The 57499-nt window shown below is 64.0% G+C and carries 52 protein-coding genes and 1 tRNA gene; 20 read left to right on the top strand and 33 right to left on the bottom strand.

All coding sequences use genetic code 11. The annotated features are described in order from the left end of the window. Positions 1-33: 33 nt before the first annotated feature. Together ACQ4OD_RS01920 and ACQ4OD_RS01915 are read right to left on the bottom strand one after the other, a co-directional pair. Positions 34-996, bottom strand: a complete 963-nt coding sequence (locus ACQ4OD_RS01920) for a FecR family protein (RefSeq protein ID WP_430943803.1) — start codon at positions 994-996, stop codon at positions 34-36. Positions 997-1013: 17 nt separating this feature from the next. Next, the gene (locus tag ACQ4OD_RS01915) at positions 1014-1502 is read right to left on the bottom strand and encodes a sigma-70 family RNA polymerase sigma factor (protein ID WP_430943802.1); all 489 of its coding nucleotides are present in this window, start codon (positions 1500-1502) and stop codon (positions 1014-1016) included. 654 nt (positions 1503-2156) lie between these two features. Between ACQ4OD_RS01915 and ACQ4OD_RS01910 the strand changes: the two genes are divergently transcribed. After that, positions 2157-3320 carry a type III PLP-dependent enzyme gene (locus tag ACQ4OD_RS01910; RefSeq protein WP_102684931.1) on the top strand — a complete coding sequence of 388 codons (1164 nt, stop codon included), beginning with the start codon at positions 2157-2159 and terminating at the stop codon, positions 3318-3320. A 179-nt stretch (positions 3321-3499) separates the two neighbouring features. On the opposite strand, the gene ACQ4OD_RS01905 is transcribed toward ACQ4OD_RS01910, so the two are convergent. Continuing rightward, on the bottom strand, positions 3500-4249 hold the full coding sequence (locus tag ACQ4OD_RS01905) for a tetratricopeptide repeat protein (protein WP_430943801.1): 750 nt from the start codon (positions 4247-4249) through the stop codon (positions 3500-3502). A 3-nt stretch (positions 4250-4252) separates the two neighbouring features. Then, positions 4253-4933 carry a Fe2+-dependent dioxygenase gene (locus tag ACQ4OD_RS01900; RefSeq protein ID WP_046854262.1) on the bottom strand — a complete coding sequence of 227 codons (681 nt, stop codon included), beginning with the start codon at positions 4931-4933 and terminating at the stop codon, positions 4253-4255. 220 nt (positions 4934-5153) lie between these two features. Here ACQ4OD_RS01900 and ACQ4OD_RS01895 point away from each other — a divergent pair, with 220 nt between their 5' ends. Further along, on the top strand, positions 5154-7433 hold the full coding sequence (locus tag ACQ4OD_RS01895) for a TonB-dependent receptor (protein WP_139668992.1): 2280 nt from the start codon (positions 5154-5156) through the stop codon (positions 7431-7433). 102 nt (positions 7434-7535) lie between these two features. After that, a complete protein-coding gene (locus tag ACQ4OD_RS01890) occupies positions 7536-10091 on the top strand; it encodes a PepSY domain-containing protein (RefSeq protein WP_430943800.1) in 2556 nt (851 codons plus the stop codon). Between the two features lie 143 nt (positions 10092-10234). On the opposite strand, the gene ACQ4OD_RS01885 is transcribed toward ACQ4OD_RS01890, so the two are convergent. The 21 genes from ACQ4OD_RS01885 to trmJ form a co-directional block, all read right to left on the bottom strand. Then, on the bottom strand, positions 10235-11026 hold the full coding sequence (locus ACQ4OD_RS01885) for an amidohydrolase (protein ID WP_102682069.1): 792 nt from the start codon (positions 11024-11026) through the stop codon (positions 10235-10237). Continuing rightward, on the bottom strand, positions 11014-12162 hold the full coding sequence (locus ACQ4OD_RS01880; RefSeq protein ID WP_430943799.1) for a pyridoxal phosphate-dependent aminotransferase: 1149 nt from the start codon (positions 12160-12162) through the stop codon (positions 11014-11016). Before ACQ4OD_RS01880 ends, ACQ4OD_RS01885 begins: the two co-directional genes overlap by 13 nt. Before the next feature lie 200 nt (positions 12163-12362). Continuing rightward, positions 12363-13826 (bottom strand): ribosome biogenesis GTPase Der, encoded by a 1464-nt coding sequence (der, locus tag ACQ4OD_RS01875; protein ID WP_102682071.1) that lies wholly within the window; start codon positions 13824-13826, stop codon positions 12363-12365. A gap of 117 nt (positions 13827-13943) precedes the next feature. Then, positions 13944-15113 carry an outer membrane protein assembly factor BamB gene (gene bamB / locus ACQ4OD_RS01870; protein WP_094011722.1) on the bottom strand — a complete coding sequence of 390 codons (1170 nt, stop codon included), beginning with the start codon at positions 15111-15113 and terminating at the stop codon, positions 13944-13946. Continuing rightward, positions 15088-15729: a tetratricopeptide repeat protein gene (locus ACQ4OD_RS01865; protein ID WP_038706767.1), complete on the bottom strand. Its 642-nt coding sequence runs from the start codon at positions 15727-15729 to the stop codon at positions 15088-15090. The genes bamB and ACQ4OD_RS01865 overlap by 26 nt, the downstream gene beginning before the upstream one ends. Before the next feature lie 38 nt (positions 15730-15767). Then, positions 15768-17057 carry a histidine--tRNA ligase gene (gene hisS / locus ACQ4OD_RS01860; protein WP_102682072.1) on the bottom strand — a complete coding sequence of 430 codons (1290 nt, stop codon included), beginning with the start codon at positions 17055-17057 and terminating at the stop codon, positions 15768-15770. A 24-nt stretch (positions 17058-17081) separates the two neighbouring features. Next, a complete protein-coding gene (gene ispG / locus ACQ4OD_RS01855; RefSeq protein ID WP_023630055.1) occupies positions 17082-18191 on the bottom strand; it encodes a flavodoxin-dependent (E)-4-hydroxy-3-methylbut-2-enyl-diphosphate synthase in 1110 nt (369 codons plus the stop codon). A 3-nt stretch (positions 18192-18194) separates the two neighbouring features. Then, positions 18195-19214: a RodZ domain-containing protein gene (locus tag ACQ4OD_RS01850; RefSeq protein WP_430943798.1), complete on the bottom strand. Its 1020-nt coding sequence runs from the start codon at positions 19212-19214 to the stop codon at positions 18195-18197. Beyond that, the gene (gene pilW / locus ACQ4OD_RS01845; protein WP_430943797.1) at positions 19211-19972 is read right to left on the bottom strand and encodes a type IV pilus biogenesis/stability protein PilW; all 762 of its coding nucleotides are present in this window, start codon (positions 19970-19972) and stop codon (positions 19211-19213) included. The genes ACQ4OD_RS01850 and pilW overlap by 4 nt, the downstream gene beginning before the upstream one ends. 14 nt (positions 19973-19986) lie before the next feature. Then, complete coding sequence (gene rlmN, locus ACQ4OD_RS01840; protein WP_102682075.1) at positions 19987-21129, bottom strand: 23S rRNA (adenine(2503)-C(2))-methyltransferase RlmN; 1143 nt, start codon at positions 21127-21129, stop codon at positions 19987-19989. A 28-nt stretch (positions 21130-21157) separates the two neighbouring features. After that, positions 21158-21583: a nucleoside-diphosphate kinase gene (gene ndk, locus ACQ4OD_RS01835; RefSeq protein ID WP_023630072.1), complete on the bottom strand. Its 426-nt coding sequence runs from the start codon at positions 21581-21583 to the stop codon at positions 21158-21160. 89 nt (positions 21584-21672) lie between these two features. After that, the gene (gene iscX / locus ACQ4OD_RS01830) at positions 21673-21873 is read right to left on the bottom strand and encodes a Fe-S cluster assembly protein IscX (protein ID WP_102682076.1); all 201 of its coding nucleotides are present in this window, start codon (positions 21871-21873) and stop codon (positions 21673-21675) included. Between the two features lie 10 nt (positions 21874-21883). Continuing rightward, positions 21884-22225 (bottom strand): ISC system 2Fe-2S type ferredoxin, encoded by a 342-nt coding sequence (gene fdx / locus ACQ4OD_RS01825; RefSeq protein ID WP_046854253.1) that lies wholly within the window; start codon positions 22223-22225, stop codon positions 21884-21886. Positions 22226-22228: 3 nt separating this feature from the next. After that, positions 22229-24091: a Fe-S protein assembly chaperone HscA gene (gene hscA, locus ACQ4OD_RS01820; protein WP_430943796.1), complete on the bottom strand. Its 1863-nt coding sequence runs from the start codon at positions 24089-24091 to the stop codon at positions 22229-22231. Between the two features lie 43 nt (positions 24092-24134). Further along, the gene (gene hscB, locus ACQ4OD_RS01815) at positions 24135-24656 is read right to left on the bottom strand and encodes a co-chaperone HscB (protein WP_031315121.1); all 522 of its coding nucleotides are present in this window, start codon (positions 24654-24656) and stop codon (positions 24135-24137) included. A gap of 8 nt (positions 24657-24664) precedes the next feature. Then, positions 24665-24988 carry an iron-sulfur cluster assembly protein IscA gene (gene iscA, locus ACQ4OD_RS01810; protein ID WP_023630636.1) on the bottom strand — a complete coding sequence of 108 codons (324 nt, stop codon included), beginning with the start codon at positions 24986-24988 and terminating at the stop codon, positions 24665-24667. A 25-nt stretch (positions 24989-25013) separates the two neighbouring features. Further along, positions 25014-25400 carry a Fe-S cluster assembly scaffold IscU gene (gene iscU, locus ACQ4OD_RS01805; protein WP_023630637.1) on the bottom strand — a complete coding sequence of 129 codons (387 nt, stop codon included), beginning with the start codon at positions 25398-25400 and terminating at the stop codon, positions 25014-25016. Positions 25401-25446: 46 nt separating this feature from the next. Next, positions 25447-26661, bottom strand: coding sequence for an IscS subfamily cysteine desulfurase (locus tag ACQ4OD_RS01800; protein ID WP_023630638.1), 1215 nt, complete (start codon positions 26659-26661; stop codon positions 25447-25449). A gap of 44 nt (positions 26662-26705) precedes the next feature. Continuing rightward, a complete protein-coding gene (gene iscR, locus ACQ4OD_RS01795; protein WP_023630639.1) occupies positions 26706-27197 on the bottom strand; it encodes a Fe-S cluster assembly transcriptional regulator IscR in 492 nt (163 codons plus the stop codon). A gap of 168 nt (positions 27198-27365) precedes the next feature. Next, on the bottom strand, positions 27366-28154 hold the full coding sequence (gene cysE / locus ACQ4OD_RS01790) for a serine O-acetyltransferase (RefSeq protein ID WP_102682079.1): 789 nt from the start codon (positions 28152-28154) through the stop codon (positions 27366-27368). A gap of 3 nt (positions 28155-28157) precedes the next feature. Further along, positions 28158-28913, bottom strand: a complete 756-nt coding sequence (gene trmJ / locus ACQ4OD_RS01785) for a tRNA (cytosine(32)/uridine(32)-2'-O)-methyltransferase TrmJ (RefSeq protein WP_102682080.1) — start codon at positions 28911-28913, stop codon at positions 28158-28160. Positions 28914-29064: 151 nt separating this feature from the next. On the opposite strand from trmJ, the gene suhB reads away from it, so the two are divergent. Further along, positions 29065-29883 carry a type III secretion system regulator SuhB gene (suhB, locus tag ACQ4OD_RS01780; RefSeq protein ID WP_046854248.1) on the top strand — a complete coding sequence of 273 codons (819 nt, stop codon included), beginning with the start codon at positions 29065-29067 and terminating at the stop codon, positions 29881-29883. A gap of 210 nt (positions 29884-30093) precedes the next feature. On the opposite strand, the gene ACQ4OD_RS01775 is transcribed toward suhB, so the two are convergent. From ACQ4OD_RS01775 to queA, 6 genes are all read right to left on the bottom strand, one after another. Next, positions 30094-30642 (bottom strand): glycine zipper 2TM domain-containing protein, encoded by a 549-nt coding sequence (locus ACQ4OD_RS01775; protein ID WP_102682081.1) that lies wholly within the window; start codon positions 30640-30642, stop codon positions 30094-30096. A 121-nt stretch (positions 30643-30763) separates the two neighbouring features. After that, the gene (secF, locus tag ACQ4OD_RS01770) at positions 30764-31672 is read right to left on the bottom strand and encodes a protein translocase subunit SecF (RefSeq protein WP_139668974.1); all 909 of its coding nucleotides are present in this window, start codon (positions 31670-31672) and stop codon (positions 30764-30766) included. A 10-nt stretch (positions 31673-31682) separates the two neighbouring features. Next, positions 31683-33545 (bottom strand): protein translocase subunit SecD, encoded by a 1863-nt coding sequence (gene secD / locus ACQ4OD_RS01765; protein WP_102682083.1) that lies wholly within the window; start codon positions 33543-33545, stop codon positions 31683-31685. A 64-nt stretch (positions 33546-33609) separates the two neighbouring features. Further along, positions 33610-33945, bottom strand: coding sequence for a preprotein translocase subunit YajC (gene yajC / locus ACQ4OD_RS01760; RefSeq protein WP_102682084.1), 336 nt, complete (start codon positions 33943-33945; stop codon positions 33610-33612). Positions 33946-33987: 42 nt separating this feature from the next. Beyond that, positions 33988-35103 (bottom strand): tRNA guanosine(34) transglycosylase Tgt, encoded by a 1116-nt coding sequence (gene tgt / locus ACQ4OD_RS01755; RefSeq protein ID WP_023629281.1) that lies wholly within the window; start codon positions 35101-35103, stop codon positions 33988-33990. Between the two features lie 14 nt (positions 35104-35117). Further along, complete coding sequence (gene queA, locus ACQ4OD_RS01750) at positions 35118-36167, bottom strand: tRNA preQ1(34) S-adenosylmethionine ribosyltransferase-isomerase QueA (RefSeq protein ID WP_430943795.1); 1050 nt, start codon at positions 36165-36167, stop codon at positions 35118-35120. 109 nt (positions 36168-36276) lie between these two features. Between queA and ACQ4OD_RS01745 the strand changes: the two genes are divergently transcribed. Together ACQ4OD_RS01745 and ACQ4OD_RS01740 are read left to right on the top strand one after the other, a co-directional pair. Next, a tRNA-Leu gene (locus tag ACQ4OD_RS01745) sits at positions 36277-36361 on the top strand. A gap of 216 nt (positions 36362-36577) precedes the next feature. Then, positions 36578-37057, top strand: a complete 480-nt coding sequence (locus ACQ4OD_RS01740) for a GNAT family N-acetyltransferase (RefSeq protein WP_102682087.1) — start codon at positions 36578-36580, stop codon at positions 37055-37057. Positions 37058-37212: 155 nt separating this feature from the next. Here the strand turns inward: ACQ4OD_RS01740 and ACQ4OD_RS01735 are convergent, their stop codons facing one another. After that, on the bottom strand, positions 37213-37374 hold the full coding sequence (locus tag ACQ4OD_RS01735) for a DNA-binding protein (RefSeq protein ID WP_198754927.1): 162 nt from the start codon (positions 37372-37374) through the stop codon (positions 37213-37215). 190 nt (positions 37375-37564) lie between these two features. On the opposite strand from ACQ4OD_RS01735, the gene ACQ4OD_RS01730 reads away from it, so the two are divergent. Further along, positions 37565-38455 (top strand): bestrophin family protein, encoded by an 891-nt coding sequence (locus ACQ4OD_RS01730; protein WP_111532086.1) that lies wholly within the window; start codon positions 37565-37567, stop codon positions 38453-38455. 15 nt (positions 38456-38470) lie between these two features. Here the strand turns inward: ACQ4OD_RS01730 and ACQ4OD_RS01725 are convergent, their stop codons facing one another. Then, the gene (locus ACQ4OD_RS01725; RefSeq protein ID WP_139668964.1) at positions 38471-39589 is read right to left on the bottom strand and encodes a polysaccharide deacetylase family protein; all 1119 of its coding nucleotides are present in this window, start codon (positions 39587-39589) and stop codon (positions 38471-38473) included. Between the two features lie 149 nt (positions 39590-39738). Here ACQ4OD_RS01725 and yaaA point away from each other — a divergent pair, with 149 nt between their 5' ends. From yaaA to ACQ4OD_RS01660, 13 genes are all read left to right on the top strand, one after another. After that, entirely contained in the window at positions 39739-40518 is a 780-nt protein-coding gene (yaaA, locus tag ACQ4OD_RS01720) for a peroxide stress protein YaaA (RefSeq protein WP_046854239.1), read from the top strand. Positions 40519-41309: 791 nt separating this feature from the next. Next, positions 41310-42626, top strand: coding sequence for a nucleotide sugar dehydrogenase (locus tag ACQ4OD_RS01715; protein WP_430943794.1), 1317 nt, complete (start codon positions 41310-41312; stop codon positions 42624-42626). Between the two features lie 71 nt (positions 42627-42697). Further along, a complete protein-coding gene (locus ACQ4OD_RS01710) occupies positions 42698-44179 on the top strand; it encodes a glycosyltransferase family 2 protein (RefSeq protein ID WP_173862416.1) in 1482 nt (493 codons plus the stop codon). Positions 44180-44213: 34 nt separating this feature from the next. Beyond that, positions 44214-45380 carry an alginate biosynthesis protein Alg44 gene (locus ACQ4OD_RS01705; RefSeq protein ID WP_277501970.1) on the top strand — a complete coding sequence of 389 codons (1167 nt, stop codon included), beginning with the start codon at positions 44214-44216 and terminating at the stop codon, positions 45378-45380. A gap of 12 nt (positions 45381-45392) precedes the next feature. Then, the gene (algK, locus tag ACQ4OD_RS01700) at positions 45393-46925 is read left to right on the top strand and encodes an alginate biosynthesis TPR repeat lipoprotein AlgK (protein ID WP_258701340.1); all 1533 of its coding nucleotides are present in this window, start codon (positions 45393-45395) and stop codon (positions 46923-46925) included. Further along, positions 46922-48400: an alginate export family protein gene (locus tag ACQ4OD_RS01695; RefSeq protein WP_102682095.1), complete on the top strand. Its 1479-nt coding sequence runs from the start codon at positions 46922-46924 to the stop codon at positions 48398-48400. The genes algK and ACQ4OD_RS01695 overlap by 4 nt, the downstream gene beginning before the upstream one ends. An 18-nt stretch (positions 48401-48418) precedes the next feature. Next, positions 48419-49975 carry a mannuronan 5-epimerase AlgG gene (algG, locus tag ACQ4OD_RS01690; RefSeq protein ID WP_430943793.1) on the top strand — a complete coding sequence of 519 codons (1557 nt, stop codon included), beginning with the start codon at positions 48419-48421 and terminating at the stop codon, positions 49973-49975. A gap of 13 nt (positions 49976-49988) precedes the next feature. Then, a complete protein-coding gene (locus ACQ4OD_RS01685) occupies positions 49989-51431 on the top strand; it encodes an alginate O-acetyltransferase (RefSeq protein WP_102682097.1) in 1443 nt (480 codons plus the stop codon). Positions 51432-51438: 7 nt separating this feature from the next. Continuing rightward, positions 51439-52542: a mannuronate-specific alginate lyase gene (locus ACQ4OD_RS01680; protein ID WP_110699976.1), complete on the top strand. Its 1104-nt coding sequence runs from the start codon at positions 51439-51441 to the stop codon at positions 52540-52542. Between the two features lie 171 nt (positions 52543-52713). Beyond that, on the top strand, positions 52714-54171 hold the full coding sequence (locus tag ACQ4OD_RS01675; RefSeq protein WP_430943792.1) for an MBOAT family O-acyltransferase: 1458 nt from the start codon (positions 52714-52716) through the stop codon (positions 54169-54171). A 10-nt stretch (positions 54172-54181) separates the two neighbouring features. After that, entirely contained in the window at positions 54182-55342 is a 1161-nt protein-coding gene (locus tag ACQ4OD_RS01670; RefSeq protein ID WP_102682100.1) for an alginate O-acetyltransferase, read from the top strand. Between the two features lie 20 nt (positions 55343-55362). Continuing rightward, positions 55363-56010 (top strand): alginate O-acetyltransferase AlgF, encoded by a 648-nt coding sequence (locus ACQ4OD_RS01665; protein WP_102682101.1) that lies wholly within the window; start codon positions 55363-55365, stop codon positions 56008-56010. A 36-nt stretch (positions 56011-56046) separates the two neighbouring features. Further along, a partial coding sequence (locus ACQ4OD_RS01660; protein WP_139669305.1) for a mannose-1-phosphate guanylyltransferase/mannose-6-phosphate isomerase occupies positions 56047-57499 on the top strand: 1453 nt, incomplete at its 3' end.

Here is a 57499-nt window from a genome sequence, read left to right as displayed (position 1 = left end):
GGGGAAGACGAACGAACGGAAAAAAACCTGAATCTATTTCAGAACAATTTCGCTGGAGCCGTCTGCAAGGTTCTTCACGCGCACCGGCAGTATGCTCGGCAAGGCCCGCAACAGGGCGTCCGGGTCGTCGGTGCTGAAGGTGCTCGACAGGCGCAGAGCAGCGGCCTTGCCGGACGCCACATGCAAAGGTCGGGCGCGGTAGCGCGAAACCTCCGCCACTACGTCGCTCAGCGGCGCGTTGTCGAAGACCAGCTTGCCCTGGCGCCAGGCGGTCAGCGCCTTGGCATCGATGGCATAGGGCGCAGCGACCTTGCCCTGCGCATCGATATGCGAACCCTGGCCGGCAGTGAGCAGCGCCAGCGACTCGGCTGCACCCTGTACCTTCACCGAACCCTGCTCCACCGCCACGCGAGTCCGGTTCGGATCCTGGCGTACATCGAAGCGGGTGCCGGTGACGGTGACATTGCCCTGGGCAGTGCTGACCACAAAGGGTCGGCCACTGTCGTGGGCGACGATGAACATCGCCTCGCCCGCGTCCAGGCGCACATGGCGCTGCCCCGGGGAAAACATCACCTGGACCTGTGTGGCACTGTTGAGCTCCAACCGTGAACCGTCCGGCAACTCGACCTGACGTCGCTCACCCAAGCCCGTGCCCAGCATGTCCTGGTGATTGAGCTGTTGATACTGCCAGACCGTCCAGCCAAGCCCGAGCGCCACCATCGCCACCCCGGCCGCCAATGCCTGGCGCAGCAGGCGTCGGCGCGGCAACTGACGTACCGGCTCGGGCTGGCACAGCGCCTCGAGGCGCTGCCGGGGGATGAAGTCGGCGGCGCGCCACAGTTGCGCCAGGCGCTCGTACTCTTGCCGGTGCCGCGGGTGCTGCGTCAGCCACGCCTGCAACGCCGACTGCACGGCATTGTCGTGCGGCGCGTCCTGGGCCCGGGCGAACCAGCTGGCCGCCTGCTCGCCCACGGGATCGGGCGCGTGCTGTTTCATCGAAGGGGTCTCCTGACTCATCTGGCCGACACATCCAGGTGCTCACGCAGATGCCGGAGCGTGCGGATCATATACTTTTCGACCATGTTCTTGGTCAAACCCATGCGCTCGGCGATCTCGGCCTGGGTCAGGCCTTCGAGCTTCTGCCAGATGAACACCCTGCGGCAATTCAGCGGCAGCTCGGCCAGCGCACGCTCGACGCTGTCGGCCAGTTCCAGGGCGTGCACATACGCTTCCGGGTCGTCCCCTGCGGCTATATCACCTGTGAAGGCCTCAAGCTCCAGGGCCTGGCGCCGGTCCTCGCGGCGAAAGCCGTCGACGGCGATGTTGCGGGCGGTCTGGTGCAGATAGGCGCGTGGCTGCTCGACCTGCTCGCGCGGGTTTTCCAGCACCCGCACAAAGGCATCGTGGGTGAGGTCCTCGGCCTGCTGTCGACTGCGCAGTTTGCGCGTCCAGGTGCCGATCAGCTCTTGGTAATGGTCGAGGAAGCCTTTGGGTCCGGACACGGTCGGGGTCGTCAGGGAGGCAGATGAGGTCGCGAATAGTAATATTTCTCATCAAGGACGGCAATCGACATGTCCCTTGCACGACCAATGGCCCAGATAGGCTCTGCGTAACAAAAAATTTATGGCCAATTTCGCGGTAAAGACCAGGCTGAGCATGTGGCCATAAATTTGAACACCCTGTGTTCATTCGCCCTCCTGCCTCAGCCACCGACAAACGGTCACCAACAGGTTCCTCCGCCCTTTCGCAGCGAAACCAGAGCCATCATGCAAAGAATGAAGCTATCAACCGATCGCAGCCAGATCGCCACCTATTCCACAATTTTTTACGCTCATGGTCATTTCCTGAACCTACCTGGTTCACATCGGTCGGTTATCGCAACGGCAGGCCGCCGGCACACGACGAATGCCCTCGGATTGCCTGTTGATATTGGCGTTTTCACACCCTAAAGTGCGCGCCGAACGTCCATGCTGGAAACGATCCATCCGGCTCAAGTACTGACGACGAGACAGCAAGGTCACCCGCCTTTTCCCGGCACGGCTGACCTTTTTGCTTTCGGCGACATGCCTTGGGAAGTAGGCGAACCAAAGTGGGGATACGGAGGACGTTCAGTTGCTGCCACTTATCTTTTCAGTTTGCCCATGGAGCCCCTGAGCATGTCGATCCAGGTCGAAGACTACTTTGCGCGTGACACCTTCCAGAAAATGAAGGCGTTCGCCGACAAGCAGGAAACCCCGTTCGTTCTCATCGATACCCAGATGATCAGCCAGGCCTATGACGACCTGCGCGCCGGGTTCGAATTCGCCAAGGTCTACTACGCGGTCAAGGCCAACCCGGCGGTCGAGATCATCGACCTGCTGAAGGAAAAGGGCTCGAGCTTCGACATCGCCTCGATCTATGAACTGGACAAGGTGCTCGGCCGCGGCGTCAGCGCCGACCGTATCAGCTACGGCAACACCATCAAGAAGTCCAAGGACATCCGCTACTTCTACGAGAAAGGCGTGCGCCTGTACGCCACCGACTCCGAGGCCGACCTGCGCAACATCGCCAAGGCCGCGCCGGGCTCGAAAGTCTATGTGCGTATTCTCACCGAAGGCTCCACCACCGCCGACTGGCCACTGTCGCGCAAGTTCGGCTGCCAGACCGACATGGCCATGGACCTGCTGATCCTCGCCCGCGACCTGGGCCTGGTGCCCTACGGCATCTCCTTCCACGTCGGCTCGCAACAGCGCGACATCAGCGTGTGGGACGCAGCCATCGCCAAGGTCAAGGTGATCTTCGAGCGCCTCAAGGAAGAAGACGGCATCGAGCTGAAGCTGATCAACATGGGCGGCGGCTTCCCGGCCAACTACATCACCCGCACCAACAGCCTCGAGACCTACGCCGAAGAGATCATCCGCTTCCTCAAGGAAGACTTCGGTGACGACCTGCCGGAAATCATCCTCGAGCCTGGCCGTTCGCTGATCGCCAACGCCGGCATCCTGGTCAGTGAAGTGGTGCTGGTGGCGCGCAAGTCTCGTACTGCCGTCGAGCGCTGGATCTACACCGACGTGGGCAAGTTCTCCGGCCTGATCGAAACCATGGACGAAGCCATCAAGTTCCCGATCTGGACCGAAAAGAAAGGCGAAACCGAAGAAGTCGTCATCGCCGGCCCGACCTGCGACAGCGCCGACATCATGTACGAAAACTACAAGTACGGCCTGCCGCTGAACCTGGCCATCGGTGACCGCCTGTACTGGCTGTCGACCGGTGCCTACACCACCAGCTACAGCGCGGTGGAGTTCAACGGCTTCCCGCCGCTGAAGGCTTACTACCTGTAACTCGAGGCGTCACTTGGGGCTGCTACGCAGCCCATCGCCGGCAAGCCGGCTCCCACAGGGATCGCGCAGTTCTGAGACCTGCGCTGAACCTGTGGGAGCCGGCTTGCCGGCGATGGGCCGCAAGGCGGCCCCTACTTGCTCGTGGCAGCGGTCTCGCGCAGAGGCCCGCACGATCAGGCTCAGTCTTCCCGCCGTTCGATCTCCTCGGCATAACGCGCCGCAAAGGCCATCAATGCTGGCCCCGCCCCCTGCAACGTCACCAGCGCACTGCGCAGGAAATTCAGGTTGCCTTCGACCCTGGCCCGGTCCAGCCAGGGCCCGGCCTCGGCTATCTGCCCCCGCTCGACCAGCACCAGCGCCAGGCTGAACATCCCGCGGAAATCCCCCGCCTCGGCTGAACGGCGATACCAGCGCATGGCCCGCACCGGGCTCGCGGCGGTGGCAATGCCCTGCTCCAGATACCGCCCATACAGGTTCATCGACTTGGCATGCCCCAGCTGCGCGGCTTTCTCGTAGCACATCAACGCCTGGGACTGGTTGGCCGCCACCCCACGACCGGTGGCCAGCAGATTGGCCAGGTTGTACATCCCCCAGTCCAGCCCGGCGTCGGCCGCCCGGGCATAGTGAATGGCCGCCTGGGCGAGATCCACCTCGCCACCCCAGCCGTGCTCCAGGCAACGGCCAAGCATGTTGTGGGCCATGGCGCTGCCACCTTGGGCAGCAATCGAGAACCAACGCCGGGCCACATTGGCATCCTCTTCGATACCGCGCCCATCGAGCAGGATCTGCCCAAGCAACAGCTGCGCCTCGACCGCCCCTTGCCCCGCCGCCGTCAGGATCGCCTGCGCGGCCTGTCCCGGGCTGTGCTCGAGCATCGCCTTCAGCCCGGCCACATCCACCACTTCCTCACGACGCAATTGATAAGACACGGCTCAGACCTCGGCCCAGCGGCGCAGCAGGTTGTGGTAGGTGCCCGTCAGTTGCAGCAGCGACGGGTGCTCCGGCACATCGGCGCCGAGCTGACGGATGGCATTGTCCATCTCGAACAGCAAGGTGCGCTGGCTGTCCTCGCGCACCAGGCTCTGGGTCCAGAAGAACGCCGCATAGCGCGCCCCGCGGGTGACCGGGTTGACCTTGTGCAGGCTGGTGCCGGGGTACAGCACCAGGTCGCCGGCGGCCAGCTTGACCTGCCGCACGCCATAGGTGTCCTGGATCACCAGCTCGCCGCCGTCATAGCTGTCCGGGTCGCTGAGAAACAGCGTCGAGGACAGGTCGGTACGCACGCGCTCCGGGCTGCCCTTGGGCTGGCGCAGGGCATTGTCAATATGGAAATCGAAACTGCCGCCCTCGCGATAGCAGTTGATCAGTGGCGGGAACACCTTGTGCGGCAGCGCCGCGGACATGAACAACGGGTTGCGCCACAGCCGCTCGATCAACGCACTGCCGATTTCCTTGGCCAGCGCATGCCCCTCGGGCAACTGCAGGTTGTGCTTGGCCTTGGCCGACTGGTATCCGGCGGTGATTTTGCCGTCGGCCCAGTCGGCCTGCTCCAGGGCTTCGCGAATGCGCAGGATTTCGTCGGCCTCGAACAGGCCTGGGATGTGAAGCAGCATGGCGACGGCACCGAGAGCGAAAGGGGCGTCAATGATATTGATTACCTTTTACCTACCACAAGCCCCTTTCTCCAGAGCGCGACGGATGAGACCGTAAAAACCGTAAGGCAAAATTGTAAAGAATGTAAATTCCTGGCGAATGGTAACGCTTCTCAATTGTTCCTTACATTCGCTTACATTAACATCCGCGGCCTTCATACCTTGGGGAAGGTCTACAACAATGCGTCACGTGCCATCTGCTGTGAGTTCACCACGTCTGCTCGCCTCCGCCATCGGCATGGCGATCACCGCCACCTCGGCCTATGCCGCCGACCCGGCCGCCAGCAACGCCATCACCCTCGACGCCACCAGCGTCAATGGCAAGGCCGAACAGGCAAGCACCGAGTACAAGGTCGACAAGGCCTCGTCGCAGAAGTACACCGCGCCATTGGTGGACACGCCGCGCTCGATCACGGTGATTCCCCAGCAGGTGATCAAGGACACCAACGCCATGTCCCTGCAGGACGCCCTGCGCACGGTACCCGGGATCACCTTCGGTGCCGGCGAAGGCGGCAACCCGCAAGGCGATCGCCCATTCATCCGTGGCTTCGACGCCCAGGGCGACACCTACCTGGACGGCGTGCGTGACACCGGCGCCCAGACCCGCGAAATCTTCGCCATCGAGTCTGTCGAAGTGGCCAAGGGACCGAACTCGGCAATTGGTGGTCGCGGTGCGGCCGGCGGCACCATCAACCTGGTGAGCAAGCGCGCGCACCTGGGCAACTCGCTGGACGGCGCCTGGACCTGGGGCAGCGACCAGACCCAGCGTTACACCTTCGATGGCAACTACCAGTTCAGCGACAGCGTCGCCGGGCGCCTGAACCTGATGACCCACGAGAGTAACGTCGCCGGCCGCGACAAGGTCAACTACGACCGCTGGGGCATCGCCCCGTCGCTGGCGTTCGGCCTGGGCACGCCGACCCGCGTCAACCTCGACTACTACCACCTGGAAAGCGACGACCTGCCGGACTCCGGCATCCCCTACAGCGTGCCATTGGCAGGCAGCGGAGCCCGTACCTCTGCCCATCCGGACAAACCGGTGGACGGCGGCGACAGCGACAACTTCTACGGCCTGACCGGCCGCGACTTCCGCAAGACCCGTGTCGATATCGCGACCTTCGCCATCGAGCACGACCTGTCCGACACGCTGACCCTCAAGAACACCCTGCGCCACGGCAACAGCATGCAGGACTACGTGCTGACCCAGCCCGACGACAGTGCCGGCAACGTCAACAACAACGGCGTCTGGCGTCGCGCCAACACCCGTGTGGGCAACACCGCCACCACCACCAACCAGACCGACCTGTTCGGCGAATTCTACCTGGGCGGCCTGAAGAACAGCTTCTCCACCGGCGTCGAGTTCACCAAGGAAGAGTCCGACCGCCAGAGCTACACCGTCACCCCCAACAGCAAGCTCACCTGCACCGGGCCGGGCAGCGGCGGCAGCTGCACCTCGCTGGACAACCCGAACCCGGACGATGCCTGGGTCGGCACCGTCGCGCGCAACTACGCCGGCACCAAGACCAGCAGCAAGACCCGCGCACTCTATGTGTTCGACACCCTGGAGCTGACCCCGCAGTGGCTGCTCAACATGGGCCTGCGCTATGACCACTTCGACACCGACTACCGTGGCTACAATGCCGACGGCAGTACCGCAGTGAGCACCAAAGGCGTACCCGCCAAGGGCCAGGACACCAGCGAATTCATCACCGGCCAGCTGGGCCTGGTGTGGAAGCCGGCCGACAACGGCAGCATCTATGTGTCCTACGCCACCTCAGCCACACCGCCTGGCGCCATGCTCGGCGAGGGCACCGAAGGCAACCCGCTGGGCAACACCACCGACCGCTCCGGCAACCTGCTCAACAGTGACATGGAGCCGGAAGAAACCACCAACTACGAAATCGGCACCAAGTGGGACCTGCTCGACCAGCGCCTGTCCCTGGCAGCGGCGCTGTTCCGCACCGAGAAGGAAAACGCCCGGGTGCAGGTCAACACCAACACCTACGAGAACGTCGGTGAAACCCGTGTGCAAGGCATCGAGCTGTCGGCCAGCGGCAAGCTGACCGACAAGTGGCAGGTGTTCGCCGGCTACACCTACATGCAGGCCCGCCAGATCGACGGTGGCCCGCTGGGCAAGGCGAACGACGGCAACCAGCTGCCCAACACGCCGAACAACAGCGCCAGCCTGTGGACCACCTACCAGCTGACGCCGAAGTTGACGGTCGGTGGCGGCGCCTTCTATGTAGACGACGTGTACGGCAGCGTGGCCAACACCACCATGGTCGACAGCTACGTGCGCTACGACGCCATGGCGGCCTACAAGCTGACCAAGAACATCGACCTGCAGTTGAACGTGCAGAACCTCACCAACGAGGTCTACTACGACAAGGCCTACTCCACCCACTTCGCCAACCAGGCGGCGGGACGCACGGCATTGCTGACCACCAGCGTCCACTTCTAAAAGCCGCACCCCAGGCCCCGTTCAATCGATTGAACGGGGCTTTTGCGTATCAAGGCATAATGCACGCCGCGCAGTTGCTGGCGGCAAGACAAGGTGATCGATGTGGTGAAGAAGACGCTGTTCCAATTGCACTGGTTCTTTGGCATCAGCGCCGGCCTGGTGCTGGCGCTGATGGGCATCACCGGCGCAATCTGGTCGTTCCAGGAAGAACTGCTGCGCGCGTTCAACGCCGAGGTGCTCAAGGTCGAGGTACGCCAGGAAGGCGTGTTGCCGCCGGCCGAGCTGGTGCGCCGGGTCGAGGCCGCGCAAGGCGACCAGGTCTCCATGCTCTGGGTCGATACCCGCGACGGCAACGCGGCGCGGATCTTCTTCACCCCGGCCCCCGGCGAGCGGCGCGGCGCGCTGCGCTACGCCGATCCGTACACCGGCGAGCTCAAGGGTGAAGTCGCAGGCCTTGGCTTCTTCAACCTCATGCTCAACCTGCACCGGTTCCTGGCCATGGGCGACACTGGCCGGCAGATCACCGGCGCCTGCACCCTGATGCTGATCTTCTTCTGCCTCTCGGGGCTGTACCTGCGCTGGCCGCGCAAGGCCCTGAACTGGCGGACCTGGCTGACCCTCGACTGGGCCAGGAAAGGCCGTGCCTTCAACTGGGACCTGCATGCGGTGTTCGGCACCTGGTGCCTGCTGTTCTACCTGCTGTTCGCCCTGACCGGGCTGTTCTGGTCCTACGAGTGGTACCGCGAAGGCCTCAACCGCCTGCTGGCCGACCAGCCCGCGGCGGGCGAGCAGAAACGCGGCGAAGGCCGTGGCGGTCGTCATGGTCCGCCCAAAGTGGACAAGAACGCCCCGCCACGGGTGGTGGACTATGACGCCATCTGGGCCAACCTCAAGACAGCCGCAGGCCCGGACCTGGCCACCTACAACCTGCGCCTGCCGCCGGCCGGCGGCCAGCCCGCGACGCTGTTCTACCTGCTGCAAGGCGCCGAGCACGAGCGGGCCTTCAACACCCTGACCCTCGACCCGGCCAGCGGCCAGGTCAAGCGTCACGAACGCTATGCCGACAAGTCGTTCAAGGCGCAACTGCTGCAAAGCGTCTATGCCCTGCACGTCGGCGAGTACTTCGGTCTGCCGGGGCGCATCATCGTCACCCTCGCCAGCCTGACCATGCCACTGTTCTTCGTCACCGGCTGGCTGCTGTACCTCGACCGTCGGCGCAAGAAACGCCAGGTACGCGCCGCCCGTGGCGCAGTGGCGGACCGGGGCAACGCTGGCGACAGCTGGCTGATCGGCTTCGCCAGCCAGAGCGGTTTCGCCGAACAACTGGCCTGGCAGAGCGCCGGCCAGTTGCAAGCCGCCGGCTTGCCGGTGCAGGTACGCCCGCTGGCCGAGCTGGGCGAAGCCCAATTGCGCCAGGCCAGCCGTGCCCTGTTCGTGGTCAGCACCTTCGGCGACGGCGAAGCCCCGGACAGCGCCCGCGGCTTCGAGCGCAAGGTACTCGGCCAACCTTGGGCACTCGAGCATCTGGACTACGCCCTGCTGGCCCTGGGTGACCGCCAGTATCCGCACTTTTGCGGCTTCGCCCGCCGCCTCCAGGCCTGGCTTGGCGAGCGTGGCGCCACCTGCGCCTTCAGCCCGGTGGAAGTGGACAATGCCGACCCCACCGCGCTTCAACTGTGGCAACAGGAACTGACGCAACTGACCGGCGCCCGACCGATCGCCGCCTGGCAGCCGCCGAGCTTCGGCAACTGGCGTCTGCTGCGCCGTGAACTGCTCAACCCAGGTAGCGAGGGCGCGCCGGTCTACCTGCTGGGACTGCAGGCGCAAATGCCTGCGACCTGGGAAGCAGGCGACCTGATCGAGATCCTGCCGCGCAATGGCCAGCCCCGTGTCGATGCCTTCCTGGCAGGCCTGGGCCTCGATCCTCGCTGCCCGGTGCAGCTCGACGGCCTGCAGGAAAGCCTGGCGCAGGCCCTGGCCAGCCGCCAACTGCCGGTCGGCCGCGAACACCTGGTCGGCCTGCATGCCCAGGCGCTGATCGATGCCCTGATCCCGCTGACCGCTCGCGAATACTCGATTGCATCCATCGCCAGCGACGGCGTGCTGGAGCTGGTCGTGCGCCAGGAGCGCCACGCCGATGGCAGCCTGGGCCTGGGTTCCGGTTGGCTGACCGAGTATCTGCCACTCGATGGCAGCGTCAGCGCACGCCTGCGTCGCAACAGCGGCTTCCACCTGCCCGGCGGATCGGCCCCTCTGGTGCTGATCGGTAACGGCACCGGCCTGGCTGGCCTGCGCAGCCTGCTCAAGGCGCGCATCGCGGCGGGAGAGCAGCGCAACTGGCTGCTGTTCGGTGAGCGCAACCGGGCGCACGATCTGCTGTGCGGTGAGGAACTGCAAGGCTGGGTGGCAAGCGGCGACCTGCAACGGCTGAACCTGGCTTTCTCGCGGGACCAGGCGCAGAAGATCTACGTGCAGGATGTGCTGTTGCAGCAGGCCGCCGAGTTCAAGCGCTGGGTCGATGACGGCGCCTGTGTGTACGTCTGCGGCAGTTTGCAAGGGATGGCGGCCGGGGTGGATGCGGCGCTGCAGGGAATTCTGGGCGAGGAGCGGGTGCAGCGGCTGATCGAGGATGGGCGCTATCGCCGGGATGTGTACTGATCAGACAGTCAGGTCAGCAATGCCGACCTCATCGCCGGCAAGCCGGCTCCCACTCCGACCGCGCCGCCCTCAAGCCAAGCGCCGTCCCTGTGGGAGCTGCGGTTCGCCGCCGCGACTTGCCAGCGATGAGGCCCGCGCAGCAATCAATGCAATTCGAAGGTATCGGCATCCATGTTGGCCGGGAACCGCGCCCGATACGCGGCCAGCTCAGCCGCCCGCAGCACCACGGTAAATACCCCGTCGGCCTCGCCCGCGCTGAGCAGGCTCTCACCCTGGAAGTCCAGCACCTGGCTGTCGCCGGAGTAGGCGAAGCCCTTGCCATCGGTGCCGATCCGGTTCACCGCTGCCACGAAGCACAGGTTCTCGATGCCCCGTGCCGGCAGCAGCCGGTTCCAGTGCAAGCGCCGCGCCGCTGGCCAGTTGGCGGTGTACAGCAGCAGGTCGGTGTCCTGCGCATCGCGGCTCCACACCGGGAAACGCAGGTCGTAGCAGATCAGCGGGCGAATCCGCCAGCCCTTGAGCTCGAACTGCACCTGGCGCTCGCCCGGGGTGTAGTGCTTGTGCTCGCCGGCCATGCGGAACAGGTGGCGCTTGTCGTAATGCAGGATCTCGCCATCGGGCCGCGCCCACAGCAACCGGTTGCGATGGCTGCCGTCGGCGGCCTGGATGATCACGCTGCCAGTGATCACGGCGTTGGCTTTCTTCGCCTGGGCCTTGAGCCATTTGTAGGTAGGACCGTTTTCCGGCTCGGCCAGGCTTTCGGACTCCATCGAAAAGCCGGTGGTGAACATTTCCGGCAGGACCACCAGGTCCACCTCGCCGGCCTGGGTGATCAGCTCCTCGAAGTGCGCGTAGTTCGCCTCGCGGTCGTGCCAGGCCAGGGTGGTCTGCACCAAGGCGATTTTAAGGTTCGGCAGTTGGCTCAGATCGCGCATAGTCTTTCCGCTGCCTGGCGCAGCGTCTCCTCGCGTTTGGCAAAGCACAGGCGTACCAGGCGTTGCTCGGGGATGGGTTGCTGGTAGAACACCGACACCGGAATGCTGGCCACGCCATGCTCCTGGGTCAGCCACAGAGCCATGTCGACGTCGTTCAGGTCGGGGCGGATCTGCGAGTAGTCCACCAGTTGGAAATAGGTGCCTGGGGTACGGGTGAAGCTGAAGCGCGAGCCTTGCAGCAGGTCGCAGAACAGGTCGCGCTTGGCCTGGTAGAAGCCCGGCAGTTCGTCGATATGCTCAGGGTGCTCGGCCATGAAGTCGGCCAGGGCGCACTGCAAGGGCGTGACGCCACAGAAGTTTACGTACTGGTGCACCTTGCGCAATTCGGCGCTGAGCGCCGGTGGCGCGACCACGTAGCCGGTTTTCCAGCCGGTGACGTGATAGGTCTTGCCAAACGAGCTGATGACGAAGGCTTTGCTGTACAGCTGCGCGTGGGCCAGCACGCTGGCGTGGCGCACGCCGTCGTAAATCAGGTGCTCGTAGACTTCGTCGCTGACCAGGTAGATATCGTGGTCGCCGATCAACGCAGCCAACTGCTCCAGGTCGTCGCGGCTGATCAAGGCGCCGCTTGGGTTGTGCGGCGAATTGAGGATGACCATGCGCGTGCGCGGGCTCAGGGCGTCGCTGAACTTCTGCCAGTCGATGCTGAAGCTGCCGTCGCGCAGAGGCACATGCACGCAGCGGCCACCGGCCAGCTCCACCGACGGCTCGTAGCTGTCGTAGCTGGGGTCGAAGACGATCACCTCGTCACCGGGATGGATCACCGCCTGGATCGCGCAGAAGATCGCCTCTGTGGCGCCCGGGGTGATGGTCACTTCCTGGTCGGCATCCACTGCCACGCCATACAGCCGGGCGATCTTGGCTGCAACCTGCTGGCGCAGGGCTGGCAGGCCGGTCATCGGCGAATACTGGTTATGCCCGGCTGCCACATGGCGGCCAACGGCATCGAGCAAGGCCGGGGGGCCGTTGAAGTCAGGGAAGCCCTGGGACAGGTTGAGCGCACCGGTCTGCATGGCCAGTTGCGACATGGTGGTAAAGATGGTCGTGCCGACGTTCGGCAGTTTGCTGCGGATCATGGAGCCCTCTTTCCTGGGGTTTGTCCGGCACGGGGGTGGATCCGAGCATAGCGGAACGAGCGGTCAGGAAAAAGGTTGAAACAATAGGGGGATTGCGGTGGATCAAAGGGCCCTATCGCCGGCAAGCCGGCTCCCACAGGTATTGTGGCTTGTGCATACGCTGTGGGAGCCGGCCTGCCGGCGATGAAGCCAGCACGGAATCAGCGCTTGTCGCGGCGCTTCTTCTCGGCCTTCTTGTGGTGCGACATCAGGCGGCGCTTCTTGTTGACCTGGCGATCGGTGAGGGTGTTCTTGTTGCCCTCGTACGGGTTCTCACCGCCCTTGTACTCGATGCGGATCGGCGTGCCGACCAGCTTGAGCACGCGGCGGTAGGTGTTCTCCAGGTAACGCGAGTAGGACTTGGGCACCTTCTCGGTCTGGTTGCCGTGGATCACGATCAGCGGCGGGTTGGCGCCACCAAGGTGGGCATAGCGCAGCTTGATGCGGCGGCCGTTGACCAGCGGCGGTTGGTGCTCGCTGATGGCGTCTTCGAGGATCTGCGTCAGGCGGCTGGTCGGCCAGCGGGTAACCGCCGACTTGAACGCGGCCTGCACCGACTTGTACAGGTGGCCAACGCCGGTGCCGTGCAAGGCGGAGATGAAGTGGATGTCGCAGAAGTCTACGAAGAACAGCCGGCGCTCAAGCTCGGTTTTCACATAGTCGCGCTCGCCCGGCTCCATGCCGTCCCACTTGTTCAGTGCGATGACGATCGCCCGGCCAGCGTCGAGGGCAAAGCCCAGCAGGTTGAGGTCGTGGTCGACCACGCCTTCGCGAGCGTCCATGACGAAGATCACCACGTTGGCGTCCTTGATCGCCTGCAGGGTCTTCACCACCGAGAACTTTTCGACTTCCTCGTGGATCTTGCCGCGCTTGCGCACGCCGGCGGTGTCGATGAAGGTGTACTTCTCGCCATCGCGCTCGAACGGGATGTAGATACTGTCGCGGGTGGTGCCAGGTTCGTCGTACACCACCACACGCTCTTCACCAAGCATGCGGTTGACCAGCGTCGACTTGCCCACGTTCGGGCGGCCGATGATGGCAATCTTGATACCGTCCTTTTCGCTCGGGCCGGGAATGCGCACGGCCTCTTCGCCTTCGGCGACGTCCTGGTCGAGGGCTTCTTCTTCGGCGTCACGCGGAATGTGGCCGAGCACCGACTCCATCAGGGCGTTGATACCACGGCCCTGGGAGCCGGCCACCGGGATGGCGTTGCCCATGCCCAGCGGCGAGAACTCGGCGCGGGCGATGTCGGGGTCGATGTTGTCGATCTTGTTCGCCACCAGCACAGCCGACTTGTTCCGCTTGCGCAGGTGGTCGGCGATCATCTGGTCGGCGGCGGTCATGCCGGCACGGGCGTCGACCAGGAACAAGACGTAGTCGGCTTCCTCGATGGCCATCAGCGACTGCTCGGCCATCTTCTCGTCCATGCCTACTTCGTCGCCGGTGATACCACCGGTGTCGATCAGGATGAACGAGCGACCCTGCCAGCTGGCATCACCATACTGGCGGTCACGGGTCAGGCCCGACAGGTCACCGACGATGGCATCGCGGGTCTTGGTCAGGCGGTTGAACATGGTGGATTTGCCGACGTTGGGGCGGCCCACCAGGGCGATTACGGGAACCATGCGGCTCTCCACTCTTGAATTCTTGAAAATGCAAAGGCCGCTGCAAGGCAGCGGCCGGAGTTCGGGCGGCGTTTCCTACGCCGCAACCTGAGCCCGCGAACGGGCTCAAGCATAGCTTCAGCGGATGGTCAGTGCCTCGAGCTTGCCGCTGTTGCCAAAGACGTAGATGGTGTCGCCGACCACGAGTGGGCGGGCGCGCAGGCCATCGCTGTCGATACGCTCACGGCCGACGAAGCGGCCATCGACCTGGCTGAGCAGGTGCAGGTAACCTTCGAAGTCACCGACAGCCACATAGCTGGAGAACACTTCCGGCGCCGACAACTGACGACGGGCCATGGAGTCGTTGCTCCACAGCGAGCTGGAGGAACGCTCATCGACGCTCTGCACGGTGCCCGACGCTTCGCTCACGTAGACGTTGCCGAAGCCCTGGGCGACACCCACGTAGCTGGAAGCATCGCGTTGCCACAGCACGCGGCCGCTTTCCAGGTCCAGGCCGGCGACGCGGCCCTGGTAGGTGCTGACGTACAGGGTGCCACCGGACAGCAGCAGGCCGCCGTCGATGTCCACCACGCGGTCCAGCTCGGAACGGCCCTGCGGAACGGCCACGCGGCTTTCCCACACTGGCACGCCGTTGCTGATGTCGACCGCCACCACCTTGCCGGTTGAGAGGCCGGCAACGGCCAGGCGGTTGGTCACCACCGGCGCGCCGGTACCGCGCAGGGTCAGCACGGCCGGGCTGTTCTCGTAGATCCAGCGACGGTCGCCCGTGGCGGCGTCGAAGCCGACCAGGCGGTCGTCCTGGGTCTGCACCACCACCACGTCGCCATTGTTGGCGGGCGGAGCCAGCACTTCACTGGAGACGCGGGAGCGCCAGCGCTCCTCGCCGGTGCTGGAGTCCAGGGCAATGACCTCGCCCTTGAGGGTACCCAGCATGACCAGGCCATAGCCCACGCCCACGGCGCCGGAAACCGGCAGCTCGAGGTCCTTCTTCCACACCACGTCACCGGTGATGCGGTTCAGCGCGAAGACCTCGCCGTTGACATCGGAAGCGTAGATGCGGTCGTTCTCGATGGCTGGCACCAGGGTGTTGTAGGTCTCACCCTGGCCGTCACCGATCGAACGGCTCCACTGCTTCTTCAGCACCACTTCCTCGGTGAACTTGGTCAGCTCGGCCGGGGGCAGTTCCTTCTTGCTGTTGCTGCTGCAACCCGCCGCCAGGACGGCGAGGGTGAGCACTGCTGCTTGTTTCCAACCCTTCACTTCAGGCGTCCCCTTTGGCCAGGTCATCCAGCTTCAGTTGCAGGCCACCGATCGCGGCGTCGTCGGACAGCGCGGCCTTGGCTTTTTCGTAGGCGCCGTGCGCGTCGTCGGCGCGGCCCAGTTGCACCAGCAGGTCGCCCTTGAGTTCTTCACGGCTGGCCAGGAAGGCCTTGTCGGTGTCGCCATCGAGCAGCTTGAGGGCGTCCTCGGCCTTGTCCTGGGCCGCGAGCACGCGGGCCAGGCGCTGGCGCGAAATCTCGCTCAGGGTGGCGTCGGCCGGCTTGTCCATCACGCTTTTGAGTTCGCTCGCCGCGTCGTCCAGCTTGCCGCTCTCGACCGCCACCTTGGCGACGAACAGGCTGCCGTACTGGGCGTAGGCGGTGCCGCCGAACTCGCTCTTGAGCTTGCCGGAAAGCTCCGCCACCTTGCTCGCGTCAGGCTTGCCATCTGGCGTCAGCGAAGTTTCCAGCAGGGCCTGATACAGCGCCGAAGCGCCTTGCGACTGGTTGGCCTGGTACTTGTGCCAGGTCTGCCAGCCCATCACCACCACACCGGCCAGCAGGGCGCCGGTCAGCAGTGGCTTGCCGTTGCGGTTCCACCAGTCCTTGGCCGCTGCCAGGCCTTCATCATCGGTACTCGACACCCCAATACTCCTATTCGCCTATTCGTTGTCGGACCGCGTCACGCCTGGGCGATCGCGGTTTCCAGGTGCGCAGCAAGCGCATCCCAGGCAATGTTCTGTTGTTCGCCCTGGCCGCGCAGGGGCTTCACGCCAATCTCTTGCTTGGCCAGCTCGTCGTCGCCGAGGATCAGGGCGAACAGCGCGCCGCTCTTGTCGGCCTTCTTGAACTGGCTCTTGAAGCTGCCGCCACCGGCATTGACCGCCAGGCGCAGGTTCGGCTGGAGGTCGCGCAGGCTTTCGCTCAGGCGCAGGCCGGCCAACTCCGCCTGTTCGCCAAAGGCGCACAGGTAGACGTCGATGGTACGGCTGATCGACTCGGGCACCTTGCCCAGGGTCTCCAGCAGCAGGATCAGACGCTCGATGCCCATGGCAAAACCGACGCCCGGGGTGGGCTTGCCGCCCATCTGCTCGACCAGGCCGTCATAACGGCCACCGGCGCAGACGGTGCCCTGGGCGCCGAGCTTGTCGGTGACCCACTCGAACACGGTCTTGCTGTAGTAGTCCAGGCCGCGGACCAGCTTGGTGTTGATCACGAACGGAATGCCGGCGGCGTCCAGGCGGGCCTTCAGGCCCTCGAAGTGCACGCGGGACTCTTCGTCCAGGTAGTCTTCGAGCTTCGGTGCGCCAACCAGTACCGCCTGGGTGTTCTGGTCCTTGCTGTCGAGGATGCGCAGCGGGTTGCTCTTCAGGCGGCGCTGGCTGTCTTCGTCCAGTTGTTCGAGGCGGGCCGACAGGTACTCGACCAGCGCATCGCGGTAACGCGCGCGGGCTGCGCTGGTGCCCAGGCTGTTGAGCTGCAGTTCGACCGCATCCTGGATACCCAGCAAGCCCCACAGGCGCCACGTCAGCATGATGAGTTCGGCGTCGACGTCCGGGCCGTCGAGGTTGAACACCTCCACGCCGATCTGGTGGAACTGGCGGTAGCGGCCCTTCTGCGGCCGCTCGTGGCGGAACATCTGGCCGATGTACCAGAGCTTCTGCACCTGGCCGTTGCCGGTAATGCCGTGTTCGAGCACGGCACGCACGCAGGCGGCGGTACCTTCGGGGCGCAGGGTGAGCGAGTCGCCGTTGCGGTCCTCGAAGGTGTACATCTCCTTCTCGACGATATCGGTGACTTCACCGATCGAGCGCTTGAACAGCTCGGTGAACTCGACGATCGGCGTGCGGATCTGGCTGTAGCCGTAGCTGTCCAGCAAGCCGGCCACGGTGCCCTCGAAGTAGCGCCACAGCGGCGACTGGTCGGGCAGGATGTCGTTCATGCCACGGATGGCTTGCAGCGATTTGCTCACGAATAGTCCTTACGAATCTGTGTATCAGCCGCGGGCGATCAGCGCCGCGTCGGCCTCGGCCTTCTCGGCCGCTTTCTGGCGGATGAGCTTTTCCAGCTCGTCGACCAGGTTGTCGTTGTTCAGCTTCTGCGATGGCTTGCCGTCGATATACACCAGGTTCGGCGTGCCGCCGGTCAGGCCCACGTGCGACTCCTTGGCCTCGCCCGGGCCGTTGACCACGCAACCGATCACCGCCACGTCCAGCGGCACCAGCAGGTCCTCCAGGCGCCCTTCCAGTTCGTTCATGGTCTTGACCACATCGAAGTTCTGCCGCGAGCAGCTCGGGCAGGCGATGAAGTTGATGCCACGGGAACGCAGGTGCAGCGACTTGAGGATGTCGTAGCCGACCTTCACTTCCTCGACCGGATCGGCCGCCAGGGAAATGCGGATGGTGTCACCGATGCCTTCGGCCAGCAGCATACCTAGGCCGACGGCGGATTTCACCGTCCCCGAGCGCAGGCCGCCGGCTTCGGTGATGCCTAAGTGCAGCGGCTGGATGATCTGCCTGGCCAGCAGGCGGTAGGCTTCGACGGCCATGAACACGTCGGAGGCCTTGACGCTGACCTTGAAGTCCTGGAAATCCAGGCGGTCAAGGTGCTCGACATGGCGCAGGGCCGACTCGACCAGCGCCGCCGGGGTCGGCTCGCCGTACTTCTTCTGCAGGTCCTTTTCCAGGGAGCCTGCGTTGACGCCGATGCGGATCGGGATGCCACGGTCGCGGGCGGCATCGACCACGGCGCGCACACGGTCTTCACGGCCGATATTGCCCGGGTTGATGCGCAGGCAGTCGACGCCCAGTTCGGCCACGCGCAGAGCGATCTTGTAGTCGAAATGGATGTCGGCGACCAATGGCACGCTGACCAGTTTCTTGATTTTGCCGAATGCCTCGGCGGCGTCCATGTCCGGTACCGAGACACGGACGATATCCACGCCGGCATCGACCAGGCGCTGGATCTGCGCCACGGTGGCGGCGACATCGTTGGTGTCGGTGTTGGTCATGCTCTGCACCGCGATGGGCGCATCACCACCCACCGGCACATTGCCGACCCAGATCTTGCGGGATTCGCGACGTTTGATCGGAGATTCGCCGTGCATGACTTACTGTCCCAACTTCAGGCGAGCGGTTTCGCCACTGGTGAACGGGGCGACATCGACCGCCTGGCCGTTGTAGCTCACCTGGGCGCCACGGGCGAAGCCCAGGCGCACCGCGAACGGTGGCTTGCCGGTCAGTTCCAGGCTGTCGCCCTTGCGCTTGATGGCGCTGAACAGCACCTTGCCGTTGCCGTCGGTGACCTGGGTCCAGCAATCGGCGGTGAATTGGATATGAACCTTGGCGCTGCCGGCCGGGGCCGGCGTGGCTTCAGCGGGCGCAGCCGGTGCGACCGCAGCGGTGGCCGCGACGGCTGTGGTTGGCGCGGCGGCGGCAGGCGCGGCGGGGGTGACCACGGCAGGCGCGGCGGCAGTCGGCGCGGCGCTGGTGGCTGGCGTTGCAGGTGCCACGGAGGCGACTGGCGCCTGGGCCTCGGCGACCGGTGTCTGCTCGGCGCTGTTCGGTTCCAGCGGCAGGGCCTGGCCTTCGGCCTGCTGGCCCTCGCTCACGGCCTGGTCTTCCGGCTCGTCCAGCGGGTGAATCTGCGTGGTGCCGTCGGCGCTCTCGACCTCGACGTGCTCCAGGGCGATCTTGGCCAGGTCCTTGCCGCGCAGGTTGCTCTGGTCCTGCCACCAGAAGAAACCGCCGCCGACCACGGCGACCAGCAGCAACAGGCTGACCACGCGCAGGATGTTGTGCGACAGGCGCACCGGCTCTTCGATACGGCCGAGCGCGTGCACCTCACTGCCTTTGGCATGGGTCCCGGTGATCTGGTCGAAGGCCTCGACCAGGGGCGCCTGGTCCATGTCCATCAGCTTGGCGTAGGCGCGGATGTAGCCACGGGCGAAGGTATGCCCGGGCAGCTTGTCGAAGGCGCCGTTTTCCAGGTTGTTCAGCGAAGATACCGTGAGGTTGAGCTTGCGAGCGACCTCGGCCTGGCTCCATTCGCGTTTTTCGCGGGCCTGGCGCAAGACGTCACCGGGGTTCTGGCGAGTCGCTGCTGCTACTTCAGTGTGCGCGGCTTTCATCGTTGCTCCGACAGGTATTGCTGATATTCCGGCGTACCGGGATAAAGTCGTTGTAATTGCTGGCCCAAGCGGGCCGCGGTGCCCTGCTCGTCAAGGGCAAGTGCCAGGCGATGGCCCAGCAGCAAGCTGCGGGCATTCTGGTCGCTCAGCTGGCTGAATCGATCGTAGTAATTCCGGGCCGGCACATAATGCCTGTTTTCGTAGGACAACTCAGCCATTTCGAGCAAAGCCTTCGGTTGCCGCTGATTCAGCCGAAGGGCCTTTTCCAGGTATTCGCGGGCCTGATCGCCCTGCCCTCGCTTCAAGGCGGTGAGCCCGAGGTTCTCGTAGACGCGCGAACGCTCAGGATACAGGGTATCGGCGGCGGCCTGGAGGAACATCGCGTGGGCTTCGTCGAAACGGCCCTGAGCATATAGGAAACTGCCGTAGTTGTTACGGATTCGCGAGTCATCCGGGCGGATGGCCAGGGCTTTGTCGAAATGTTCGCCGACCAGGGCGGGCTCATCCTCGGCCTGGAACACCAGGGCGAGCGCGGCATGGGCATCGGCGTCGCGGGCGTCGAGGGCCAAGGCCTTGGCCAGAGGGGCCTTGGCGCGTTCGGTCAAACCTTGTTGCAAATAACCCAAGCCCAACTGTACATAGGCCTGCCCCGCCGCCTCGCGCCCCTGGCGGTTGGCCAGGGGGTCGCCCGCGTCTCCGGACACGCAGCCGGCCAGCAGCGAAAGCGTCAGGATCGACAGCGCGATGCGCAGGCTCATGGGGCAGATGCTCGTCAGGGGCGCGCGGCGCTGTCTTGCGGCTCGTCGGCGGCCAACTGGCGCACCGCGATGTAGCGCTCGCTGCGGCGAGTGCGGTCGTTGACCTGGCCCACCAGCTGACCGCACGCGGCGTCGATGTCGTCACCGCGGGTAGTGCGCGTGGTCACGTTGAAGCCGCCGTGGTGCAACAGGTCCTGGAAGCGGCGGATGGCATTGTTGCTCGGCCGCTCATAGCCGGAATGCGGGAACGGGTTGAACGGGATCAGGTTGATCTTGCACGGCACATCGCGCAGCAGTTCGATCATCTGCGCGGCGTGCTCGGGCTGGTCGTTGACGTCCTTGAGCAGGGTGTACTCGATGGTGAGCACGCGCTTGCCGCCGAGGGTGGACATATAGCCCATGCACGACTCCAGCAGCATCTTCAGCGGGTACTTCTTGTTGATCGGCACCAGCTTGTTGCGCAGCTCATCATTCGGCGCGTGCAGCGACAGGGCCAGGGAGACATCGATGTGCTTGGCCAGCTCGTCGATCATCGGCACCACGCCCGAGGTGGACAGGGTGACGCGCCGCTTGGAAATGCCATAGCCCAGATCTTCCATCATGATCTTCATGGCGGCGATGACATTATCGAAATTCAGCAAGGGCTCGCCCATGCCCATCATGACCACGTTGGTAATCGCGCGGTCGATCTTGGCCGGGACGGTCCCGAAGGATTTGTTCGCAAGCCACACCTGACCGATCACTTCGGCGGCGGTGAGGTTGCTGTTGAAGCCTTGCTTGCCGGTGGAGCAGAAACTGCAGTCCAGGGCGCAGCCGGCTTGCGACGACACGCACAGCGTGCCGCGATCGTCGGTGGGGATGTAGACGGTCTCGACGCAGCTGCCGGAGGCAACGCGGATCACCCACTTGCGGGTGCCGTCGGCGGAAATGTCTTCGCTGACCACTTCCGGGCCCCGAATCTCGGCAACGGCCTCGAGCTTTTCGCGCAAGACCTTGCCGACGTTCGTCATGGCGGCGAAATCATCGACGCCAAAGTGGTGAATCCATTTCATCACCTGACCGGCACGGAAGCGCTTCTCCCCGATTGAGTCGAAGAACTGTTCCATTTCCGCCAGGGTAAGCCCCAGCAGGTTGATCTTGTCAGTCGATGTCGTCATGGATTCACCCTCACTCGTAAGCCTTCGCTTAGCGAGTGGTTACCTCGGTAGCAGCGAAGAAGTAAGCGATTTCGCGAGCGGCAGCGGCTTCGGAGTCCGAACCGTGAACAGCGTTGGCGTCGATCGACTCGGCGAAGTCAGCACGGATGGTGCCGGCAGCAGCTTCTTTAGGGTTGGTGGCGCCCATCAGCTCACGGTTGGCCAGAATGGCGTTTTCGCCTTCCAGAACCTGCACAACAACAGGGCCCGAAGTCATGAAGGCAACCAGGTCACCGAAGAAGCCGCGCTCTTTGTGCTCAGCGTAGAAGCCTTCGGCTTCGGCTTTGGACAGCTGCTTCATTTTCGAAGCGACGACGCGCAGGCCGGCTTTCTCGAAGCGAGTGGTGATCTCGCCGATGACGTTCTTGGCAACGGCGTCAGGCTTGATGATGGAGAAAGTACGTTGAACAGCCATGGAAAACTCCAGAATATTGAGTGTTGCGAAAAATTAAACCCGCGAATTATACGCGGGTTCCAGGGGATTGCCTAACCTGCAGCGTGCGCTCAGTCGGCTTCTTCGATCCAGGCCGCCTGGATGGCCTCGAGAACCTTCTCACCGCAACGCGACGGATCGTCATCGAATTCAGGCAGCGCCATCACCCAGGCGCGCAGATCGACGAAATTCACGTAATGAGGATCGACCTCAGGCTTGCTTTCCGCAAGCTGGATAGCGATCTCAAGTACATCAACCCATTTCAGACTCATGTACAAAACCTCAGTGCGGCGCTTCTGCAGCGTGGTTGAGCGAGTATTTCGGGATCTCGATGGTGAGGTCCTCATCGCCGACGACCACCTGGCAACCCAGGCGCGACTGCGCCTCCAGGCCCCAGGCCTTGTCCAGCATGTCTTCCTCCAGCTCATCGGCCTCCTCAAGGGAGTCGAAGCCCTTGCGGATGATGCAATGGCAGGTGGTGCAGGCCTTGACGCCGCCGCAGGCGCTTTCCATCTCGATGTGATGGTCGTGGGCCAGTTCCAGGATATTGGTCCCGGACGGCACTTCCACAGTCAGCCCTTCGGGGCAGAACTTCTCATGCGGCAGGAATGTCACCAGCGGCATCGATTACTCCTCGATCTCATTCAGGTTGCGCCCGGCCAGTGCGGCTTTGACCGTCGAATCAAGGCGACGGGCGGCAAATGCATCGGTCACCTGCGACAGACGCTTGGTCTGTTGCTCGATGGCAGCGCCATCGGTGCCGTTCAGCAAATCACGTAGTTCCTGCATCTGGAATTCGATCGCTTCGCGCTCGTCGCTGCTGAGCAAGCGTTCGCCATCGGCGTCCAGGGCGCCCTGCACCGCTTCGAGCAGGCGCTCGGCGTCGACCTGATGCTCGCGCAGTTGGCGCGCGTGCTTGTCGGAGCCGGCATGCTCGAACGAGTCCTTGAGCATGCGGGCGATCTCGCCGTCGGTCAGGCCATACGATGGCTTGACCTGAATGCTCGACTCCACGCCCGAACCCAGCTCGCGGGCCGCGACGCTGAGCAGGCCGTCGGCGTCGACCTGGAAGGTCACACGGATCTTCGCCGCACCGGCCACCATCGCCGGGATGCCGCGCAGCTCGAAGCGTGCCAGCGAGCGGCAATCGCTGATCAGCTCGCGCTCACCCTGCAGCACGTGGATCATCATGGCCGACTGGCCATCCTTGTAGGTGGTGAACTCCTGGGCGCGGGCCACCGGGATGGTGGTATTGCGCGGGATCACCTTCTCCATCAGCCCGCCCATGGTCTCGAGGCCGAGCGACAGCGGAATGACGTCCAGCAGCAACAGCTCGCCGCCTTCGCGACGGTTGCCAGCCAGGGTATCAGCTTGGATCGCGGCACCAATGGCCACCACCTGGTCCGGGTCGATCGAGGTCAGCGGGGTACGGCCAAACAGTGCGCCGACCGCCTCGCGCACACGTGGCACGCGAGTCGAACCGCCGACCATGACCACCGCGCCGACTTCTTCGAGCTCGACGCCGCTGTCACGCACGGCACGACGGCAGGCCTTGAGGCTGCGGGCGACCAATGGCTCGATCATGGCGTCGAAAGCCACCCGGCTCAGCTCGCCCTGCCAGGCGCCGTGGCTGACACCGACCACATCGGCGTCGGTCAGGGCTTCCTTGGCCGCGCAGGCAGCCTGCAGCAGCTGGCGTTGGGTGGCCGGGTCGAGGTCGGAGGAGAGTCCCGCCTGCTCGATGATCCAGCCGGCGATGGCGTGGTCGAAATCATCGCCGCCCAGGGCGGTATCGCCACCGGTGGCCAGCACCTCGAAGACACCGCCGGTCAGGCGCAGGATGGAAATATCGAAGGTACCGCCGCCCAGGTCGTAGATCGCCACCAGGCCTTCGGCATTCTGGTCCAGGCCATAGGCCACGGCCGCCGCAGTGGGCTCGTTGAGCAGGCGCAGGACGTTGAGGCCGGCCAGCTTGGCGGCATCCTTGGTCGCCTGGCGCTGGGCATCGTCGAAGTATGCCGGCACGGTGATCACCGCACCCACCAGCTCGCCGCCGAGGGTTTCTTCGGCGCGCTGGCGCAACACCTTGAGGATATCGGCCGACACTTCCACCGGGCTCTTCGGGCCCTGGACGGTGTCGATGAATGGCATGTGCGACTCGCCACCGACGAAACGGTACGGCAGTTGCTCGCCCAGCTGCTTGACGTCGGCCAAGCCGCGCCCCATCAGGCGCTTGACCGACAGGATGGTGTTCAATGGGTCGCTGGAGGCGGCATCGCGGGCAGCCTGGCCCACTTCATTGCGGCCTTCGAGATAACGCACGGCCGAGGGCAGGATCACCTGGCCCTGGTCATCGGGCAACGGCTCGCTGCGCCCGCTGCGCACGGCGGCGACGAGAGAATTGGTGGTGCCCAGGTCGATGCCCACCGCCAGGCGGCGCTGGTGCGGTTGAGGGCTCTGACCGGGTTCGGCGATCTGCAGTAGGGCCATGCTTATCTGAGTACCTTAGGCGTCATCACGGGCGACGCCGGGGTTAATCGTCGAGGCGCTCTTCGAGTTGGCGCACTTCTTGGGCGAGCTTGTCGAGGAACTGCATGCGGCGCATCAGGCGCTCGGCCTTGTCGCGCTGGGCTGCATCGTCCCAACAGTCGGCGAAGTCATTATTCAGTGCGTCCTGGGCACCCTTGAGGCGCTTCTTGAACACACCAACACCGTCAAGATCGGCTTCGTCCTGCAACTCTTCGAGCTCTTCGCGCCACTGCATCTGCTGCAACAGGAAGTCCGGGTCATGCACCGTGACTTCCTGAGGCACTTCGTGGCCACCGATGGCCAGCAGGTAACGGGCGCGACGCGGCGCGCTGCGCAAGGTCTGGTAGGCGTCGTTCAATGCTGCGGACTTTTCCAGGGCGACACGCTGCTCACGCTCGGAAGCGTCGGCGAAGCGGTCAGGGTGGACCTCACGGGCCAACTCGCGATAGCGAACGGCCAGTTTGTCGAGGTCCAGGCGGAAAGCCGGTTGCAGGTCGAACAGGGCGAAATGGCAAAGAGTACCCACAGCCAGCCTCAAACGTTGAAGCTTTCGCCGCAGCCACACTCACCGCGCACGTTGGGGTTGTTGAACTTGAAACCTTCGTTCAACCCTTCCTTGACGAAGTCCAGCTCGGTGCCATCGAGGTACACCAGGCTTTTCGGGTCGATGATGACCTTCACGCCATGGTTCTCGAACACCTGGTCTTCGGCGGCGAGCTCGTCGACGAACTCCAGCACGTAGGCCAGGCCCGAGCAGCCGGTGGTGCGCACGCCCAGGCGAATGCCCTCACCCTTGCCGCGCCCGTCGAGGGAGCGGCGAATGTGGTTGGCGGCGGCTTCTGTCATGCTGATAGCCATCGGAACTCCTTACCTCGCAGTCGACTTAGACCAAGCCTTTCTTCTGCTTGTAATCGCGAACAGCGGCCTTGATGGCATCTTCGGCGAGCACGGAGCAGTGGATCTTGACCGGCGGCAATGCCAGCTCTTCAGCCAGCTGGGTGTTCTTGATGGTCTCGGCCTCGTCCAGGGTCTTGCCCTTCATCCACTCGGTGGCGAGGGAGCTGGAGGCGATGGCCGAACCGCAACCGTAGGTCTTGAACTTGGCGTCTTCGATGACGCCCTGCTCGTTGACCTTGATCTGCAGGCGCATCACGTCACCGCAGGCCGGGGCGCCGACCATGCCGGTACCGACATCCGGATCGTCGGCGTTCATCTTGCCGACGTTGCGCGGGTTTTCGTAGTGGTCGATGACCTTTTCACTGTATGCCATGGTGCAATTCCTTCCTCATCAGGGAGCCGCTCTTGCCGGCGACTGCTTAGTGGGCGGCCCACTCGATCTTGGAGATGTCGACGCCGTCTTTGTACATGTCCCACAGCGGCGACAATTCGCGCAGCTTGTTCACGGCCTCGCAGACTTTCTGCGCGGCGTAGTCGACTTCTTCCTCGGTGGTGAAGCGACCGAAGGAGAAGCGGATCGAGCTGTGCGCCAGCTCGTCGTTGCGGCCCAGGGCGCGCAGGACGTAGGACGGCTCGAGCGAAGCGGAGGTGCAGGCCGAACCGGACGAAACAGCGATGTCCTTGAGCGACATCAGCAGCGACTCGCCTTCGACGTAGTTGAAGCTCAGGTTCAGGTTGTGCGGCACGCGCTGGGTCTGGCTGCCGTTGACGTACAGCTCTTCGAGGTCCGAGACCTGCTTGAAGAAGCGGTCGCTCAGGGCCTTGATGCGCACGTTTTCAGCGGCCATTTCCTGCTTGGCGATGGCGAAGGCTTCGCCCATGCCGACGATCTGGTGGGTCGGCAGGGTGCCCGAACGCATGCCGCGCTCATGGCCACCGCCGTGGATGATGGCTTCCAGGCGCACGCGCGGCTTGCGGCTGACGTACAGCGCGCCGATGCCTTTGGGGCCGTAGACCTTGTGCGCGGAGAACGACATCAGGTCGACCTTGAGCTTTTGCACGTCGATCTCGACCTTGCCGGCCGACTGCGCGGCGTCGACATGGAACAGTACACCGCGCGAACGGGTCAGTTCGCCGATGGCGGCGATGTCGTTGATCGAGCCGACTTCGTTGTTCACGTGCATCAGCGAGACCAGGATGGTGTCGTCGCGCAGGACGGCTTCGACCATCGCCGGGGTGACGATGCCGTCTTCACCCGGCTCGAGGTAGGTGACCTCGAAACCTTCACGCTCGAGCTGGCGAGCAGTATCCAGGACCGCCTTGTGCTCGATCTTGGAGGTGATGATGTGTTTGCCCTTGGTCTGATAGAAGTGCGCCACGCCTTTGAGGGCGAGGTTGTCGGACTCGGTGGCACCGCTGGTCCAGACGATCTCGCGCGGATCGGCGTTGATCAGCTCGGCGACCTGGCGGCGGCCGTTCTCGACTGCTTCCTCGGCTTTCCAGCCGAACACGTGGGAGCGCGAGGCCGGGTTACCGAAGTTCCCGTCAACCAGCAGGCACTCGGCCATCTTCTGGGCGACACGGGGATCGACCGGCGTGGTCGCGGAGTAATCGAGGTAGATCGGCAACTTCATTGAGTATCTCCTATCAGGCGGTGGCGTCGCTCGTCGCTGCAATTTCAGTCGACGGCGGACGTCTCAATCTTGTCCAGCTGGGCAGTTCGGCCTGCGACACGGCGCAGGTCCTGGCGCTGGGCGACTTCCTGCACCTCGCGGCGCATGACGAGGTCAGCCAGGCTGATGCCACTGAGGAATTCATGGATCTGCTGGCTCAGGTCACACCACAGGTGGTGAGTCAGGCAGGTATCACCGGCGTGGCAATCCCCCAGGCCCTGGCAACGGGTGGCATCGACCGATTCGTTGACCGCGTCGATGACCTGGGCCACCTGGATGGTTTCCATGCCTCGCGACAGCTGGTAGCCGCCGCCTGGGCCGCGAACGCTGGATACCAGGCTGCTGCGGCGCAGCTTGGCGAACAGCTGCTCCAGATAAGAGAGGGAAATGCCCTGGCGCTCGGAAATATCGGCCAAAGACACCGGCCCCTGCTGCGCGTGCAACGCCAGGTCAAGCATGGCGGTCACGGCGTATCGGCCTTTGGTAGTCAGTCGCATGGCGTATGGGTACCACGGGAGTTACAGGATGTGTGCGAGTATGCGATTCCCGAGCATTTAAGTCAACTATAAGACCTAGTGCTTTAGTCGGGTATGCATGCGGGAGGCGGCCGCGAGTGTAGCAGACAAGGGGCGCGAGCACACGCCCCTTGTATCGGGCCGGCGCAATCAATGCGACCGAGTGTCGCCCTGCTTCAGCTCGACGCAGGCCTCGGCGAAGTCGTCGTCGGGCAGTGCCGGCAGCTCCTTGGCGCAGTAGTCACTGCCCATCCGGGTCAGCGCGCCACACATGCCCTCCAGGCGCTCGTCGACGGCCTGCAGGTGGTCGAGCATCTGGCCGATGGCGCGCGCCACCGGGTCCGGCATGTCGCCACTGACGCCATAGGCGTCGAAGCCGATCTTCTCGGCCATGGCCTTGCGCTTGGCCTCGATGGCGTCATCCTCGGTCTTGACGATGATCCGCCCCGGGATGCCTACCGCCGTGGCGCCGGCCGGCACCGCCTTGGTAACCACCGCGTTGGAGCCGATCTTGGCCCCGGCGCCCACGGTGAACGGGCCGAGCACCTTGGCCCCGGCACCGACCACGACGCCGTTTTCCAGGGTCGGGTGACGCTTGCCCTTGTTCCAGCTGGTGCCCCCGAGGGTGACACCCTGGTAGAGGGTCACGTCGTCGCCGATCTCGGCGGTTTCGCCAATGACGATGCCCATGCCGTGATCGATGAAGAAGCGCCGGCCGATGGTCGCGCCCGGATGGATTTCGATACCGGTCAGCCAGCGGCCGAAGTTCGACACCAGGCGCGCCAGCCACTTGAAATCGCGCTTCCACAGGGCATTGCCCAGGCGGTGCAGCCAGATGGCGTGCATGCCCGGGTAGCAGGTCAACACCTCGAAGGCATTGCGCGCGGCGGGGTCACGATGGAAAACACTTTGAATATCTTCACGCAGACGCTCGAACATCGTTCAGTCCTTCCGTTTATGCGGCTCGCCCCGGACAACTTTCTGGGTCTCGGTGAGGATGCCGCGCAAAATGCTCATTTCCGTACGCTCGACCGAGCTGCGCCCATACAGCCGACGCATGCGCGGCATCAGGTGCTTGGGCTTGGCAGGGTCGAGGAAGCCGATGTCCACCAGGGTTTTTTCCAGGTGGTCATAAAACAGCTCCATTTCGTCCATGGTCGCCAGTTCATTGGCGTCCGCCTTCTCGACCTTGGGCGCCGCGTCCGGCACCGCCAACGAGGCCATGCGCACCTCGTAGGCGAGCACCTGGACCGCGGCGGCCAGATTCAGCGAGCTGAAGTCGGGATTGGAGGGAATGTGCACGTGGAAGTGACATCGCTGCAGTTCTTCGTTGGTCAGGCCGGCGTGTTCGCGACCGAACACCAGGGCGATTTCTTCGCCGGCCAGGGCGTGCTCCACCGCCTTGGTGCCGCACTCACGGGGACCGATCAGCGGCCAGGGAATGCTGCGCTCGCGGGCGCTGGTGCCCATGACCAGGCTGCAGCCGACCAGCGCCTGCTCGAGGCTGTCGACCACCTGGGCGCCGGCCAGCACGTCGTCGGCACCCGAGGCGCGCGCCGAGGCATCGGCGGCCGGGAATTCTTTCGGCTGCACCAGCACCAGGCGCGACAAGCCCATGTTCTTCATGGCACGCGCAGCGCCGCCGATGTTGCCGGGGTGGCTGGTATTGACCAGGACAACACGAATATTTTGCAGCAAGGTGTCGTGCTCTCGGATGCAGAAAAAGGAGGGTTCGATCTTACAGAACCGACCAGCGTAACGCCATGAAAGCAAATGTGACACTTCTGTCGTCAAAGATTTCTGCTAGAATGGCCGGCTTTCCTCTTTAACATCTCCAGGTGACCTTCCCATGCAGCCTATGCTGAATATCGCCCTGCGCGCCGCTCGCAGCGCCAGTGAACTGATTTTCCGCTCCATCGAACGCCTGGACAGCATCAAAGTCGACGAAAAGCAGGCCAAGGACTACGTGTCCGAGGTTGATCGCGCCGCCGAGAAGGTCATCGTCGAAGCCCTGCGCAAGGCCTACCCGAACCACTCCATCCAGGGCGAAGAAACTGGCCTGCACGCCGGCACCGGCGAGGAAGGCAAGGACTATCTGTGGATCATCGATCCGCTGGACGGCACCACCAACTTCCTGCGTGGCGTGCCGCACTTCGCTGTCAGCATCGCCTGCAAATACCGCGGCCGCCTCGAGCACGCCGTGATCGTCGATCCGGTTCGCCAGGAAGAATTCACCGCCAGCCGTGGCCGTGGCGCCCAGATCAATGGCCGTCGCCTGCGCGTCAGCTCGCGCACCAGCCTGGAAGGCGCCCTGCTGGGTACCGGTTTCCCGTTCCGTGACAGCCAGATGGCCGACCTGGACAACTACCTGGGCATGTTCCGCGCCCTGACCGGCCAGACCGCCGGCATCCGCCGCGCCGGTTCCGCCAGCCTGGACCTGGCCTATGTCGCCGCCGGCCGCTTCGACGCCTTCTGGGAGTCGGGCCTGTCCGAGTGGGACATGGCCGCAGGCGTGCTGCTGATCCAGGAAGCAGGCGGCCTGGTCAGCGACTTCAACGGTGGCCACGAATTCCTCGAGAAAGGCCACATCGTCGCGGGCAACATCAAGTGCTTCAAGGCCGTGCTGACTGCCATCCAGCCGCACCTGCCGGAACACATGAAGCGCTAAGCGCCGATTGCGAGCACAAAAAAAGCACCTCTCGAGGTGCTTTTTTTGTGCCGCCGTTTTTAGTAAATCACCAGCGTGGGAGCGGGCTTGACCCGCGATCACCGGCAAAGCCGGTGCCATACACCGCATCGCGGGGCAAGGCCGCTCCCACGCTGTTCCTGCTAAATCAGCACAGTGCGAACAGTTCCATGAGATGAATCCGCAAAAGGCTCACTGCCCCGGCTGGTTCTGACTCAGGATCAGCTTGCCGTTCTTGTCCAGCGGGATGGTCGAGCCCGGCTCATGATCCATCTTCACCTTGCCGACCTGATCACCGATGGAATAGGTCACGTTGTAGCCCACGACCTTGTCGCTGATGTCATTGACCGTGTTGCAACGGGTTTGCGTGGTGGTGTAGGTGTCACGCTCTTGCATGCCTTCCTGCACCTTGTTGCCGGCATAGCCGCCGCCGACCGCACCGGCCACGGTGGCAATCTTCTTGCCAGTACCGCCGCCGATCTGGTTACCCAACAGGCCACCAGCGATGGCGCCGACCACCGTACCGGCGATCTGGTGCTGGTCCTTGACCGGCGCCTGGCGCGTCACGGTGACATCCTTGCAGACCTCGCGCGGCGTCTTCACCTGCTGCTTGATCGGCTGCACGTCGGTGACCTGGGCGTACTCAGGCCCCTTGTTCACCAAGCTGTAGGTCGCCACAGCACCTCCGGCAGTCACACCGACAGCACCCAGAACCGCACCCACCAGCATTGATTTGTTCACGTGAACCTCCTGATCGTACCCGCGGGCATAGGGCCCGCCTTCTCCCAGCCTTGGAGCAAAAAAAAAGGCGCGAGTTCAACACTCGCGCCTCTCTTTACGCCAGACGGCGTGGGGCGAAGCCCTACGGGCGCTCGTCCACACCCTCGGCCTTGACCGGCGGGATCAGGTCTTCGCTGCTCAGGTTCAGCCAGATCAGCACCACGTTGGCGATGTAGATCGACGAGTAGGTACCCGCCATGACGCCGATGAACAGCGCCAGGGAGAAGCCGAACAGGTTGTCACCGCCGAAGAACAGCAGCGCGGCGATGGCCAGCAAAGTCGATACCGAGGTGGCGACGGTCCGCAGCAGGGTCTGGGTAGTCGAGATGTTGATGTTCTCGATCAGCGAGGCCTTGCGCATCACGCGGAAGTTCTCGCGCACCCGGTCGAACACGACGATGGTGTCGTTGAGCGAGTAACCGATGATCGCCAGCACTGCCGCCAGCACCGTCAGGTCGAAGGTGATCTGGAAGAACGACAGGATACCCAGGGTCACCACCACGTCGTGGATCAGCGAGACGATCGCACCGACCGCGAACTTCCACTGGAACCGGAACGCCAGGTAGATGAGGATGCCGCCCAGGGCCAGGAGCATGCCGAGGCCGCCCTGGTCACGCAGCTCTTCGCCCACCTGAGGGCCGACGAACTCGACGCGCTTGACCGTGGCCGGGTTATCGCCACCGATCTTCTGCAACGCCTCGGCCACACGGTTGCCCAACTGCGGGTCATCGCCCGGCATGCGCACCAGCAGGTCGGTGGTGGCGCCGAAGCTCTGCACCACGGCATCGTGGAAGCCGGAGCCAACCAGCTCGGTACGCACCTTCTCCAGGTCCGCCGGGCGCTCGTAGGTGAGCTCGATCAGCGTGCCGCCGGTGAAGTCCAGGCCGAAGTTCAGGCCCTTGTGCCACCAGCTGAACAGCGCCAGCACGGTGAGGAGCACGGTGATGGCGAACGCGACATTGCGCACGCCCATGAAGTTGATGGTTTTCATCGCAGCTCCCTCAAACCCACAGCTTCTTGATGTCACGCCCGCCACAGGTCAGGTTGACCAGTGCGCGGGTCACCATGACGGCGGTGAACATCGAGGTGAAAATCCCGAGGGACATGGTGACCGCGAAGCCCTTGACCGGACCAGTACCCATGGCGAACAGGATGCCGCCGACCAGCAAGGTGGTCAGGTTGGCGTCGACGATCGCCGAGTAGGCGCGGTTGAAACCTTCGTGGATGGCGCGCTGCACCGACATGCCGGCGGCGATCTCTTCGCGGATCCGCGAGAAGATCAGCACGTTGGCGTCCACCGCCATACCCATGGTCAACACGATACCGGCGATACCCGGCAGGGTCAGCGTGGCCCCCAGCAGCGACATCAGCGCCAGCAGCAGGACCATGTTGCCCGCCAAGGCGATGGTCGCCAGCACGCCGAAGGCGCGATAGATGGCGATGATGAACAGCGAGACGAACAGCATGCCCCACAGGGATGCATCAATACCCTTGGTGATGTTGTCGGCACCCAGGCTCGGGCCGATGGTGCGCTCTTCGGCGAAGTACATCGGCGCGGCCAGACCACCGGCCCGCAGCAGCAGGGCCAGTTCGGAGGACTCGCCCTGGCCATTCAGCCCGGTGATGCGGAACTGGCTGCCCAGCGGCGACTGGATGGTCGCCAGGCTGATGATCTTCTTCTCTTCCTGGAAGGTCTGCACCGCGACTTCTTTCTCGACGCCGTCAACCACCTGTTTCTGGTAGCGGGTCACCGGCTTCTGCTCGATGAAGATCACCGCCATGCTGCGGCCGACGTTGCTGCGCGTGGCGCGGCTCATCAGCTCGCCGCCATGGCCGTCGAGGCGAATGTTCACCTGCGGGCGACCGTGCTCGTCGAAGCTGGCCTGGGCGTCGGTGACCTGATCACCGGTGATGATCAGGCCGCGCTCGACCGGAGCGGAGCGGCCGCCTTCGCGGAACTCGAACACCTCGGTGGTGGCCTTGGACGCGCCCGGCTCGGCACCGAAGCGGAACTCCAGGTTGGCGGTCTTGCCGAGGATACGCTTGGCTTCGGCGGTGTCCTGCACGCCTGGCAGCTCGACCACGATGCGGTTGGCGCCCTGGCGCTGCACCAGCGGCTCGGCCACGCCCAGCTCGTTCACACGGTTGCGGACGGTGGTGAGGTTCTGCTTGATGGAGTATTCGCGGATCTCGGCGACCTTGGCCTGGGTCAGTGCCAGGCGCAGCACGGCGAGCTCGTTGCGCTCGGTGGTGGTCAGGTCGAAATCACTGAAATTCTTGCGGATCAGGCTGCGCGCCTGTTCGCGGGTAGCATCGTCGGCGAAGCCCAGCATGATGCCGCCGTCCTGCTGCGGCAGGCTGCGGTAGCGGACGCGCTCTTTGCGCAGCAAGGTCTTGACCTCGCCTTCGTAGACTTTCATGCGCGCGGTCATGGCCTTGTCCATGTCCACTTCCAGCAGGAAGTGCACACCACCGGACAGGTCCAGGCCGAGCTTCATCGGGCTGGCACCCAGGTTGCGCAGCCACTGCGGGGTGGTCTGGGCCAGGTTCAGGGCCACGACATAGTCGTCACCGAGGGCCTTGCGCGCCACATCCTTGGCCGGCAGCTGGTCTTCCTGGTTGGTCAGGCGCACCAGCGCACTGCCCTTCTCGCCCAGGTTGCCGCCTTTGACGGTGATGCCGGCATCGGTCAGCGCCTTGGTGACGCGATCGAGGTCGGCCTGGCTGACATGCAGGGCGGAACTGGCGCCGCTGATCTGCACCGCCGGATCATCCGGGTAGAGGTTGGGTGCGGAATAAATGAAGCCGATCGCCAGTACCACCACGATCAGCAGGTATTTCCACAGAGGGTATTTGTTCAGCATCACGCCGCCCGTTCAAGACGCGGGGCGCTTTGCGCGCCCCGACTGGAAAAATGAAACCGGTAACTCAGATAGCCTTGAGCGTACCTTTTGGCAGGGTCGCGGCAATGGCGCCCTTCTGGAACTTCAGTTCGACGGTGTCGGACACTTCCAGGACCACGAAGTCATCGGCAACCTTGACGATCTTGCCGGCGATGCCGCCGTTGGTGACAACTTCGTCACCTTTCTGCAGGTTGCTCAGCAGGTTCTTCTGCTCTTTTGCACGCTTGGCCTGCGGGCGCCAGATCATCAGGTAGAAGATGACCAGGAAGCCGACCAGGAAGATCCACTCGAAGCCGGTACCGGCTGGGCCGGCGGCTGGGGCTGCTGCGTCCGCGTAGGCGGCGGGGATAAAGAAGCTCATTGGGCTCTCCTAATGGAATTTTCTAATAATGGTTGCGAACAGTCAGTCCAAAGGCGGAACGGGAAGCCCGCGCTTGGCGTAGAAGGCGTCGACAAAGGCGGCCAATTTACCCTGTTGAATAGCCTCGCGTAAACCGGCCATCAAGCGCTGGTAATGGCGCAAGTTGTGGATGGTATTCAGCATGCTGCTCAACATTTCGCCGCACTTGTCCAGGTGGTGCAGGTAGGCGCGGGAGAAGTTGGTGCAGGTGTAGCAATCGCAGGTCGGATCCAGCGGCGATTCATCGTGGCGATGGAACGCGTTGCGGATCTTGATCACCCCGGTATCGACGAACAGATGGCCGTTGCGCGCGTTGCGCGTGGGCATCACGCAGTCGAACATGTCGACGCCGCGGCGCACACCCTCTACAAGATCTTCCGGCTTGCCTACCCCCATAAGGTAACGAGGTTTGTCAGCCGGCATCTGCGCGGGCAGGTAGTCCAGCACCTTGATCATCTCGTGCTTGGGTTCGCCCACCGACAGGCCGCCGATGGCCAGGCCGTCGAAGTCGATGTTGACCAGCGCTTCCAGCGAGCGCATGCGCAGGTCCTGGTACATCCCACCCTGAACGATACCGAACAGCGCCGCGGTGTTGTCGCCATGGGCGTTCTTCGAGCGCTGGGCCCAGCGCAGCGACAGCTCCATCGAGGTGCGCGCCACGTCGTGCTCGGCCGGGTACGGCGTGCACTCGTCGAAGATCATCACGATGTCCGAGCCCAGGTCGCGCTGGACCTGCATGGACTCTTCCGGCCCCATGAACACCTTGGAACCGTCCACTGGCGATGCGAAGGTCACGCCTTCCTCCTTGATCTTGCGCATGGCGCCCAGGCTGAACACCTGGAAACCACCGGAATCAGTGAGGATAGGGCCTTTCCATTGCATGAAATCGTGCAGGCCGTTGTGTTTCTTGATGACCTCGGTGCCCGGGCGCAGCCACAGGTGGAAGGTGTTGCCAAGGATGATCTCGGCGCCGATGGCCTCGATGTCACGCGGCAGCATGCCCTTGACCGTGCCATAGGTGCCCACCGGCATGAAGGCCGGGGTTTCGACCGTGCCACGGGGGAAAGTCAGCCGGCCGCGACGGGCCTTGCCGTCGGTGGCCAGCAGTTCGAACGACATTCGACAGGTGCGACTCATGCTTGATCCTCTGGGCCGCGTGGCGCCGGATTGCGGGTGATGAACATGGCATCACCGTAACTGAAGAAGCGGTAACCGTTCGCGACCGCCGCCGCGTAGGCGGCCATGGTCTCGGGGTAACCGGCGAAGGCCGAGACCAGCATCAGCAGCGTGGACTCCGGCAGGTGGAAGTTGGTGACCAGGCAATCGACCACATGGAACGGCCGGCCGGGGAAGATGAAGATGTCGGTGTCGCCGCTGAACGCCTTGAGCTCGCCATCGCGCGCCGCGCTCTCCAGCGAACGCACGCTGGTGGTGCCCACGGCGATCACCCGCCCGCCACGGGCGCGGCAGGCCTGCACGGCATCGACCACATCCTGGCCCACTTCGAGCCACTCTTTATGCATGGTGTGGTCTTCGATCTTGTCGACCCGCACCGGCTGGAAGGTGCCCGCCCCTACGTGCAGGGTGACGAAGGCGCGTTCAACGCCTTTGGCGGCGATCTTTTCCAGCAGCGCCTCGTCGAAGTGCAGGCCGGCGGTGGGCGCGGCCACGGCGCCGGCGCGCTGAGCGTAGACGGTCTGGTAGCGCTCGCGGTCGGCGCCCTCGTCGGGGCGGTCAATGTACGGCGGCAGCGGCATATGGCCGACGCGCTCGAGCAGCGGCAGCACCTCTTCGCTGAAACGCAGCTCGAACAGCGTGTCGTGGCGGGCGACCATCTCGGCCTCGCCACCGCCGTCGATGAGGATCTGCGCGCCTTCTTTAGGCGCCTTGCTGGCACGCACATGGGCCAGCACGCGGTGGCTGTCGAGCACGCGCTCGACCAGCACTTCCAGCTTGCCGCCGGAGGCTTTCTGGCCGAACAGCCGCGCCGGGATCACCCGGGTGTTGTTGAACACCATCAGGTCACCGGGGCGCAGGTAGTCGAGCAGGTCGGTGAACTGCTTGTGGACCAGTTCGCCGCTGGGGCCGTCGAGCACCAGCAGGCGGCTGCCATGACGCTCGGCCAGTGGATGGCGGGCAATCAGGGAATCGGGGAGTTCGAAGGAAAAATCGGCGACGCGCATGATGATGTTCGGGTTCGACAGGGCCGGGAAGTTTAGCCCAATGCGTGAAAATTGACCATGAAAGCCGATTGACCGCCTTGGGCGACCTCTCTATACTGCGGCGCCACAAGCCCTGATGGCGGAATTGGTAGACGCGGCGGATTCAAAATCCGTTTTCGAAAGGAGTGGGAGTTCGAGTCTCCCTCGGGGCACCAAGATCCAGAAAAAACCGACCTTATGGTCGGTTTTTTTGTGTCTGGCATGCCAGGGTGCTAAGAGGCAGCTGCTTTACCGCCTCTAGCCAAGTCTTGCGACACTCCTGACTGCACAGAAAATCACACTTAGTGCGATTTACCGTAGCGCCACAGCATTGACTTCACGTTACCAGCCGCACAGGGTAAGTGACTTCTAGCCCCATCGGAACATTCCCTGTGCCACTAAGCCATCGCCCCGTTCAGCCTGCCGATATCGCCACGCTCTGCGGCTTCCCTCAAAGCCCGGACGAACTCTTCTACATGTTCCCCAAAGCCACCTACCCGCTCACACCCGCGCAGCTGAGCGAAGCCATCACCCTGCGCAGCGGTTCGACTGTCATCGAGGCCGATGGCGTGATCGTTGGCTTCGCCAATTTCTACAAAGCCGAACACGGCGGCGTCTGCGCATTGGGTAATGTGGTGGTGGCGCCGGCTGCGCGGGGTCAGGGGGTGGCACGTTATCTGGTGCAGTGCATGATCGGCCTGGCTCGCGAAGAGTTCGCAGCGCGGGAGGTCTGGGTATCGTGTTTCAATCACAACACCGCAGGGCTGCTGCTTTATCCACAGCTGGGTTTTGTACCGTTCGGGATCGAGGAGCGGCGGGCGCCGGATGGAAGCCGGGTGGCGCTGGTGCAGATGAAGCAGGTGTTGGGCTGAGGTTGATATGGTTTACCGGTGTGCAGTGTGGCCTGGATTGAGGCTGCGTTGCAGCCATCGCGGGTCAAGCCCGCTCCCACGCTGACGATGCTCGCAATTCTACTCACCGTGCGACAGTGCAGTACAAAAGACCGGGTGCAAGGAATCTGGCTGGACTAGCCATCTGTAGTGCGCAAGCGTGCGGCCTGGACATGGGACTGGGCTCGAATGATTTCATCTGCGTCACCTTCGGCCAGTACCTGTGACAGGTATTCCTGAATCGCTGCCTCTGAATCCAGTAGATCCGCAACCTTGAATGACGTCAGTTCACTGGTCATGCTCGACTTCCTGAAAGTGAATGGGTCATGAGCCTAAACCATCGCCGCGAGGGACGTTTCTCCGCTTGATGTAGGCATCTTCTTAAGCACTGATCAGAAAAACCACGTTACACCCTGCGACGAATCCCAGCGAACCTTAACCCCTCCCGCGACGTCGGAACCTGCATCCCCGCTTCGAGGTTCCCCCAACGTGAAAGCCCTCCTCGCCCGCAAGTACCGCCTGGTGGTCAAGACCTTCGGCTACATCGGCTGGTCGCTGTTCTGGCTGCTGATCTGGGACGTGCTGGTCACCATCGACTTCATGCTGTTCTTCAACAGCAAGTTCAGCCTGCCGCTGATCCCGCTCACCCTGCTGGGCTCGGCGCTGGTGGTGCTGGTGAGCTTTCGCAACAGCAGTGCCTACAACCGCTGGTGGGAGGCACGCACCTTGTGGGGGGCGCTGGTGAACAGTTCACGCAGTTTCGCCCGGCAGGTGCTGACGCTGGTCGACGACCCGGCTGACGGGCCGAACCCGGTGAAGGCGACCTTGCTGCGCCGGCACATCGCCTATGTGAACTGCCTGGCCGCCCACCTCAAGAACGAGAAATGCCCGGACGAGCTGATGGCCTTCATACCGCCCGGCGAGTTCGAACGGCGCAATCGCTCCAACAACTTCGCCAACGACATCCTCAGCGGCTCGGCGGCACTGCTGGCCCAGGAATACCAGGCCGGGCGGCTGGACAGCATTCGTCTGGCGCGCCTGGAGTCGACGCTGGTGGACCTGTCCAACGCCCAGGGCGGGATGGAGCGGATCGCCAATACGCCGCTGCCCTACCCTTATGTGTACTTCCCACGGCTGTTCATCACGCTGTTCTGCCTGATCGTGCCGGTGGGGCTGGTGGAATCGCTGGGCTGGTTCACGCCGCTGGCCTCGACCGTGGTCGGCTTCATGCTGCTGGCGATCGAACGGATCGGCACGGACCTGCAGAGCCCGTTCCGCATCAGCGAGCATCAGATCCCGATGGACACGATCTGCGAGACCATCGAACGCAACCTGGAGTCGATGCAGCGTGAGGCGCAGTGTACAGCCAGCGTGCCTTGAGCGCCCGGCCCCTGCCTACCCCCGCCGTGCGTACTCCCGACACCCTTCCCAACCGATCCCGCTCTGGGCCGTGTGCTGCAACAACCACTCCAGCGCCGGCTGGGCCTTGGGCAAGCCGTCACGGAACTGGATCACCCCCTTGCGCCACAGCAGCATCAACGTCAGCACCCGCTGCGCCGAGGCCTCGGCGGTCAGCGGCCCGTCATCCTGGGCATCGATGTCCCACAGAGAAACCCGCAGTTGCTGGCTGTCCAGGAACGCTTCGCCATCGGCGCGTCGCTGGCCATAGGGCGGACGGAACAACGGTACATACTGTTCGGCCAAGTCGGCCTGCACCCGCGCCTGGCTGCGTCGCAGTGAGTCCTGCCAATCCTGCCACTGGGCATGAGAGCGGTATTCCCAGCCCTGGATACCCACGCACTGGCCGGCATACAGATCGCCCAGCGGGCCGGCATCGCGGCGTTGCTGCAGGCGATTGCCGAGCACGAAGAAAATCCCATCGAGCTTCTGCCGACGCAGGTAGTCAGCCAGCGCATCGGTGCTACCGCCCTGAGGGGCAGGGCCGCTGACGAAGGTCAGCAGGAACATCCGGTCATTGAGTTCCTCGCCATTGCGCTCACGATCGGAGAGCTTGGCCACTTCGCTGGTGGTCTGCGGGAACAGCGCGGCCTTGCGCAGTTGCTCATCCAGGTAACGGGTATGGAACTGATGACTGGGCTCTACCCACTCGGTGTAGAACGAGCCGACATCATCGGCGAAAACGGCCGCCTGCGTGCGTAGATCCGCCATGGACTCAACCGGGTAGCAGAACGAGGCATCCTGCTCGCAGCTCTGCTGCGCCTGTTGATAACTGGTCCACAGGCGCTGCCACAGACGAGCGCGCACGGCCCGCACGACGCTCAGGTTGACCTGGCGCAGGCCAAGGCGGCTCTTCAACGCCGGCTCGTCGAGCATCTCGCTTTCGTGCAGCACCCGGGCAAACGACAGGATTTCCGCCCGCGACGCAACATCGAACAGCGTCGGGCTGTTCAGCTGCTCGGGCCACAGGTCACGGTCGAAACTGACGAAATTCGCCGGGGCCGCCTGCGCACCCAGGCTCAGCAGCCCGGCGAACAGGGCAAACGCGATACGCACGATGTGCATTCTCCTTGAAGGCATGCCGCGCACTATAACGCGACGCCCGCCGCTTGCCTGTGGCGATGTTCGCTGACTATCGTCGCCATAGTTTGGCGTTGCGCCGGCAGCCCCGTAGAATTCGCCCGACGATTCCAGGAGCCGACCCGATGCTGACGGTGATTTCCCCCGCCAAGACCCTCGACTACGACACCCCGCCGGTGACCCAGCGCCACACCCTGCCCCAGTACCTGGACGATTCCCAGGAACTGATCGTGCAACTGCGCGAGCTGTCGCCAGCACAGATCGCCGAGCTGATGCACCTCTCCGACAAGCTCGCCGGCCTCAACGCCGCGCGTTTCGGCAGCTGGACCCCCGATTTCACCCCGGCCAACGCCAAGCAGGCACTGCTGGCGTTCAAGGGCGACGTCTACACCGGGCTCGATGCCGAAAGCCTGGGCGAGGACGATTTCAGCTATGCCCAGGATCACCTGCGCATGCTCTCAGGTCTGTACGGCCTGCTGCGCCCGCTGGACCTGATGCAACCCTACCGCCTGGAAATGGGTACCAAGCTGGCCAACGCCCGCGGCAAGGACCTGTATGCCTTCTGGGGCACGCGCATCAGCGAGTGGCTGAACCAGGCGCTGGCCGACCAGGGCGACGACGTGCTGCTGAACCTGGCCAGCAACGAGTACTTCAGCGCGGTGAAGAAAAGCGCCCTGAAGGCACGGGTGATCGACGTCGACTTCAAGGACCTGAAGAACGGCCAGTACAAGATCATCAGTTTCTATGCCAAGAAAGCCCGCGGGATGATGAGCCGCTTCGTGATCCAGGAGCGGGTCAACGACCCGGAGCAGCTCAAGCGCTTCGATGCGCAGGGCTACTACTACAGCGCGGAGCAGTCCAAACCCGACCACCTGGTATTCCTGCGCGATCACGCTGAGGGCTGATTTTTTCAGCGCCGCTTTGCAGCTCATCGTGGGGCAAGCCCGCGATGAGCCCATCAGCCCTGCAACGGGGCACGCTGCAAAAAGCCATCAGCCAAAATTCCAGCGTCAATAAATCATCAGCCACATCCTTATCGCAAAACGCCATAAGACCGTTCGTAGTTTTTTGACGATTTTTGAAAAATATTTTCGCATGCTGGCATATAACCATCCCCCTGCGATTTCGCCCTTTATATACGGGGATGAAACTGTGGCGTGCCATCACATTGAAAGTATTTCCCTCTGAAAAAATATTTAGAAATCTTTCACCGTGGCGGAACCGCCCCAGGAACTTCTGCTACGCCCAATGGCTCATAGCACCCGTAACGAGTTTCAAGCGCTGAGCGTGAGAAATGACTTACAGATGACAAAGGGCCGCTATTCACAATCGGCCCCACAACTTCAACGGCGGTACAGGAAGTGCCTGAAGCCATTATCCATGCAGGAGAGAAGCGCCCCTAAAATTCGTCCTAGTGGTTGATTTCAAAGGATTTATCCACTTGAAAGAACAAGCACAGCAATTTGCGAATGGCGATTTGCAATAAAGACGGCTGCATTTCAGGGCACGCCTTTTAAATATTGGCCTTTGACTGCCAACTTTGAGTGCATAACTTTTTGCGCTCCGGATTTATTCATGCCTGCGTTCGGTGAAGTGTCAATTCGCCACGGATCCGTACGCCCGAATACTGCTGGTCAATCAACCCGGTCGGCTCTTCGCTGAAGGGCTGGCGTGATAAACACACGAGGTGAATGCGATGCGTATCAGCATCTTTGGTTTGGGTTATGTGGGTGCAGTCTGTGCCGGTTGCCTGTCGGCACGAGGCCATGACGTGATTGGGGTGGACGTGTCCAGCACCAAGATCGACCTGATCAACCAGGGCAAGTCGCCCATTGTCGAACCGGGCCTGGAAGCTTTGCTGCAGCAAGGCATCACCAAAGGCCGCCTGCGTGGCACCACCGACTTCGCCGAAGCCATCCGCGCCAGCGATGTGTCGATGATCTGCGTCGGCACGCCGAGCAAGAAGAACGGCGACCTGGGCCTGGAGTATATCGAGTCGGTGTGCCGCGAGATCGGCTACGTGCTGCGCGACACCGACCGCCGTCACACCATCGTGGTACGCAGCACCGTGCTGCCGGGCACCGTCAAGAACGTGGTGATCCCGATCCTCGAGGACTGCTCGGGCAAGAAGGCCGGTGTCGATTTCGGCGTGGCGGTCAACCCCGAGTTCCTGCGCGAAAGCACCGCGATCAAGGACTACGACCACCCACCAATGACCGTCATCGGCGAACTGGACAGCGCCAGCGGCGACGTCCTGCAAGCCCTGTACGAAGAACTCGATGCCCCGGTGATCCGCAAGCCGATCGAAGTGGCCGAGATGATCAAGTACACCTGCAACGTCTGGCACGCGACCAAGGTCACCTTCGCCAACGAGATCGGCAACATCGCCAAGGCGGTCGGCGTCGATGGTCGCGATGTGATGGACGTGGTCTGCCAGGACAAGGTGCTCAACCTGTCGCAGTACTACATGCGCCCCGGCTTCGCCTTCGGTGGCTCGTGCCTGCCCAAGGACGTGCGCGCCCTCACCTACCGCGCCTCGAGCCTGGACGTGAAGGCGCCGCTGCTCGACTCGCTGATGCGCAGCAACGAGTCCCAGGTGCAGAACGCCTTCGACATCATCGAAAGCCACGACAAGCGCAAGGTCGCCCTGCTCGGCCTGTCGTTCAAGGCCGGTACCGACGACCTGCGCGAAAGCCCACTGGTGGAGCTGGCCGAGCGCCTGATCGGCAAGGGCTACCAGCTGGACATCTACGACCAGAACGTCGAGTACGCCCGGGTGCACGGCGCCAACAAGGAATACATCGAATCGAAGATTCCGCATGTGTCCTCCTTGCTCAACGCCAACTTCGAGCAGGTGGTGAACGACGCCGACATCATCGTGCTGGGCAACCGTGATGAGAAGTTCCGCGCCCTGGCCCAACAGGCACCGGCCGGCAAGCAAGTGATCGACCTGGTCGGCTTCATGAGCAAGCCGACCTGCACCACCAGCCGCACCGAAGGCATCTGCTGGTAAACCCGGTCGGGCGGCGCGTCCCTCCCCAGCGCGCCGCCCTCCCCACCCCGAATTCTCGACGGATGCCGAACATGCAAAGGTTCCAGACAGTGCTGTTGCAGTGCGCCGGCTGGCTGCTCTACATGAGCCTGCTCATGCTGATCGCCCTGGCCCTGCCCAGCGATATCTTCGATTCGCAGTCGAAGCACTTCATCTTCCTGGTCGGCGCTGTCGGCATCTGGCGCTACTCCATGGGCGCCACCCATTTCATCCGCGGCATGATCTTCCTCTACCTGGTCTACCCATACCTGCGCCGCAAGGTGCAGAAGCTCGGCAAGGCCGCCGACCCGTCGCATGTGTACCTGATGGTCACCAGCTTTCGCATCGATGCACTGACCACTGCCCAGGTGTACAGCTCGGTGATCCGCGAGGCGATCGACTGCGGCTTCCCCACCACGGTGGTCTGCTCGCTGGTGGAGAAGTCCGACGAGCTGCTGGTCAAGAGTCTGTGGGCCAAGTACAACCCGCCCGGACACGTCACCCTGGACATCGTGCGCATCGCCGGCACTGGCAAGCGCGATGGCCTGGCCTATGGCTTTCGCGCCATCTCGCGGATGCTCCCGGACGACAACGCCGTGGTGGCGGTGATCGACGGCGACACCGTGCTGGCCGAAGGCGTGGTACGCAAGACCGTGCCGTGGTTCAAGCTCTACCCCAACGTCGGCGGCCTGACCACCAACGAGTTCTGCGAAGTGCGCGGCGGCTACATCATGAGCGAATGGCACAAGCTGCGCTTCGCCCAGCGCCACATCAACATGTGCTCCATGGCCCTGAGCAAGCGCGTGCTGACCATGACCGGACGCATGTCGATGTTTCGCGCCAGCGTGGTGACCAACCCCGAGTTCATCGCCGACGTCGAAAGCGACTCGCTGATGCACTGGCGACTGGGCCGCTTCAAGTTCCTTACCGGCGACGACAAGTCCAGCTGGTTCAGCCTGATGCGCCTGGGCTACGACACCTTCTACGTACCTGACGCGGCGATCAACACGGTGGAGCACCCGCCGGAGAAAAGCTTCGTCAAGGCCAGCCGCAAGCTGATGTACCGCTGGTACGGCAACAACCTGCGGCAGAACTCCCGCGCCCTGGGCCTGGGCCTCAAGCGCCTGGGGCTGTTCACCAGCATCGTCCTGCTTGACCAGCGCGTGTCGATGTGGACCAGCCTGCTGGGCCTGACCGTGGCGGTGATCGCCAGCTTCAAGTTCGGCCTGCAGTTCCTGCTGGTGTACCTGCTGTGGATAGGCATCACCCGCCTGATCCTCACCATCATGCTGCTGTGCTCGGGGCACAACGTAGGCCCCGCCTACCCGCTGATTCTCTATTACAACCAGATCGTCGGCGCGGTGATGAAGATCTACGTGTTCTTCCGCCTCGACAAGCAGTCCTGGACCCGCCAGCCCACTGCCCTCAAGCGCGACCTCGCAAGTTTTCAACAATGGTTCAACACCTGGTCCTCGCGGACCATGACCTTCTCGGCCGCGAGCATCTTCGTCGCCGTGCTGTTCATGGTCGTGTGAGCCCCCGGATCGGATAACAGGAACGAATATCGCCATGAATACCGCCGTGAACGTCAACGTCGTGCATGAATCCGAAGCGCAGCGCCAGCATGCCCGGGTGCGCATTCCCGCCAAGCTGCGCTACCTGGACGGCAACCGCGAGCCGCACGAGGTGAAGGTTGACGACCTGTCCGCCGGGGGCCTGTCCTTCCATGCGGCGAAGCCCCTGGCCGAAGGCGAAGTGCTGCGCGGCCGCCTGCAGTTCGTGGTCGACAACCTCGGCCTGTCGATGGACGTCGAGCTGCTGGTACGCACCAGCAGCCGCGACACCGGCCGCACCGGCACCGAGTTCCAGAACCTGGAGCCACGCGACATCGCCACCCTGCGCCATATCATCACCAGCCACCTGTCCGGCGAGCTGATCAGCGTCGGCGACGTGCTCAGCACCCTGCAGCGCGACAACTTCACCAAGGCGCGCAAGCAGAAGGACGGGGGCTCAGGCCTGTCCGCCTTCGGCCGCCTGCGCGCGGTCACCGTCACCGCCGGGGTGTTCGTGGTCGGCCTGGTGGCCTTCGGCTTCGTCGCCAAGTCGCTGTATGGCCTGTACTTCGTCAGCCATGCCGAGGCCGGCGTGGTCGCGGTGCCCACCACCAATGTCACCATGCCCCGCGATGGCAGCGTGCAGAGCCTGGTGGAAAACGGCGCGAGCGTGGCCAAGGGCGCGCCATTGGCAACCTTTAACACCAGCATGCTCGATTTGCTCAAGGGCCACCTGGACGACTCGCAACTGGAGCCGGCCAAGGTCGAGGAGCTGTTCGGCAAGCAGCTCTCCGGCACCCTTACCAGCCCGTGCGACTGCGTAGTCTCGCGCCAGTTGGTGGATGACGGCCAGTACGCCAGCAAGGGCCAGCCGGTGTTCGCGCTGATCCCGCGCACCAGCACCCCGACCATCGAGGCGCGCTTCAGCTATCGCCAGTTCGATGAAGTGAAGCCGGGCACCCGGGTCAACTTCCAGATCGCCGGCGAGGATGAAGTACGCAGCGGCCGGATCACCGGCAGCTCGAGCCTGGACACCGACAACCTGGCCTCCGATATCCGCGTGCAGATCAAGCCCGACGGCGGCCTGCCGGCCGAACTCGCCGGCCGCCCGGCCTCGGTCAACAGCGACCGTGGCCCGTCGCTGAACTGGCTGATCGACAAGGCCGTGGCCCGCGGGCTGTAAGAGGATCGGATAATGACCAGCAGACACCCCGATATCTGTGGGAGCCGGCTTGCCGGCGATCGAGTGCGCAGCACTCGCCCAGCGGATGCAGCGCCTGCACTGGCCTCTCGCCGGCAAGCCGGCTCCCACAGGGACAGCTTGCGCCTGGGGGCATGCGCCCTGGCCGCCGCCATTACCCTGGCCGGCTGCGCCGGCCTGCCCGACCAGCGCCTGGCCAACGAAGCGCTCAAGCGCGGCGACACCGCCACCGCCGAACGCAACTACAAGGCCCTCGCCGACCTCGGCTACAGCGACGCCCAGGTCGGCCTGGCCGATATCCAGGTCGGCACCCGCGACCCGGCCATGCTCAAGCAAGCCGAGGCCACCTACCGCGCCGCCGCCGCCACCTCGCCCCGTGCCCAGGCGCGCCTCGGCCGCCTGCTGGTGGCCAAGCCCGACAGCACCCAGGCCGAGCGCGAAGAGGCCGAGACCCTGCTCAAGCTCGCGGCGCGACAAGGTGAGACGAACACCCTGATCCCGCTGGCGATGCTCTACCTGCAATACCCGCAGAGCTTCCCCAAGGTCAACGCCCAGCAACAGATCGACCAGTGGCGCGCCGCCGGCAACCCCGAAGCCGGCCTGGCCCAGGTGCTGCTGTACCGCACCCAGGGCACCTACGACCAGCACCTGGGCGAGGTGGAGAAGATCTGCAAGGCCGCGCTGTCGACTACCGACATCTGCTACGTGGAACTGGCCACCGTCTACCAGAAACGCGCCCAGCCCGAGCAGCAGGCCGCCCTGCTTGAGCAGCTCAAGGCCGCCCATGCCCGCGGCACCGTGCCGGCCACCCGGGTCGACAGCGTCGCCCGCGTGCTGGCCGACCGCAGCCTCGGCCAGACCGACGAGAAGACCGCCAAGGACCTGCTCGAGCAGGTCGCACCGGCCAACCCGGCATCCTGGGTGAGCCTGGCGCAGCTGCTCTACGACTTCCCCGAACTGGGCGACACCGACCAGTTGCTGGCCTACATCGACAAGGGCCGCGAAGCCGAGCAGCCACGCGCCGAACTGCTGCTGGGCCGCCTGTACTACGAAGGCAAGACCGTGCCGGCCGATGCGGCCAAGGCACAGGAGCACCTGCAGGCTGCCGCCGACGCCGGCGAGGTCAGCGCCGACTACTACCTCGGCCAGCTGTACCGCCGTGGCTACCTGGGCCAGGTCGAGCCACAAAAGGCCGTCGACCACCTGCTCGCCGCCGCCCGTGGTGGCCAGAACAGCGCCGACTACGCCCTGGCCCAGCTGTTCAGCGAAGGCCACGGTATCCGCCCGGCGCCGACCAATGCCTGGGTGTTCGCGCAGCTCTCCCAGGCCAACCCGACCCCACAGTCGGCCGAACTGCTGCAACAGCTCGACCAGCAGCTCACGCCCGACCAGCGCAGCCAGGCGCAAACCCTGCTGGCGCAGGAAAAGCAGGCGCGCGGCAGCATGGCCCAGGGCGCCAACAGCACCCTGGCCATCGAAGCGCTGCAGGACGAGAAAGAAGAAGTAGACGCCGAGGACTCGCTATGACGCTCAACCCCTTCGTGAAAGCCGGCATCGGCCTGGGCTTCGCCCTGCTGTGGTCGATGCCGACCCTGGCCGCCGAGACCGCGCAGAAGAACTTCGGCCTCGACGTGAAGATCACCGGCCAGTCCGAGGACGACCGCGACCTGGGCACCCGCTCCGGCGGCGATGTCAACGGCCTCGGCCTTGACCTGCGCCCCTGGGTGTACGGCGAGCGCGGCAACTGGAGCGCCTTCGCCATGGGCCAGGCGGTGGCCGCCACCGACATCATCGAGACCGACACCCTGCGCCAGAACGACGACGGCACCACCAGCGACAACGGCGACGACAGCCGCAAGCCGGACAAGAGCTACCTGGCCATGCGCGAATTCTGGATCGGCTACAGCGGCCTGACCCCCTACCCCGGCGAGCAGCTGCGCTTCGGCCGCCAGCGCCTGCGCAGCGACGACGGCATGTGGCGCGACACCAATATCGAGGCGCTGAACTGGACCTTCGACACCACCCTGCTCAAGGCCGACCTCGGCGTTGCCCAGCGCTTCAGCGAATACCGCACCGACCTCACCGAGCTGGCCCCCGAAGACAAGGACCGCACCCATGTCTACGGCAACGTTGCCACGCAATGGACACCCGGCCACTGGGTTGGCCTGCGTGCCCACCACAGCCATGACGGCGGCAGCCTGAAGCGCCCCGGCGAAACCGTCGACGCCCTCGACAAGACCCGCACCGGCGACCTCACCTGGCTGGGTCTGGAGGCCAACAGCGACGCCTACAACTGGCGCAACGACCACACCGTCAACTACTGGGGCAGCGTCACCTGGCTGACCGGCGACCGCGACACCCTCAGCAGCCAGGCAGTCGGCAACGATCAGGTCGCCACCGGCAAGCAGAGCGGCGACGTCAACGCCTGGGCCACCGACCTCGGCATCCGCCTGCGCCTCGACCCGCAGTGGCAGGTCGGCGCGGCCTACGCCCGAGGCAGCGGCGGCGGTGGCAGCGACGGCTCGAACAACTTCGAGCAGACCGGCCTTGAGAGCAACCGCTCCAACTTCACCGGCACCCGCTCGCGCGTGCACCGCTTCGGCGAGGCGTTCCGCGGCGAGTTGGGCAACCTGCAGGCGGCCACCCTGTTCGCCTCCTGGCAGCTGCGCGACGACTACGACGCCAGCTTCATCTACCACAAGTTCTGGCGCGTCGACGGCAAGCAGAACATCGGCTCCAGCGGCATCAACGCGGTGGTCGACGACGGTGGCATCAGCCGCCCGCTGGTGCAGGGCGAAAAAGACCTCGGCCAGGAAATGGACGTGGTCGTGACCAAGTACTTCAAGCAGGGCCTGCTGCCGGCCTCGATCAGCCAGTCGATCGACGAACCGTCGGCCCTGGTGCGGCTGCGCGCCGGTGTGTTCAAGCCGGGCGACGCCTACGGCAAAGAAGCCGACTCGTACATGCACCGCGCCTTCGTCGACGTGATCTGGCGCTACTGAGGCCGGGAGAGGATAGCCATGAACCTGCACCCGAACCTTCGCCACAGCCTGCTCGCCAGCGCCCTGCTGCTGGCCGGCGGCCTTGCCCAGGCCGCCGAGCCCGAAATGGCCAAAGGGCTGCAACAGGCCAAGACCTATACCGTCTCCAGCGCGCCGATCGAGCCGCTGAAGATGGACCCGCCCAAGCTGCCCGACCTGTCCGGCTACACCGCACAGGCCGTGCAGCAGAAGATCGACCGCCGGCACAAGGGCAAGGTCAGCGTGCGCCGCATGCTTCAGGAGGACACCCTCAAGGAGTTCATCGGCGGCGACAACAAGGGCGCCGAATGGGTCCGCCGCCAGCACGGCATTCCCCAGGCGATCTTCGTCGATGACGGCCACGTCGACCTGGTGGAGCTGAGCAAGAAAGTCCCCAGCCAGTACCTGCGTGAAACCGCGCCGGGCGTATACCTGGCGCGCCTGCCGATCGTGGTCGGGCGCAAGGGCGTGCTGGAGATCGACGGCAAGGTCAAGGAACTGCGCCTGTCCGAGGAAGGCGGTTCGTTCATCGTCAACGACGGCAAGCTGTTCGTCAGCGATACCCAGGTCACTGGATGGCGCGAGCAGGCCAATGGCCCGGCGACCTTCCGCAAGCCCGACGAATTCCGCCCATTCCTGCTCAGCTGGGGCGGCACCGAGACCTACATCGTCAACAGCAAGATGGCCAGCTTCGGCTACGCCAAATCCAAGTCCTATGGCGTGAGCATCTCGCAGTACACGCCGAACATGGCCAAGCAGATGGGCCGCCCGGAACCCACCGGCTGGATCATCGGTTCCGAGTTCAGCGACATGTGGTACGGCTTTTATTGCTACGAAACCCAGGACTTCTTGATCAAGGACTCGACCTACCGCGACAACATCGTCTACGGCATCGACCCCCACGACCGCTCGCACCGCCTGATCATCGCCGGCAACACCGTGTACGGCACCAAGAAGAAGCACGGGATCATCGTCTCCCGTGAGGTCAACGACAGCTGGATCATCAACAACAAGAGCTACGACAACAAGCTCTCGGGGGTGGTGATCGACCGTAACAGCGTCAACAACCTGATCGCCTACAACGAGATCTACCGCAACCACACCGACGGCATCACCCTGTACGAGAGCGGTGACAACCTGATCTGGGGCAACAAGCTGATCAACAACCGCCGCCACGGCATCCGCGTGCGCAACAGCGTGAACATCCGCCTGTACGAGAACGTCGCCATGGCCAACGGCCTGGTGGGCGTGTACGGCCACATCAAGGACCTGTCCGACACCGACCGCGACATCGCCCTCGACCCGTTCGACACCAAGGTGTCGCTGATCGTGGTCGGCGGCGAGCTGGCGGCCAACGGCTCGGGCCCGCTGTCGATCGATTCGCCGCTGTCGGTGGAGTTGTACAAGGTGTCGATGCTGATGCCGCGCAAGGCCAACGGCATCAGCTTCAACGGCGTGCTCGGCGAGCGCCAGGACGAAATCCTCGACCTGCTGGTGCGCCAGCAGAAGGCCGTGCTGATCGACCCGGTCGAACGCCAGACCGAAATGATCGACTAAGGAAGCCCAGACCATGACTCCACACCTGATGAAACTGCTGGGCCTGTCCGCCGCCCTCCTGGCCATCAGCCAGGGCGTGCGCGCCGAAGACGTCAAGGCGCCGACCTTCAGCGCCGAACCGTGCTGCCAGCTGTGCCCCGAGGCCCACGACGCCAGCCGCTACACCACGCGCTACCAGCAGAACTTCACCACCCTGGTGCAAGCCCAGGGCGACTGGCTGTTCCGTACCCGTGAGGACCTGCGCACCGAATTCGACACCACCCCGGGCGGCTACAAGCGCCTGCAGCAGGTGCACGACGCCTTCAAGAAGCGCGGCGTCGAGCTGGTGGTGGTGTACCAGCCGACCCGTGGCCTGGTGAACCGCAACATGCTCAACCCCGAGGAAAAGGCCGCCTTCGATTACCAGAAGGCGCTGCGCAACTACCAGGCCATGCTGCAGCGTTTCGCCAGGATGGGCTACAACGTGCCCGACCTGTCGCCGCTGACCAACGAGCAACTGGCCGCCGCCGACCAGGGCAAGGACTTCTACTTCCGCGGCGACCAGCACTGGACGCCCTACGGCGCCGAGCGCGCGGCAAAGATCGTGGCCGACACGGTGCACAAGATGCCGGCCTTCGAAGGCATCCCGCGCAAGGAGTTCGAGACCAGGAAGTCCGGGCGCATGGGCAAGACCGGCACCCTGCACAACGTCGCCGGCCAGCTGTGCGGCACCAGCTATGCGGTGCAGTACATGGACCAGTTCGCCACCGAACCGAAGGGCGCCGCCGGCGGCGACGACCTGTTCGGCGATTCGGGCAACGCGCAGATCACCCTGGTGGGCACCAGCCACAGCGGCAAGAACTACAACTTCTCGGGCTTCCTCGAGCAGTACATCGGTGCCGATGTGCTCAACGTCGCCTTCCCCGGGGGCGGCCTGGAAGGCTCGATGATCCAGTACCTGGGCAGCGAGGAATTCCAGAACAACCCGCCGAAGATCCTGGTCTGGGAGTTCTCGCCGCTGTACCGCCTCGACCAGGAAACCATCTGGCGGCAGATCCTCGGCCTGCTCGACGATGGCTGTGACGATCGCCCGGCACAGATGAGCGCCAGCGCCACCCTCAAGCCCGGCAAGAACGAGCTGATGGTCAATGGCAAGAACGGCGTGATCAAGGACCTGGTCAACCGCAACCACCAGCTCGACATCAAGTTCGAGGACACCTCGGTGAAGGTGTTGCAGGCCACCCTGTGGTACCTCAACGGCCGCCACGAGGACATCAAGATCGAGAAGCCCGAGACCTCCGACACCGACGGGCGCTTCGTCTTCCAGATGCGCGAGGACGAAGACTGGGCAGGCCAGAACCTGCTCGCCCTGGAGGTACAAGGGCCAGAAAGCGGTACGCAGAAAGTCGAAGCCAAACTCTGCAAACGCAACAACTTCGCCAGCCCCGCGCAGCACACCGCGCAAGCTGGCCAGTGAGGCGACCATGACCACCATCAGCAGCAAGACCGCACCCGCCCTGCTCGCCCTCGCCCTGTTCGGCGGCGCGGCGCAGGCCGCGCTGGTGCCGCCCCAGGGTTACTACGAGGGCATCGAGAAGCTCAAGACCGGCGACGGCAATTTCCGCTGCGAAGCCGCGCCCAAGCCCTATACCGGCGCGCTGCAGTTCCGCAGCAAGTACGAAGGTTCGGACAAGGCCCGGGCGACGCTCAATGTCGCCTCGGAAAAAGCCTTCCGCAAATCCACCGAGGACATCACCACCCTCGAGAAAGGCGTCAGCAAGATGGTCGGCCAGTACATGCGCGATGGCCGCCCGGCGCAGCTGGACTGCGCCTTGACCTGGCTCGACACCTGGGCACGGGCCGATGCGTTGATGTCCACCGATTACAACCATACCGGCAAGTCCATGCGCAAATGGGCCTTGGGCAGCATGAGCGGCTCGTGGCTGCGCCTGAAGTTCTCCAACTCGCAGCCACTGGCGGCGCACCGCGCCGAGGCCGAGCAGATCGAGAAATGGTTCGTGCGCCTGGCGCGGCAGACCGTGCGCGACTGGAGCGACCTGCCGCTGGACAAGATCAACAACCACAGCTACTGGGCGGCCTGGTCGGTGATGGCCACCGCCGTCGCCACCGACCAGCGAGAGCTGTTCGACTGGGCGGTGAAGGAATACAAGGTCGGCGTCAACCAGGTCGACGAGCAGGGCTTCCTGCCCAACGAGGTCAAGCGCAAGCAACGCGCCCTGGCCTACCACAACTACGCCTTGCCGCCGCTGGCGATGATCGCCAGCTTCGCCCAGGCCAACGGCGTGGACCTGCGCAAGGAAAACAACTTCGCTCTGCAGCGTCTCGGCGAAGGCGTGCTGGCCGGTGCCCGCGACCCTGTTCATTTCAACACCCGCGCCGGCGTGAAACAGGACCTCAAGGATCTGAAGATCGACAGCAAGTACGCCTGGCTCGAACCGTGGTGCGCGCTGTACCAGTGCGTCGGCGACACCCTCGAGCGCAAGCATGACATGCAACCGTTCAACAGCTTCCGGCTGGGGGGTGATGTGACGCGGGTCTACGACCCGAGCGCGGAACAGAAAAAGTAACGCGATCCCTGTGGGAGCCGGCTTGCCGGCGATGCAAGGCAAAGCCTTGCCCTGCGATGGCCGGGGCCGGCAAGCCGGCTCTCACAGGGGACTAGGTTGCCTTCCAGCTTTTTGTTGGGGGGTTTGGGGGGCGCTGTGCCCCAGGTGCTGTGCATAACTAGGAGAACCGGGATGGTCTTCTCGTCCAACGTGTTCCTGTTCCTGTTCCTGCCGGTTTTCCTCGGCTTGTACTACGTGAGCGGGAATCGCTATCGCAACCTGCTGCTGCTGGTTGCCAGCTACATCTTCTACGCCTGGTGGCGGGTGGACTTCCTCGCCCTGTTCGCCGGGGTCACCCTGTGGAACTACTGGATCGGCCTGAAAGTCGGCGCCGCCGGCGTGCGCACCAAGCCCGCGCAGCGCTGGCTGCTGCTCGGCGTGGGCGTCGACCTGTGCATCCTCGGCTACTTCAAGTACGCCAACTTCGGCGTCGACAGCCTCAACGCGATCATGACCTCGATGGGGCTGGAGCCGTTCATCCTCACCCACGTGCTGCTGCCGATCGGCATCTCGTTCTACATCTTCGAGTCGATCAGCTACATCATCGACGTGTACCGCGGCGACACTCCGGCCACGCGCAATCTGATCGACTTCGCGGCCTTCGTGGCGATCTTCCCGCACCTGATCGCCGGCCCCGTGCTGCGCTTCAAGGACCTGGTCGACCAGTTCAACAACCGCACCCACACCCTGGACAAGTTCTCCGAAGGCTGCACCCGCTTCATGCAGGGTTTCATCAAGAAGGTGTTCATCGCCGACACCCTGGCGGTGGTCGCCGACCACTGCTTCGCCCTGCAGAACCCCACCACCGGTGATGCCTGGCTCGGCGCCCTGGCCTACACCGCGCAGCTGTACTTCGACTTTTCCGGCTACAGCGACATGGCCATCGGCCTGGGCCTGATGATGGGCTTCCGCTTCATGGAAAACTTCAAGCAGCCCTACATCAGCCAGTCGATCACCGAATTCTGGCGGCGCTGGCACATCAGCCTGTCGACCTGGCTGCGCGACTACCTGTACATCACCCTGGGCGGCAACCGCAAAGGCACCTTCAACACCTACCGCAACCTGTTCCTGACCATGCTGCTGGGCGGGCTGTGGCACGGCGCCAACTTCACCTACATCATCTGGGGCGCCTGGCACGGCCTGTGGCTGGCCATCGAGCGCGCGCTGGGGCTGGACACCAATCCACAGCGTTTCAACACGGTGAAATGGGCCTTCACCTTCCTGCTGGTGGTGGTCGGCTGGGTGATCTTCCGCGCCGAGAACCTGCACGTGGCCGCCCGCATGTACGGCGCCATGTTCAGCTTCGGCGACTGGCAGCTGTCGGAAATCAACAGCGCCCAGCTCACCGGCCTGCAGGTCGCCACGCTGGTCGTCGCCTACCTCAGCCTGGCGTTCTTCGGCCTGCGTGATTTCTACCGCAACGCCAAGCCAACGCCAAAGGCAACGCCCGTGCAAATCAACGCCGACGGGTCGGTGGGGCTGGACTGGACGCGGATCATGACCCGCGCCCTGGTCCTGCTGCTGTTTGTCGCCTCGGTGCTCAAGCTCTCGGCGCAGAGCTACTCGCCTTTCCTCTACTTCCAGTTCTGAGGCCCCGATCATGAACCGGACACTTCGCATCACCTATTCGCTGTCGTTCATGGGCCTGCTGGTCGGGTTGGGCGCATGGTCGGTCGGCGGGCTGGAAAGTTTCAACCGCACCGGGCAGATGACCCTGCTCGACGGCAAGCTGGCCAAGGCCGCCGAAACCCACTACGACGAGCAGTTCCCGATCAAGCGCGTCGGCACCAACCTGTGGGCCGCGCTGGACTTCAAGCTGTTCAACGAAGGCCGCCCCGGCGTGGTGCTGGGCCGCGACCAGTGGCTGTTCACCGACGAGGAATTCAACCCCACCGCCGGCGCGCAGCAACAGATGCAGGACAACCTGGCCCTGGTGCGTGGGGTGCGCGACGCACTGCAACGCCAGGGCGTGCAACTGGTACTGGCGATCGTCCCGGCCAAGGCCCGCCTCTACTCCGAATACATCGGCAAGGAGACGCCGGCCAGCCTGCACGACGACCTGTTCAACCAGTTCCACGCCCAGGCGCGCCAGGCCAATGTGTTCGCCCCCGACCTGCTGGCGCCGCTGGAGCAGGCCAAGGCCCGCGGCCAGGTATTCCTGCGCACCGACACCCACTGGACGCCGATGGGCGCCGAAGTGGTTGCGCAATCGCTGGCCGAAGCCGTCGACCGCCAGCAGTTGCTCACCGGCGAGCCACAGGCGTACATCACCGAGGCCGGCGCCAGCGCGCCGTACAAGGGTGACCTGACCAACTTCCTGCCGTTGGACCCACTGTTCAGCAACCTGCTGCCCACTCCCGACACCCTGCAACAACGCAAGACCCACCCGGTGCAGGCCGAGGGCGGCGAAGGTGGCGACGCGCTGTTCGACGACAGCCGCATCCCGGTGGCGCTGGTGGGCACCAGCTACAGCGCCAACCCGCACTGGAACTTCCTCGGCGCCCTGCAGCAGGCCCTGCGCAGCGACGTCGCCAACTACGCCGAAGACGGCCACGGGCCGTTGCTGCCAATGCTCAAGTACCTGCAAAGCGACGCTTTCAAAAACGCCCCGCCACAGGTCGTGGTGTGGGAATTCCCCGAACGGTATCTGCCAATGAAGAACGACCTCAGCGCCTTCGATCCGCAGTGGATCGCGCAGCTGAAGAACTCCCGCAAATCCGAAGAAAACCTGGCCCTGTCGTCCAACCGGACGGACCACTGAAGATAGAGAGGAACACGCACATGACCACCAAGACTTCCATTGCCAAAGCCCTCACCCTCGCCGCCGGCCTGACCCTGGCCTCGATGCAGGCCTTCGCTGGCGCCGATGCCGCCCTCTATGGCCCGAGCGCGCCGAAAGGCTCGACCTTCGTGCGCCTGTACAACGCCGCCAGCAGCCCCACCGCCGCCAGCGTCGGCAACACCCAGATCAAGCAGGTCGGCGCCCAGGCCAGCAGCGACTTCAGCTTCCTGCCCGGCGGCGACTACACCGCCCAGGTCGGCGGCAAGAGCGTGCCGGTCAAGCTGGCCGCCGACAAGTACTACACCCTGGTCAACAACAGCGGCGGCAACCCGCAGCTGATCGAGGAGCCACCGTTCAAGAACAAGCAGAAGGCCCTGGTGCGGGTGCAGAACCTCAGCGACCAGCAACTGACCCTGAAGACCGCCGACGGCAAGACTGAAGTGGTCAAGCCGGTGGCGGCCAAGGGCCGTGGCGAACGTGAAATCAATCCGGTCAAGGTCAACCTTGCCCTGTATGCAGGCGACAAGAAAGTCGGCGACGTCAAACCCGTCGCCCTGGAGCGCGGCGAAGCGGCCGTGCTGTATGTCACCGGTTCCGGCAACAGCCTGTCGCCGGTGTGGGTAACTCGCCCCGTGGCTAGCAACTGATCCCCCTGCCTCTAAAACGACTATTGGAGAAACATGATGATCCCGGTAATTCTTTCTGGTGGTAGCGGTTCGCGTCTGTGGCCTCTGTCGCGCAAGCAGTTCCCCAAGCAGTTCCTGGCCCTGACCGGCGAACACACGCTGTTCCAGCAGACCATCGAGCGCCTGGTATTCGATGGCATGGACACCCCCATCGTGGTCTGCAACAAGGACCACAAGTTCATCGTCCAGGAGCAGCTAGGTGCGCTGAAGCTGGAAACCCAGGCCATCCTCATGGAGCCGTTCGGCCGCAACACCGCGCCGGCAGTGGCCATGACCGCGATGAAGCTGGTCAACGAAGGGCGTGACGAACTGATGCTGGTGCTCCCGGCCGACCACGTGATCGAGGACCAGAAGGCCCTGCAGCGGGCCCTGGCCCTGGCCACCGTGGCCGCCGAGCGCGGCGAGATGGTGCTGTTCGGCGTGCCGGCGACCAAGCCCGAGACCGGCTACGGCTATATCCGCTCCAGCCAGGACGCGCTGCTGCCCGAGGGCGTGGCACGGGTCGCGCAGTTCGTCGAGAAACCCGACGAGAAGCGCGCCAACGAGTTCGTCCGCGCCGGCGGCTACTTCTGGAACAGCGGCATGTTCCTGTTCCGCGCCAGCCGCTTCCTCGAGGAGCTGAAAAAGCACGATCCGGATATCTACGACACCTGCCTGCTGGCGCTGGAGCGCAGCGACGAAGACGCCGATGTGCTGAGCATCGACGAAGCCACCTTTGCCTGCTGCCCGGACAACTCCATCGACTACGCGGTGATGGAGAAGACCCAGCGCGCCTGCGTGGTGCCGCTGTCGGCCGGCTGGAGCGACGTAGGCTGCTGGTCGTCGCTGTGGGATGTGCACGAGAAGGACGACAACGGCAACGTGACGAAGGGCGACGTGGTGGTGCAGGACAGCCACAACTGCATGATTCACGGCAATGGCAAGCTGGTGTCGGTGATTGGCCTGGAGAACATCGTGGTGGTCGAAACCAAGGACGCCATGATGATCGCCCACAAGGACAAGGTTCAGGGGGTCAAGCAACTGGTCAACACGCTGGACGCCCAGGGCCGCAGCGAAACCCAGAACCACCTGGAGGTCTACCGCCCCTGGGGCTCGTACGACTCGGTGGACATGGGCGGGCGGTTCCAGGTCAAGCACATCACCGTCAAGCCGGGCGCCAGCCTGTCGCTGCAGATGCACCACCACCGCGCCGAGCACTGGATCGTGGTGTCCGGCACCGCTGAGGTGACCTGCGACGAGAACGTGTTCCTGCTGACCGAGAACCAGTCCACCTATATCCCCATCGCCTCGGTGCACCGCCTGCGCAACCCAGGCAAGATCCCGCTGGAGATCATCGAGGTGCAGTCCGGCAGCTACCTGGGCGAGGATGACATCGAGCGCTTCGAGGATGTGTATGGGCGCACCTCGACGCCGGTGGAGCGTGGGGTTTCGGTGAAGACCATCGCGCAGT

This window comes from Pseudomonas sp. WC1 (assembly GCF_050586565.1).
GTDB lineage: Bacteria > Pseudomonadota > Gammaproteobacteria > Pseudomonadales > Pseudomonadaceae > Aquipseudomonas.
Note: the sequence above shows the minus strand (reverse complement) of the source record. Positions and strands in the feature narration are given on the sequence as shown.

Excerpts from the sequence above, each read along its gene's own strand:
- ACQ4OD_RS01920 (WP_430943803.1), bottom strand. The coding sequence starts at position 996 with ATGAAACAGCACGCGCCCGATCCCGTGGGCGAGCAGGCGGCCAGCTGG.
- ACQ4OD_RS01910 (WP_102684931.1), top strand. The coding sequence starts at position 2,157 with ATGTCGATCCAGGTCGAAGACTACTTTGCGCGTGACACCTTCCAGAAA.
- ACQ4OD_RS01900 (WP_046854262.1), bottom strand. The coding sequence starts at position 4,933 with ATGCTGCTTCACATCCCAGGCCTGTTCGAGGCCGACGAAATCCTGCGC.
- ACQ4OD_RS01895 (WP_139668992.1), top strand. The coding sequence starts at position 5,154 with ATGCGTCACGTGCCATCTGCTGTGAGTTCACCACGTCTGCTCGCCTCC.
- ACQ4OD_RS01885 (WP_102682069.1), bottom strand. The coding sequence starts at position 11,026 with ATGCGCGATCTGAGCCAACTGCCGAACCTTAAAATCGCCTTGGTGCAG.
- ACQ4OD_RS01880 (WP_430943799.1), bottom strand. The coding sequence starts at position 12,162 with ATGATCCGCAGCAAACTGCCGAACGTCGGCACGACCATCTTTACCACC.
- der (WP_102682071.1), bottom strand. The coding sequence starts at position 13,826 with ATGGTTCCCGTAATCGCCCTGGTGGGCCGCCCCAACGTCGGCAAATCC.
- bamB (WP_094011722.1), bottom strand. The coding sequence starts at position 15,113 with ATGACCTGGCCAAAGGGGACGCCTGAAGTGAAGGGTTGGAAACAAGCA.
- ispG (WP_023630055.1), bottom strand. The coding sequence starts at position 18,191 with ATGCACGGCGAATCTCCGATCAAACGTCGCGAATCCCGCAAGATCTGG.
- ACQ4OD_RS01850 (WP_430943798.1), bottom strand. The coding sequence starts at position 19,214 with ATGAAAGCCGCGCACACTGAAGTAGCAGCAGCGACTCGCCAGAACCCC.
- pilW (WP_430943797.1), bottom strand. The coding sequence starts at position 19,972 with ATGAGCCTGCGCATCGCGCTGTCGATCCTGACGCTTTCGCTGCTGGCC.
- rlmN (WP_102682075.1), bottom strand. The coding sequence starts at position 21,129 with ATGACGACATCGACTGACAAGATCAACCTGCTGGGGCTTACCCTGGCG.
- ndk (WP_023630072.1), bottom strand. The coding sequence starts at position 21,583 with ATGGCTGTTCAACGTACTTTCTCCATCATCAAGCCTGACGCCGTTGCC.
- iscX (WP_102682076.1), bottom strand. The coding sequence starts at position 21,873 with ATGAGTCTGAAATGGGTTGATGTACTTGAGATCGCTATCCAGCTTGCG.
- fdx (WP_046854253.1), bottom strand. The coding sequence starts at position 22,225 with ATGCCGCTGGTGACATTCCTGCCGCATGAGAAGTTCTGCCCCGAAGGG.
- hscA (WP_430943796.1), bottom strand. The coding sequence starts at position 24,091 with ATGGCCCTACTGCAGATCGCCGAACCCGGTCAGAGCCCTCAACCGCAC.
- iscA (WP_023630636.1), bottom strand. The coding sequence starts at position 24,988 with ATGGCTATCAGCATGACAGAAGCCGCCGCCAACCACATTCGCCGCTCC.
- iscU (WP_023630637.1), bottom strand. The coding sequence starts at position 25,400 with ATGGCATACAGTGAAAAGGTCATCGACCACTACGAAAACCCGCGCAAC.
- ACQ4OD_RS01800 (WP_023630638.1), bottom strand. The coding sequence starts at position 26,661 with ATGAAGTTGCCGATCTACCTCGATTACTCCGCGACCACGCCGGTCGAT.
- iscR (WP_023630639.1), bottom strand. The coding sequence starts at position 27,197 with ATGCGACTGACTACCAAAGGCCGATACGCCGTGACCGCCATGCTTGAC.
- cysE (WP_102682079.1), bottom strand. The coding sequence starts at position 28,154 with ATGTTCGAGCGTCTGCGTGAAGATATTCAAAGTGTTTTCCATCGTGAC.
- suhB (WP_046854248.1), top strand. The coding sequence starts at position 29,065 with ATGCAGCCTATGCTGAATATCGCCCTGCGCGCCGCTCGCAGCGCCAGT.
- secF (WP_139668974.1), bottom strand. The coding sequence starts at position 31,672 with ATGAAAACCATCAACTTCATGGGCGTGCGCAATGTCGCGTTCGCCATC.
- secD (WP_102682083.1), bottom strand. The coding sequence starts at position 33,545 with ATGCTGAACAAATACCCTCTGTGGAAATACCTGCTGATCGTGGTGGTA.
- yajC (WP_102682084.1), bottom strand. The coding sequence starts at position 33,945 with ATGAGCTTCTTTATCCCCGCCGCCTACGCGGACGCAGCAGCCCCAGCC.
- tgt (WP_023629281.1), bottom strand. The coding sequence starts at position 35,103 with ATGTCGTTCGAACTGCTGGCCACCGACGGCAAGGCCCGTCGCGGCCGG.
- queA (WP_430943795.1), bottom strand. The coding sequence starts at position 36,167 with ATGCGCGTCGCCGATTTTTCCTTCGAACTCCCCGATTCCCTGATTGCC.
- ACQ4OD_RS01735 (WP_198754927.1), bottom strand. The coding sequence starts at position 37,374 with ATGACCAGTGAACTGACGTCATTCAAGGTTGCGGATCTACTGGATTCA.
- yaaA (WP_046854239.1), top strand. The coding sequence starts at position 39,739 with ATGCTGACGGTGATTTCCCCCGCCAAGACCCTCGACTACGACACCCCG.
- ACQ4OD_RS01715 (WP_430943794.1), top strand. The coding sequence starts at position 41,310 with ATGCGTATCAGCATCTTTGGTTTGGGTTATGTGGGTGCAGTCTGTGCC.
- ACQ4OD_RS01710 (WP_173862416.1), top strand. The coding sequence starts at position 42,698 with ATGCAAAGGTTCCAGACAGTGCTGTTGCAGTGCGCCGGCTGGCTGCTC.
- ACQ4OD_RS01705 (WP_277501970.1), top strand. The coding sequence starts at position 44,214 with ATGAATACCGCCGTGAACGTCAACGTCGTGCATGAATCCGAAGCGCAG.
- algK (WP_258701340.1), top strand. The coding sequence starts at position 45,393 with ATGACCAGCAGACACCCCGATATCTGTGGGAGCCGGCTTGCCGGCGAT.
- ACQ4OD_RS01695 (WP_102682095.1), top strand. The coding sequence starts at position 46,922 with ATGACGCTCAACCCCTTCGTGAAAGCCGGCATCGGCCTGGGCTTCGCC.
- algG (WP_430943793.1), top strand. The coding sequence starts at position 48,419 with ATGAACCTGCACCCGAACCTTCGCCACAGCCTGCTCGCCAGCGCCCTG.
- ACQ4OD_RS01685 (WP_102682097.1), top strand. The coding sequence starts at position 49,989 with ATGACTCCACACCTGATGAAACTGCTGGGCCTGTCCGCCGCCCTCCTG.
- ACQ4OD_RS01680 (WP_110699976.1), top strand. The coding sequence starts at position 51,439 with ATGACCACCATCAGCAGCAAGACCGCACCCGCCCTGCTCGCCCTCGCC.
- ACQ4OD_RS01675 (WP_430943792.1), top strand. The coding sequence starts at position 52,714 with ATGGTCTTCTCGTCCAACGTGTTCCTGTTCCTGTTCCTGCCGGTTTTC.
- ACQ4OD_RS01670 (WP_102682100.1), top strand. The coding sequence starts at position 54,182 with ATGAACCGGACACTTCGCATCACCTATTCGCTGTCGTTCATGGGCCTG.
- ACQ4OD_RS01665 (WP_102682101.1), top strand. The coding sequence starts at position 55,363 with ATGACCACCAAGACTTCCATTGCCAAAGCCCTCACCCTCGCCGCCGGC.